Raw genomic sequence first — 55,534 nt, 5'->3', positions numbered from 1 at the left:
ATGCGCGCCTGATCGGCGGCGTCTGGGCTGTCGCTGTCCTGGGTCATCGCGTCCTCACTTGGCTGGTCCCCACAGGCTTAGCCCCCGGATCGCGCCCAATCAACCGGACGCGACGTGCCCGCAGGATTCGGTTGAGAAAACCCGGACAAGCCCCTAGCTTTACCTTTGGGGAAAGCGAGGAGGACGGCATGACCGACCAGCGGATCAGCTTCAAGGAGATGTGCGCGCGTTTCGACGTCACGCCCCGCACGCTGCGCTATTACGAATATATCGAGCTTCTGTCGCCTCACAAGGAAGGGCGCGCGCGCTTCTACGGCCCGCGCGAGGTGGCGCGGATGACGCTGATCCTGCGCGGCCGGCGCTTCGGCTTCTCGCTCGAAGAGATCCGGCAATGGCTGCTGATCTACGACAAGCAGGGGTCGCGCGAACAATATCAGGTCTGGATCGCCATGGCCGACCGCCAGCTGGCCGTGCTGGACCAGCAGATCGCCGATCTTCAGGCCGCGCGCACCGATCTGGCGCAGCTGCGCGAAACCGGCATGGCCGAGCTGGCCGCGCTGGACCGGCCCGGCTGACGCGACGGCAGCACGGGGCCGTGACGCCGCGTCTCGCTTACGTTCGCGTCAACCTGCGCTATATTCGATTTCAAGGACGGAAGGCCGGTGATGGAGGAGGAGCCGCACATCATGTCCGACGATCTGATGACCATTCGCCAGATGTGCGACGCGTTCGAGGTGACGCCCCGCACGCTGCGTTTCTACGAGGCGCGCGAACTGATCTTTCCGCATCGCCGCGGGCAGCACCGGCTTTATGACCGGCGCGACCGGGCGCGGCTGAAGCTGATCCTGCGCGGCAAGCGCTTCGGCTTCAGCCTGGAACAGATCCGGCAATTGCTGGAACTGTATCAGCCGGGCAGCGCCAATGGCAGCCAGATCGCCGCGACGATCGCCATAGCGCGCGAGCGCCTGGACGACATGGAACGCCAGCAGGCCGAACTTCAGATCGCTATCGCGGACCTGAAGAACCAGCTTTCCGATGCCGAAAAGCGGCTTGCCGCCGCATCCCTTGAACAGCCGACAGGATAACGTCATGCCGATCTATGAACCGCCGATCCGCGACCTTCAATTCGTCCTGCACGAGGTACTGAAGCTGTCGCAATCCGACCTGCCGGGCCATGACGACCTCGAGCCCGATTTCACCGAGGCCGTTCTGGAGGCCGCGGGCAAGCTGTCCGCCGAGGTTCTGGCGCCCCTCAACATCATCGGTGACCAGCAGGGCTGCGTGCTGGAAAACGGCGTCGTCCGCACCCCCGAGGGTTTCCGCGCGGCCTTTGACCAGGTCAAGGAAGGCGGCTGGACCGCACTGGATTGCGACCCCGAATATGGCGGCCAAGGCATGCCCTATGTGCTGGGCGTGGCCACGGGCGAGATGTTCGTCAGCGCGAACATGGCCTTCAACATGTATCAGGGCCTGACCCACGGCGCCTATTCCGCCATCCATGCCCATGGCACGGACGAGCAGAAGCGTCGCTGGCTACCCAAGATGGTCAGCTGCGACTGGACCGGCACGATGAACCTGACGGAACCGCATTGCGGCACCGATCTGGGCCTCTTGCGCACCAAGGCGGAACCCCAGGATGACGGCAGCTACCTGATCACCGGCCAGAAGATCTTCATCTCGGCGGGCGATCACGACATGGCCGAGAACGTCGTCCATCTGGTCCTGGCCAAGGCGCCGGGCGGAGGCGAGGGCACCAAGGGCATCAGCCTCTTCATCGTGCCGAAATTCCTCGTGAACGAGGACGGCTCGCTTGGCGAACGCAACGCGGTCTCGGTCGGTGCGCTGGAACACAAGATGGGCATCCACGGCAACGCCACCTGCGTGATGAACTATGACGGCGCCCGTGGCTGGCTGCTCGGGGACCTGCACAAGGGCATGCGCGCGATGTTCACCATGATGAACGAGGCGCGTCTGGGCGTGGGCCTGCAAGGCTATGCTGCGGCGGTGCCCGCCTATCAGAACGCGTTGGCCTATGCCAAGGACCGCCTGCAGGGCCGTGCCGTGACCGGCGCCGCCAATCCGCAGGGCCCGGCCGATCCGCTGATCGTGCATCCCGACATCCGCCGCAGCCTGATGGACCAGAAGAGCTTCATCGAGGGCGCCCGCGCGCTGGCGCTCTGGGGCGCACATCTGATCGACCGCAGCCACCTGGCCCAGGACTCGGATGCCGAGGGGATGATCTCGCTGCTGACGCCGGTCATCAAGGGCTTCCTGACGGATCGCGGCTTCGACATGACCGTGCAGGCACAGCAGGTGCTGGGCGGCCACGGCTATGTCGAGGAATGGGGCATGAGCCAGTTCGTCCGCGACGCCCGCATCACCATGATCTACGAGGGCGCGAACGGCGTTCAGGCGCTTGATCTGGTCGGCCGCAAGCTGGCGCAGGACGGCGGCAAGCACGTCATGGCCTTCTTCGAGATGATCAAGTCCTTCTGCAAGGAGCAATCCACGAACGAGGCCCTGGCCCAGGACTTCATCGACCCGCTCAAGGCGGCATCGAAGGACCTGCAATCGGCGGCCATGTTCTTCATGGAACGCGGCATGAAGAACCCCAATGACGCGCTGTCGGGCAGCTACGACTTCATGCACCTCTTCGGGCATGTGACGCTCGGCTACATGTGGGCGCGCATGGCGGTCGCCGCGCAGGCAGCCATCGACGCGGGCAGCGCCGAGCCGTTCCACAAGACGAAACTGGCAACAGGCCGCTATTACATGCGCCGCCAGCTTCCCATGACGGCAACCCACCTGGCGCGCATCCAGTCCGGCGCCGCTACGGTTATGGAACTGGAAGCCGAGGCTTTCTGACCCGAACCCTGTCGAGCCCGCGCGCGCCCTGCGCGGGCCGATATCCCGGATGCCTCCGGCGGGGATATTTAAGTGAAGAAGAAGGCTCATCCCCGGCCCGCACATGGCCATCGGCATCTCGCGCGGGCCGGGAACTTCTCCTTCAGCGGTCATCGGCTTCCCAGCCTGTACCGCACCTGCCAGCTTCTGGGACAATCGTTGAGAAAGGGTTAACCCGCCCCTTCTTCTTCACGAAAATATCCCGCGGGGGGTCCGGGGGGCGCGAAGCCCCCCGGCCGTTTCGGCCCGGTCCCACCCGGGCGCTCTAGGAGGAACCATGACCGACGCATTCATCTATGACGCAGCCCGCACGCCACGCGGCAAGGGGCGCCCCGATGGCAGCCTGCACGAGGTCACTTCGCTGGCCCTCTCCGCCCGCCTTCTGAACGCCGTCAAGGCGCGCAACAACCTCGAAGGCCATGCTGTCGAGGATGTCATCTGGGGCAACGTTACCCAGGTCAAGGAACAGGGCGGCTGTCTTGCCCGCTCGGCCGTTCTGGCCTCGGACCTGGACGAGCGCATTCCGGGCCTCTCGATCAACCGCTTCTGCGCCAGCGGGATGGAGGCCGTGAACCTGGCCGCCAACCAGATCAAGGGTGGCGCGGGCCAGGCCTATATCGCCGGCGGCGTCGAGATGATGGGCCGGGTCGCCATGGGCAGTGACGGCGCTGCCATCGCGGTCGATCCCAGCCTGGCGATGAAATCCTACTTTGTGCCGCAGGGCATCAGCGCCGACATCATCGCCACCGAATACGGCTTTACCCGCGACGAGGCCGACGCGCTGGCCTTGGAAAGCCAGCGCCGCGCCGCGCTGGCCTGGGCCGAGAACCGGTTCAGCAAGTCTATCGTGCCGGTTCTGGACCAGAACGGCCTGACGATCCTGGACCGCGACGAATACATGCGCCCCGGCACCACGCCCGAGGATCTGGCCAGGCTGAAGCCCGCTTTCAAGGAAATGGGCGAGATGATGCCCGGCTTCGACAAGGTGGCGATGCTGAAATACCCGCATCTGACCCATATCGACCATATCCACCATGCCGGGAACTCCTCGGGCATCGTGGACGGCGCCGCCGCCGTGCTGATCGGCAACGAGGAATTTGGCCGCGCATACGGTCTGAAGCCGCGCGCGCGCATCCGCGCCACCGCCAAGATCGGCACCGATCCCACGATCATGCTGACCGGCCCGGTCCCCGTGACCGAAAAGATTCTGGCTGATAGCGGCATGTCGATCAGCGACATCGACCTGTTCGAGGTGAACGAGGCCTTCGCCTCGGTCGTCCTGCGCTTCATGCAGGCCTTCCAGGTCGATCCGGCCAAGGTGAACGTCAACGGCGGATCGATCGCGATGGGCCACCCCTTGGGTGCGACAGGCGCGATCATCATCGGCACCCTGCTGGACGAGCTTGAGCGGCAGGACAAGCAGGTCGGCCTTGCCACCCTCTGCATCGCGTCCGGCATGGGCGCGGCCACCATCATCGAACGCGTGTGAGGAGCCGGGACATGACCGATTTCACCATGGAAAAAGGCGCCGACGGCGTCGCGATCATCACCTGGGACGTGCCGGGCAAGTCGATGAACGTGCTGTCGATGGACGGCGCCACCGCCCTGAACGGGCTGATCGACGACGCATTGGCCGACGAGGCCGTGAAGGGCATCGTCATCACCTCGGGCAAGAAGGACTTTGCCGCCGGTATGGACCTCAAGGTCATTGCCGGGATGAAAGAGGCGAATGGCGCGCAGGGCGTCTTTGACGGCGTGATGACGCTGCATCACCTGCTGCGCAAGATCGAACTGGCGGGCATGGACCCCAAGACCAAGAAGGGCGGCAAGCCCATCGCCGCCGCCCTGCCCGGCACCGCGCTTGGCATCGGGCTGGAACTGCCGCTGGCCACGCATCGCATCTTTGCCGCCGACAATCCCAAGGCCAAGATCGGCCTGCCCGAGATCATGGTCGGCATCTTCCCCGGCGCGGGCGGCACGACCCGCCTTGCGCGCAAGCTGGGCGCGATGGTCGCCGCGCCCTTCCTGCTGGAGGGCAAGCTGTCCGAGCCGAAAAAGGCCAAGGCCGCCGGCATCATCGACGAGGTGGTCGAGGACCCGCTGGCCGCCGCCAGGGCCTGGGTGCTGGAGGCCAAGGAATCCGACCTGGTGAAGCCCTGGGATGCCAAGGGCTACAAGATGCCCGGCGGCGAGCCCTTCCATCCGGCGGGCTTCATGACCTTTGTCGGCGCCTCGGCGATGGTGCATGGCAAGACCATGGGCGTCTACCCCGCCGCCAAGGCGCTGCTGTCCGCCGTCTATGAGGGCGGGATGGTGCCCTTCGATCAGGCGCTGAAGATCGAGGCGCGCTGGTTCACCAACGTCCTGATGAACCCGTCCTCGACGGCGATGATCCGCAGCCTGTTCATCAACAAGGAAGCGCTGGAGAAAGGCGCGAACCGTCCCGAAGCCCCCGACCAGACCGTCCGCAAGGTGGGCATTCTGGGTGCGGGCATGATGGGCGCGGGGATTGCCTATGTCAGCGCCATGGCCGGGATCGAGGTCGTGCTGATCGACGCTGCGCAAGAGAGCGCGGAGCGCGGCAAGGCCTATTCCACGGGCCTCTTGGACAAGGCCATCAGCCGCAAGAAGGCCACCGAGGAGAAGAAGGCCGAGGTTCTGGCCCGCATCACCGCGACGACCGATTACGCGGCGCTGCAGGGCTGCGACCTGATCGTGGAGGCCGTGTTCGAAGACCCCGCCGTCAAGGCCGAGGTCACGAAGAAGGCCGAAGCCGTGATCCCCGCGGATGCGATCTTCGCGACCAACACATCGACCCTGCCGATCAGCGAACTGGCGAAAGCCAGCGCGCGCCCCGAGCAGTTCATCGGCATCCACTTCTTCAGCCCCGTGGACAAGATGCTGCTGGTCGAGATCATCAAGGGCCGCGAAACCGGCCCTGTGGCCGTCGCCAAGGCGCTGGATTTCGTGCGCCAGATCCGCAAGACCCCCATCGTGGTGAATGACGAGCGGTTCTTCTACGCCAACCGCTGCATCATCCCCTATATCAACGAGGGCATCCGCATGGTGGCCGAGGGCGTGAACCCCACGCTGGTGGAAAACGCCGCCAAGATGATGGGCATGCCGCTTGGCCCGCTGCAGCTGGTCGATGAGACCAGCATCGATCTGGGCGTCAAGATCGCCAAGGCGACCAAGGCCGCGATGGGCGATGCCTATCCCGACGGCGCGGTCGATGACGTGCTGTTCTGGATGGCCGATCAGGGCCGTATGGGCCGCAAGTCGAATTCGGGCTTTTACGCCTATGACGATGCGGGCAAGCGGCAGGGCCTTTGGGAGGGTCTGGACCCCCAATTCCCCCGCGCCGAGGATCAGCCCTCGCTGGAGGACGTCCAGCACCGCCTGATGTTCGCCCAGTCGCTGGAGGCCGTGCGCGCGCTTGAGGATGGCGTTCTCGAAGATATCCGCGAGGGTGACGTGGGCGCGATCCTTGGCTGGGGCTTTGCGCCTTGGTCGGGCGGCCCCTTCGGCTGGCTGGACATTCTGGGCGCCGAACGCGCGGTGGCGATCTGCGACCGGCTGGCGGGCGCACATGGCGACCGCTTCAAGGCACCTGCGCTTCTGCGCGAGATGGCTGCCAAGGGCGACAGCTTCTATGGCCGTTTCGGGGCGGGCAAGAAGGCCGCCTGAGCCGCCTGACATGCAGGACAAAGGGGGGCGGGCCGCATTGGCCTGCCCTTTTCCGTGACTCGCCGCGATGCAGAGAAACTTTCGCGCGTGCTTCCCGTTGAACAGGCAGAGATTCGCCATATGGTGAGCCTGTGTATGGCATGGTTGATTTTGCCGCAGACCAGGGGAGTGCAGATGACCGACGAGACCCGCAGCCGCGCGCTGGCCGCACAGGCCGAGATTGACGCGCTGATCCAGACAAGCCTGCCCCAGCCTGATGACGCCCCGGTCAGCGCCTCGGCCGCCGACCCCGCCACCCGCGCCGAGATCCAGCGCCGCATGGACGAGATCGACCTGAAGGACAGCAACTCGATCCTTCGCTTCGGCACCCGCGCCCAGGGCGATCTGCAACAGATCAGCCAGGCGATGCTGAACGACGTTAAGACCAAGGACGTCGGCCCCGCAGGCGACAGCCTGCGTGCTGTCGTGACCACGATCCGCGGCTTTTCGACCAGCGAACTGGACATGCGCCGCGAACGCAGCCTGTGGGAAAAGCTCTTGGGCCGGGCCGCGCCCTTTGCGAAATTCGTCGCCAATTACGAACAGGTCCAGACCCAGATCGACCGGATCACCGCCGAACTGGAAGCGCACGAGCAGAAATTGCTCAAGGACATCAAGTCTCTGGACCTGCTTTATGAGAAAACGCTGAACTTCTATGATGAACTTGCCCTCTATATCGCGGCGGGCGAGGAAAAACTGCGCGAGTTGGACAGCCGGATCATCCCCGAACGCGAGGCCGCGCTGAAGGGCACGCCCGAGGAACAGCAGGTGATGGGAGCGCAGGAATTGCGCGATCTCAGGACCTTGCGCGACGATCTTGAGAGACGTGTCCACGACCTCAAGCTGACACGGCAGGTGACGATGCAGTCGCTGCCCTCGATCCGGCTGGTGCAGGAAAACGACAAGTCGCTGGTGACGCGCATCAACTCGACCCTGGTGAACACCGTGCCCCTGTGGGAGACGCAGCTGGCGCAGGCCGTCACCATCCAGCGCAGCGCCGAGGCCGCGCGCAGCGTGAAGGCCGCCACCGACCTGACCAACGAATTGCTGACCCGCAACGCCGACAACCTGCGTCAGGCCAATGCCCAGATCCGCACCGAGACCGAGCGCGGCGTCTTCGACATCGAGGCCGTCAGCACCGCCAATGCCCAGCTGATCGCCACGATCGAGGACAGCCTGCGCATCGCCGATGAGGGCCGCAGCCGCCGCGCCGCAGCCGAGACCGAGTTGCAGCGGATGGAGACCGAGTTGCGCGACACGCTGGCCTCGGCCCGGTCGCGGACGCAAGGGGCCGCATGATGAAGGAAGCGCGGGTTCTTGCGGGACTGGCGGCGGCGCTGATGCTGGCCGCCTGCGAGCCGGCGGAGACGCCGGCCGAGCCCCTGCCCGCGCCGCCCGCGCCCGAAATGCCCGCACTTTCCGAGGCCGAGCGTCAGGCCCAGCTGCGCGAGGCGCGCGCCGAACGCAACCGCGCGGCCAACCGGGCGGCGATCCTCGCCTCGGCCCGGGCCAGCGATGCCAGCCAGACGCAGCGCGATTACTATGCGCGGATGGAACGCACGCTTCTGGCGCAGGGCAAGCTGCGGCATGACCGAGACCCGTCCGATGCGGCCTTCGACGCCGAAACGCTGGCGCAGAACTTTGTCCGGATCGCGCTGCGCGACGAATATTCCCGCCGCGACGGCGCGCTTCTCGCCGAGGAGCGCCCCGCCCCCCTGCGCCGCTGGTCCGCGCCCGTGCTGTTCCAGCCAGAATTCGGCGCCTCGATCGACCTCGGCCACCAGCGCGCTTGGCGGGCCGAGGTCGCGGATTACGCCGCGCGCCTGTCGCAGGCCAGCGGCCATCCGGCCCGGCTGGAGCCGCAGGACGGCAATGTCATCGTGCTGATCCTGTCCGAGGACGAGCGCCGCCGGATCGGTCCCCGGCTGGCCGAACTGGTCCCCGGCATCCCGCCCGAGGATGTGGCGATCCTGACCGACCTGCCCCCCGCCATCGCCTGCACGGTCTTTGCCTATTCCGAGGGCGCAAGCCCCGTCTATGCCCGCGCCGTCGCCGTGGTCCGTGCCGAGTTGCCGCCGCTTCTGCGTCAATCCTGCATCCACGAGGAACTGGCCCAGGCGATGGGACTGGCCAATGACAGCCCCGCCGCGCGCCCCTCGATCTTCAACGATGACGAGGAATTCGCACTGCTGACGCGGCATGACGAATTGCTGCTGCGGATGCTTTACGATCCGCGCCTGCGCCCCGGCATGACCGAGGCCGAGGCCCTGCCGATCCTGCGCCGCATCGCCGCCGAATTGCTGGCCCAACCCGCCTGACCAATCCGGCGCCCCGCGGCTTGATCCGCGGCCTGCGGGGGGCCATACAGGACGCAGCGGATTGCGAAAGCGGGGGTTGCCATGTCCATCCTGAACATCCTTGGCGGAGAGTTCATCGAAGTCATCGAATGGGTCGAGGATAACCCCGACACGATGGTCTACCGCTTTCCCACCGTCGGTCGCGCGATCAAATACGGCGCCAAGCTGACCGTCCGCGAGGGGCAGGCTGCCGTCTTCGTCCATGAGGGGCAGCTGGCCGATGTGTTCGGCCCCGGCCTCTACATGCTGGAAACGAACAACATTCCGGTGATGACACGGCTGCGCCACTGGGATCACGGCTTCCGCAGCCCCTTCAAGTCCGAGGTCTATTTCCTCAACACGACCCGCTTCAACGATCTGAAATGGGGCACGCGCAACCCGATCATCGCGCGCGACCCCGAATTCGGTCCGGTGCGCCTGCGCGCCTTCGGCACCTATGCGATGCGCGTCACCGACCCGGCCCGCTTCATGTCCGAGATCGTGGGCACCCAGGGCGAGTTCAGCCGGGACGAAATCGCCGACCAGATCCGCAACGTGATCGTACAGGAATTCTCGCGCGCGATCGCGGCCTCGAACATCCCGGTTCTGGACATGGCGGCCAATACCGACCAGCTGTCGGATCTGGTCGCGCGCGCCATCGCCCCGGTGATCGAGGGTTACGGCCTGACCCTGCCCGAATTCTACATCGAGAATGTCAGCCTGCCCGCCGAGGTCGAGGCGATGCTGGACAAGCGCACCAGCATGGGGATCATCGGCGATCTGGACCGGTTCGGCCAATATGCGGCTTCCGAGGCTATGCTGAACGCCTCGAGGAACGAGGGCGGCGCGGGCGCGGGGTTCGGCGCCGCGATGGGCGCGGCGATGGGCATGGCGGCCCGCCCCGGCCCCTGGGGCGCGGCGCCCCAGCCCGCGCCGCAGCAGGCCCCCGCCGCGCCCCCGCCCCTGCCCGGCCGCGCGCCCGAATGGCATGTGGCGATCGACGGCGCGGCCTCGGGGCCGTTCGCGCAATCCGACCTGCCGCGTCTTGTGGCCGATGGCAGTCTGACGCGCGCAACGCTGGTCTGGACCGAGGGTCAGGAGGGCTGGGTCGAGGCCGGGCAGGTCGCGGCACTGATCTCGATCTTCGGGGCGACGCCCCCGCCGCTGCCGCGCTGAGGTCCGGATGATCCCTGCCGAACACCGCTTTCCCTGCGGGCAATGCGGGGCCAGCCTTGCCTTTCGTCCCGGCCAGCAAAGCCTGGTCTGCGACTGGTGCGGCCACCGCCAGCAGATCGGCCCCGGCCCCGCCCGCGCGCCGGGTCGGCAGGCCGATGACAGCGGCGGCGATGCCGCCCTGCAATGGGCCGAAGGTCCGCGTCCGCAGGGGGCCGTGCTGCGGGAAATCCCGCTGGACAAGGGGCTGGACCTCTATCGCGACGTCAGTGACATCGTACAGACCGTCCGCACCCTGTCCTGCCCCAATTGCGGCGCGCAGGTCGATCTGGACGACGACCACCACGCCAGCGCCTGTCCCTTCTGCGCGACGCCCGTCGTCACCGATACCGGCCCCACCCGGCGCATCAAGCCGCAGGGCGTCATGCCCTTTGCGCTGACCGAGGCCGAGGCCCGCGCCGCGATGAAGGCTTGGCTGGGCAGCCTTTGGTTCGCGCCTTCGGCGCTGACCGCCTATGCGCGCAAGGACCGGCGTCTGACCGGGGTCTATTCGCCCTTCTGGACCTTCGATGCCGACAGCACCAGCCGCTATCGCGGCCAGCGGGGCGATGCCTATTACGTCATGGTTCAGGACATGCAGAGCACGAACGGCCGGACGCCGCCGGTCAGCCGGCAGGAACGCCGCATCCGCTGGACGCCCGTCTCGGGCCAGGTCGCGCGCCAGTTCAACGACGTGCTGATCCCCGCATCGACCGCCCTGCCGCCGCGTTTCTCCGAGGCGATGAAGCCCTGGGACCTGTCGGCGGTGGTGGCCTATGATCCCGGCTTCCTGTCGGGCTTCGAGGCCGAGGGCTATACCGTACCCCTGGCCGACGGACACGAGGCCGCCCGCCGTCAGATGGCCCAGATCATCCATCAGGACGTCCGCCGCACCATCGGCGGCGCCGAACAGCGCGTCGATCACATCGACAGCCGTTTTGCCAACGAGACGTTCAAGCATGTGCTGCTGCCGATCTGGTCGGCGGCCTATCGCTACAACGGCAAAAGCTACCGTTTCGTCGTGAACGGCCAGACCGGCAAGGTCATGGGCGAACGTCCGTGGTCGGTCTGGAAAATCGGCGCCGCCGTCGCCGTGGCGCTGGTAGCGCTAGCGGCTTTCCTGTATCTGAGCCGGTGACGGACAGGGTAAAGGGGGCGTCGGGATGATCCTTTGTGCAGGCGAATCGCTGATCGACATGGTGCCGCAGGACGGGGTCTTTCGTCCGCTGGCCGGGGGTGCGGTCTATAACACCGCCATTGCGCTTGGCCGGCTGGGGATTGAGACCGGCTACCTGTGGCCGATCAGCACCGACCCCTTTGGCGCGCAGATCATGGCGCCACTGGCCGAGGCGGGGGTGAACACCGATCTCTGCCCGCGCACCGACCGGCTGACCACGCTGGCGCTGGTGACGCTGACGAATGGCGAGGCGCGCTATTCCTTCTATGACGAAGGCTCGGCGGGCCGGATGCTGCGCCCCGAGGATATCGCCCCGCTGCCCGACAGCGTCAGCGCGCTGTTCGCGGGCGGGATCAGCCTTGTTCCCGATCCTTGCGGCGGCACGGTCGAGGGGCTGATCGCGGCCCATCACACGCGCCTGCCGGTGATGATCGACCCCAATATCCGGCCCTTCTTCATCAAGGATGCCGAGGCCTATCGCGCGCGGCTGGCGCGGCTGTTGCCGATGGCGGATATCGTCAAGATGTCAGCGGATGATCTGGAATGGCTCTATCCCGACCTCTCGCCCGAGGATGGCGCGCGGCGTATCCTGGCCTCGGGGCCGAAGCTGGTCCTGCAGACCGGCGGCGAGGCCGGGGCGCGCGCGCTCTGGTCAGGCGAGACCGTCCACGCCCCCGCCGTGCGGACGCAGGTGGCCGACACGATCGGCGCGGGCGACACGTTCAACGCGGGCGTGCTGGCCTCGCTGGAACGGCAGGGATTGCTGTCGAAAGAGGCGCTGGCGGCGATCGGTCCCGACCAGATCCGCGCGGCGCTGACCCTTGGCGCGCAGGCGGCCGCGATCACCGTCTCGCGGCCCGGCGCGAACCCGCCCTGGGCGCATGAGATGCCTGCCTGAGGGTTGCGGGGCGCGGTTGCACGCGCCCCATTCAATCGGCGGGGTGCCAGCCGCCGGGGCGGCGATCGGACGCTTCGTCGTCGTCTTCGACCTCATCGCGCTCGGCGCCGGTAAAGGCCGCAAAGGCGCCCTTCTGCCGCGCGGTCCAGCGCAGGTCCAGATGCAGCCCGTCTTCGGCGGCTTCTTCGCGTTCGACCACGCCCGCCTCGTGCAGCCAGGCGCGGGCGCGTCCATCGGCGAAGTCCAGAACCAGCGTCTCGGGCAGGCGCTCGTCATCCAGGACCGTGCCAAGCGCGTGGTCGATGGCGGCGATCAGGTCGTCCAGCCCCTCGCCCGACAGGGCGCTGACGGCCTGCACGCCCTCGGTCCGGGCATCGGTGCGGCGCAGGGCGGCGCGGATCTCGGGGCCAAGCGCGTCGATCTTGTTCCAGACCTCGATGGCGGCCACGTCTTCGTCAACGCCCAGATTGTCCAGGATCTCGGCCACGTCGGCGGCCTGTTCCTCGGTCTCTGGGTGGCTGATGTCGCGGACATGCAGGATCAGGTCGGCCTCCAGCACCTCTTCCAGCGTGGCGCGGAAGGCGGCGACCAGTTCCGTCGGCAGGTCGCTGATGAAGCCCACCGTGTCCGACAGGATGATCTTGCGCCCCGAGCCGCCGCCCGCCACGTCCGGCAGCCGGATCGCGCGCATGGTCGGGTCCAGCGTCGCAAACAGCATGTCCTTGGCAAAGACCTCTGCCCCGGTCAGGCGGTTGAACAGGGTCGATTTGCCAGCGTTCGTGTAGCCGACCAGCGCCACGATGGGATAAGGCACCTTGGCGCGGGCCGCGCGATGCAGGCTGCGGGTCTTGACGACGCGTTCCAGCTGACGGCGCAGGCGGGTCATCTGTTCGTCGATAGCGCGGCGGTCGGCCTCGATCTGCGTCTCGCCGGGGCCGCCGACGAAGCCAAGCCCGCCGCGCTGGCGTTCCAGGTGGGTCCAGGCGCGGACCAGCCGCGTGCGCTGATAGGACAAGGCGGCCAGTTCGACCTGCAACACGCCCTCGCGGGTACGGGCGCGGTCGGCGAAGATTTCCAGGATCAGCCCGGTCCGGTCCAGAAGCTTGACGCCCCAGTCCTTTTCAAGGTTGCGCTGCTGGACGGGCGTCACCGGGCCGTCGATCAGGACAAGCTCGACCTCGAGCGCGTCCAAGCGTTCCTTGATCTCGGCCAGCTTGCCCTTGCCGAACAGCTTGCCGGGATTGGGCTCGCGCAGATTGGCGACCTCTGAGCCGACCATCTCGATCCCCGGCAGCGCCAGGGCCAGCGCCACGGCCTCGGCCAGCGCATGTTCGGGTTCACGCCTCTGGGTGCGTGCCCGGCCAAGGTCGGGGTGGATCACATAGGCCCGCGTCGGTCGGGCCGCCGTTTCCGTCAGTTCCGCCAATCAGTCGTCGCCTTCATAAAGCGTGATGGGCTGGCCCGGCATGATCGTGCTGATGGCGTGCTTGTAGACCAGCTGCGACTGACCGTCGCGGCGCAGAAGCACGCAGAAATTGTCGAACCAGGTGATGACGCCCTGCAGCTTGACGCCATTAATGAGGAAGATGGTGACCGGCACCTTCGCCTTGCGGACGTGGTTCAGGAATGCATCCTGCAGATTCTGCTTGTCGCCAGCCATTGCTTTGCCGTCCGTCTTGTTCTGTCCCTGTCAACGTGATGTCTAAGCTGTTGTTCCCAGCCATGCAAGGCGGCGCGACCGCCTGTCAGCGGCGCCAGAATTCGGGCGAGAACAGCGCGAGGATCGCCAGCGTCTCGATCCGGCCGATGATCATGGCGGCGGCAAGGATCGCCTTGGTCATGTCGGGCAGGCCCGACCACCCCTCCCACGGGGCCGAGGCGATGCCCGCGCTGCCCTCGAAAACAGGGGTCAGAGGGATCGCGCCCGCCAGCGGGCCGGTATTCGTCAGCGCCGCGATGGACAGGATCGTGGCGGTCTCGAACTCGACCGCCTGGATCGAGACCAGCGCCACGACCACCGCGATCGAGATGGCGAACAGCATGAAGAAGATGAAGGCCAGATAGGCCCCCTCGCGGCGCAGATGGCGTGCGATCCGCCCGCCGCCCGCCACGGCCGAGGGGTGGATGATGCGCTGCATCTCGCGTTCGCCGTGCCGGGCCAGCGCATAGACGCGCAACAGCTTGACGCCGCCCGCCGTGGTGGCCACGCCCCCGCCCATCATTGCCAGCCCCGCCAGAATCAGCCCCGGCGCGGTCAGCCCTGACCAGGCCCGCGCACCCTGCCAGTCGTTCGAGTTCCAACCCGTCGTGGTCAGGTAACTGAGCGCGTTGAATGCCACGCCCCAGAGCGCGCGCAGACCCGCCCCGATTCCGGCAAGCGGCTCCTGCCCGTCAGGGCCCGCCTCGATCGCGCCGATGAAGTGGCGCAGGAACAGAAGCGCCGTCACCACCGCGACCAGCCCCGCCGCCAGACGCAATTCGGGATCGTCGCGCAGCCGCGTGCTGGCGCGCAACGTGCCGCCGCCCGGCCAGAAGCGCCGCGACAGGGCGGGCAGCAGGAACAGAAAGACCAGCGCCTCGCCCGCGAAACCGGCCTCGCCGCCCGCGGGCCCCAGAACCGGCGAGATCCCCGACGTGGACAGCGTGCCGAGTGCCCGGCACAAGGCCAGAAAGGACGGATCGCCCGCCAGCAGCAGGCCGACCCACAGGGCCAGCGTCAGCCCGGCATAGGGCGGCAGCACGGCCTCGGCCGCGCGCAGGACGCGCAGCAGCGGATCATCCGGCGCCGAGGCGATCTGCGGCCCCGCACGCTCGGGTCGGCCCCGCACCGGGGCTGTATCGGCAAGCCGGCGCCCCTCTTGCGGATTGGTCATGATCTCGAACCCGCCGACACGCAGCGGTGCAAGGATCGCCACGGCTGCGACCAGCACGAAGAAGCCGCCCATCCAGCCCACCAGCGCCCGCCACAAATGCAGGGGCGGCGCCAGCAGGTCAGCGGAATAAAGCGAGGCCCCGGTCGTGGTCAGCGCCGAGACCATCTCCCACCAGGCGTTGAACCAGCCGGTATCGGGCAGGCTTTCGGCGAAGGGCAGCGCAAGGATCAGCGGAAGCCCGGCAAAGACCGCCAGCATGTTCAAGAGCATGGTGCGCGAACGGCCATCGCGGCGGTTGCCTTGCGTCGCCAGCCCGATCAGGAAGCAGAAGATCAGGATCAGCAGCCCGGCGTAAAAGAAATTGCGGGCAATCGCCGCATGGCCCATGACCGAAGCCTGGGCGGCAGGCAGCCACATCAGCAGCGCCGACAGGCCGCAGACCAGCACCAGAAGCGGCAGCCGCATCAGGATCGCGCGCATCCCCCGCGCCTCAGAAGAAGTCGATCGAGACCTGAAGCAGGCGCTCGACCTCGGGGACATCGGCGGTCAGGGCGAAGATCAGTACCAGATCGCCCTCGTCGATGCGGGTATCGGCGGCGGGCATCACGATCCGGTCGCCCTTTTGGACGGCGCCGATCAGCGCGCCCTCGGGAAATTCGATGTCGCGGATCGTGCGGCCCGCCATCGGGCTGGTGGACAGGACCTGCGCCTCCATCACCTCGGCCTCGGCATCGCCGATAGAGTAGAGATCGCGCACCCGGCCATGCCGGATATGGCGCAGGATGGTCGAGACGGTCGTGGCGCGCGGGTTGATATAGGCGTCGATGTCCAGCGCGCCCATCAGCGGCACCAGCGTCGGATCGTTGACCAGCGCGATGGCCATGCGCGCGCCCGCCTGCTTGGCCCGGATCGAGGCCAGGATGTTCGTCTTGTCGTCGTCCGTCACGGCCAGAACCGCATCGGCTGAGGAAACCGAGGCTTCCTCCAGCAGCTCGACCGACAGGCCGTCGCCGTTCAGCACAATGGTCCGTTCCAGCCGGTCGGCGGCGAATTCGGCGCGCGCGCGGTCGCGTTCGATCAGCTTGGCGCGGATGCGGTCGGCCCGCGCCTCGAGCGCGCGGCCCACGGCCAGCCCGACATTGCCCGCGCCGATGATGACCAGCCGTTCCTGCTTGCGCGGCGGCTTGCCGAAGATGTCCAGCGTGCGGGCCACGTCATCGACATGGGCAAAGACATAGATCTGGTCGCCCGCGAAAAGCTGGTCGCCGGGTTCGGGCGCGAACAGCCGTCCCTCGCGGCGCACCCCCACCACGATGGCGCGCAGGCTTGAAAACAGCTCGGTCAATTGCCGCAGGGGCGTGTTCAGCGCCGGGCAATCGGGTTCAAGGTCGATCCCCAGCAGATGCACGCGCCCCTTGAGGAAGGTCTCGACATCAAAGGTCGAGGGCGCGGACAGGCGTTGCAGCGCGGCCTTGGCGACCTCTCGTTCGGGGCTGATGACCACGTCGATGGGCAGGTGCTCGGTCCGGTAGAGGTCGGAATAGATCGCGTCCAGATAGGCGCCCGAGCGCAGGCGCGCGATCTTGCGCGGCACCTGAAAGACCGAATGCGCGACCTGGCAGGTTACCATGTTCACCTCGTCCGAATGGGTCGCGGCGATGATCAGGTCGGCGTCGCGTGCGCCGGCGCGGTCCAGCACGTCGGGGTGGCTGGCAAAGCCCGTGACGCCCTGCACGTCCAGCGCGTCGGTCGCCCGGCGGATCAGATCGGCATTGTGGTCGATCACGGTCACGTCGTTGCGTTCGCCCGCAAGGTGACGCGCAATCTGCCAGCCGACCTGTCCGGCACCGCAAATGATGATCTTCATCGACTGCCCTCGTGTCGGCCGAACCGCGCCCCCTTCCGGGTCGGCGCCTTGCAAGCCCCCTGCCTATGCCGGGCGCGGGCAAGGCGCAAGCGCGGTCACTTGCCCATCATCATGTCCTCGTCGCTGCGCATCCCCCCCACCACGCCAAGGGATTTCAGCTTGCGATGCAGCGCGCTGCGCTCCATCCCCACGAATTGCGCCGTGCGGCTGATATTGCCGCCGAAGCGGTTGATCTGGGCGACGAGGTATTCGCGTTCGAACAATTCGCGCGCCTCGCGCAGCGCCATCGCGGTCACTTGCGGGCCAAGGCTCAGCGCGTCGCTGTTGTCGGGCGTGGCGCCCTGCGGCTCCAGCTCCGAGGGCTGGATCGGGCCCGGCCCCTCGGCCAGGATCAGGACGCGCTCGATCACGTTGCGAAGCTGGCGGATATTGCCCGGCCAGCGCATGGATTGCAGGGCCGCCACGGTATCCTCGGGCAGATCGCGCGGGGTCAGGCCCTGCATCGCGTGGAACTGATCGATGAAATGGCGGGCAAGGGCCGCGATGTCGTCGCGCCGGTCGGCGAGCGACGGCACCGCGATGGGCACCACGTTCAGCCGGTCGAACAATTCCTGCCGGAAGCGCCCGGCGGCAATTTCCGCCATCAGGTCGCGGTTGGTCGAGGACAGGACCCGCAGATCGACGCGAACCTTGTCGGAGCCGCCCGCCCGGACGAATTGCTGTTCGGTCAGCACCCGCAGGATCTTGGGCTGGGTGCCAAGGGGCATGTCGCCCACCTCGTCGAAATAGATCACCCCGCCATGGGCCTGTTCCAGCAGCCCCGGCTCGATCCCGCGTTCGGCGGATTCGCGGCCGAACAGGACCTCTTCCATCCGCTCGGGCTCGATCGTGGCGCAGGGGACGGTGACAAAGGGCGCATCCGCGCGCGGGCTGTGCGCATGGATGTAGCGGGCGGCCATCTCCTTGCCGGTGCCGGGCTCGCCCGACAGAAGCACCCGCCCGTTCGAGCGCGCGACCTTGTCCAGCGCATCGCGCAACCGGCGGAAGGGGGCGGAATGGCCCAGCATCTCGGCCAGACGCTCGCCGCCGCGGCGCAGGGAACTGTTCTCGCGGCGCAGGCGGCTCACTTCCATCGCGCGGTTCACCACGACCATCAACTGGTCGATGTTGAAGGGCTTTTCGATGAAGTCATAGGCGCCCTGCTTGATCGCGGCCACGGCGATCTCGATGTTGCCATGCCCCGAGATGATGATGACCGGCACGGCGGGGTTGTTGCGCTTGACCTGTTTCAGGATGTCGATCCCGTCCATCCGGCTGTCCTTGAGCCAGATGTCCAGCACCATCAGCGCCGGTTCGCGGTCGTTCAGCGCGGCGACAGCCTCGTCGGAATTGGCGGCCAGCCGGGTCTCGAACCCCTCGTCCCTGAGGATGTCCGCGATCAGTTCGCGGATGTCGCGTTCGTCATCGACGATCAGGATGTCGCTCATGATGTCGCCTCGTCCTTCTCTCTGCTCTTGGTCTTGGCCGCGCGGACGGGGTGGCGTTCGCGCGGCAGCCGGATTTCAGCCATGGCGCCCGGTCCCTCGGGCGCGTCGGTCAGGGACAGGCTGCCGCCATGTTCCTCGACGATCTTCTTGACGATGGGCAGGCCCAGCCCGGTGCCGGTGCTTTTCAGCGTCACATAGGGCTCGAACAGGCGCGAGCGGTCGGCGGGCAGGCCGGGGCCGTTGTCGATGATGCGGATGCAGACGGCCTCGGGGGCGGTCTCCAACGTGACGCGGATCAGGGGCGCATAGCCGGGGCGGTCCAGACATTCCTCGACCGCCTCGCCCGCGTTCTTCAGAAGGTTCGTCAGCGCCTGCCGCAGCATCCCCGCATCGGCATCCACGATCACCGGGGCGTCGGGGATGTCGGCCTGCAAGGCGCCGTGCAGCGCGTCCTGCTGAAGCAGCGTCACCTCGCGCAGAAGGGCCGCGATGTCGGTCTCGGCGCGGTCGGGTTCGGGCATCCGGGCAAAGCGGCTGAATTCGTCCACGATGCGGCGCAGGTCGTTCGTCTGACGGATGATCACGTCGGTATACTGGTCCAGCGCCGCGCGGTCCCCCTCGGGCGCCATAGGGCCGAACTTGCGGCGCAGGCGCTCGGCCGAAAGCTGGATCGGGGTCAGCGGGTTCTTGATCTCGTGCGCGACGCGGCGGGCCACGTCGCCCCAGGCCGCCATACGCTGCGCGCTGACCAGTTCGGTCACGTCGTCGAAGGCGACCACGTAGCCCTCAAGCGCGCCGTCGCCGCCGCGCCGGACCGCCATGCGGACCAGCAGGCTTTCGATCCGGCCCTGACGGGTCAGCCGGACCTCGTCCTGCACCGTTTCCGCGACCGAGGCCGACAGCCGGTCCAGAAGCGCCGCGAATTCCGGCACGGCCTCGGGCAGCAGCGCGTCGATGTCGCGCTTGGGGTCCAAACCCAGAAGGCGGCTGGCCGAGCGGTTGACGAAGTCGATCTCGCCGGCGGCATCCAGACCGATCACGCCCGACGTGACCGAGCCCAGCACATTGTCGAACAGACGGCGCTGTTCGTCCGACAGCCGGTAGCTTTCGACCAGTTCATCGCGCTGCGCCTTGAGCTGGCGCGTCATGCGGTTGAAGGCCAGCCCGAGGGTCTGGATCTCGTCGCCGGTGCGCGGCTCGGGGACCTGCACCTCAAGGTCACCCTGCCCCACCCGCTCGGTCGCCTGCGCCAGCAGGCCGATGGGCCGCGACAGGCGGCTGGCGAACCACAGGCCCAGCCAGATCGCGGCGGAAACCAGCAAAAGCGCGAAGCCCAGATAGACCAGCGAGAATTCGAACAGGACCCGCGCGCGCATTTCCTCAAGCTCGCGGTAATCGCCCACCGTTGCGCGTGTATCGTCCAGAAGGCCCAGCAGGCTGCCATCGACATCGCGCGTGACATACAGATACCGGTCGGCCAGCGGCGGCAGCGCGACCAGCGCGCGGAATTCGTCGTTCGCCCAATCCTCGATCAGGACCAGCCCTTCGGTCTGCGCCTCGTCCAGTTCAGCGGTCGCGGGTTCCTCGTACCAGAACAGGTAGCTGCGGTCGCCCCGCGCCCGGATCTCGCCCGCGCCGCTGATGATATAGGCCTCGCGCAGGCCGCGCTGGATCAGCGCCTGCCCCTGGACCAGAAGCTGCCGCATCTCGGCATCCTCGATCAGGGGATTGGCGCGGGCCGCCTGTGTCAGGATGCCGGCCAAAGCGCGCGCATCCTCGGACAGGTCGCGGCGGTGTTCCTCCTGATAGGCCTCGGCGGCGGCCTGCGAGGTCGTGACGACCTGCTGCACCCGCTCGGAGAACCAGCCTTCAAGGCCGATATTGACCAGAACGCCCGCGAACAGCGCGACCAGCACGGTGGGCACCAGCGCCAGCCCCGCAAAGATCGCCACCAGCCGCGCATGCAGCCGCGAGGCGGGCGCGTTCGTGCGCCGCGCCAGGATCAGCCGCGCCATCCGTGCCATCACGAAACCGATCAGCAGGATCAGATAGGCCAAGTCCAGAAGCAGCACGAGCCGCATCAGCCGCCCGTCCATCCCGCGCCCCAGAGGCCCGAGCATCGCGATGGTCGCGCCGCCCAAGACCAGCCCAGATAGCAGCATCACCCAGCCCAGAACCTTCCGGGATTCGCGCGGCAGGCGCAATCTAGCCAGATTGTCCCAGCCGAGACCTGATACGGACCCTGCCATGACCCCCACATCCGCCGTCTGTCGCGGCTTTTCCAACGCGGCGCGGCGGGTCGTTGTGACCCATGCGCTGCGACCTGTGGCGGTTTTACATCAGTTTGCGGCGCCGTGTCACCTCGATATTCAGCTCAGTCAGCTTCTTGCGCAGCGTATTGCGGTTGATGCCCAACAGATCCGCGCAGCGCAGCTGGTTTCCGCCCGTCGCATCCAGCGCGACCTGCAACAGCGGGCGCTCGATCTCGCGCAGGATACGGTCATACAGCCCCGGAGGCGGCAGCGCGTCGCCATGCAGGTCGAAATAGCGTTGCAGATGCGCCTCGACCGAATCCGACAGGCGGGCATTGGCGGCAGGCATCGGGATGGTCTGCTCGGGCTCGAAACTGGTATGACCGACCGGCGCCGCCATGCTGGAGGGCGCGGGCGCCATACGGGCGCCAGTCTGCTGGCTCAGCGCCTCGCGCATCTCGGAAGGGCTGATCTGCGGGCCGTTCGCCGTCAGCGCAAGGCGGCGCATCATGTTCTCCAGCTCGCGCACATTGCCGGGAAAGGGATGGGCGCGCAGCATGGCCGATGCCTCGTCCGACAGGCTGCGTTCGGGCAACCCCTGCGAGGCCGCACGCGCCAGCAGATGCGAGGCCAGCGGCAGGATGTCGTCGACCCGCGCCCGCAGAGGCGGCACGCTGATCGTCACCCCGGCCAGCCGGTAATAGAGGTCAGACCGCAGCCGCCCCGCCGCCACATCGGCCTGAGGGTCAGGGCCGGTCGTCGCGACGATGCGGGGCGCGCTGGCGCGGTCGGGGCCGCTTTCCATCGCTTCGATCATGCCGATCAGACGGGCCTGGGCGGCCGAATCGAAGCCCGCGGGGTTCTCGATCACGATGGTGCCGCCCCGCGCACGGTCGGTGGCGCGCGCGATCGCCTCGTCGCCGGAATCGGCCGAGGTCAGGACCGCCAACCCCCTGTCGCGCCGGTCCGACAGGTCGTGAAAGCTGCGCGCGATGGTGGTCTTGCCCACGCCCGCCTCGCCCGCGATCAGGACGGGCAGATCAGCGTTCAGCACCCGCGCGACCATGCGGAACAGCGCCTGCATCGCGGGGGCATGGCCGATCAGCGGCATGGCCGGATCGGCCGCGTCGCGCGGGGCGGGCAGCGGCTCGGGGATCGGATCGGACTTGCGCGGACGGCGCGACAGGGCCTGCCCGGCCTTGGACATGAGGTCAGGCAGGTCAAAGGGCTTGGGCAGGTATTCAAAGGCCTCGGCCTCGGTCGCGCGGATCGCGGTGACGATGGTGTTCTGGGCCGAGATCACGATGACGGGCAGGTCGGGGCGCATCTCGCGGATCTCGGGGATGCGGTCGATGCCGTTGCCGTCGGGCATCATCACATCGGTGATGACCAGATCGCCGCGCCCTTCCTCGACCCATTTCGACAATTGCGCCAGGCTGCCGGTGGCATGGACGCGACAGCCCGCGCGCGTCAGCGCCTGCGTCAGCACCGTGCGGATGGTGCGGTCATCGTCAGCGATCAGAACGGTTCCGTCCATGGGGTCGGTCCTTATGCCTTGGGCAATGAAAGTCGAAAGACGGTGCGGCCGGGGCGGCTGTCCACGCGGATCAGCGCGCCGTGGTCGGTGATGATCTTGCTGACCAGCGCCAGCCCCAGCCCGGTGCCGTTCTCGCGCCCCGAGACGAAGGGCTCGAAGACCTGATCGGCGATGGCGGGCGGAAAGCCGGGGCCGTTATCCTCGACCTCGATCTGCAGGGGCAGCGGGCGGCCCGCAGGGTCGGTATCGTCGGGGGGACGGCGCAGCGTGTGGTCATAGAAGCTGTGCAGCCGGATCGTGCCGCCCGCCTTGCCCGCCAGCGCCTCGGCGGCGTTCTTCACGAGGTTCAGGCAGACCTGCATCAGCTGGTCGGCATCCGCCAGCGCCATCGGCAGCGAGGGGTCGTAATCGGTCACGATCTGCACGCCCTGCGCAAAGCCCACCTGGGCCGAGCGGCGGACCTGTTCCAGCACGTCATGGATGTTGACCGGCGCCAGATGCGGCGGCGAGGTGTCGCCGAAGCGTTCCACCTGATCCAGCAGCGCCACGATGCGGCGCGATTCGCTGACGATCATCTCGGCCATTTCGCGGTCTTCGGGCGGCGCGTTCATGGCCATCAGCTGCGCCGCGCCCCGGATACCGGCCAGAGGGTTCTTGATCTCGTGGGCCAGCATCTCGGCCATGCCGATGGCGCTGCGGGCAGCGCTGCGGACGCTGCGGCTTTGATGGATGCCGTCCACTTCCTGCGGCACGATCAGCAGGCTGACCGCGCCCCCGGCCTCGTCGCCGCGGCCAAGATGCACCGAGGCGCGGCGTGTCATGTGGCCGCCGGCCCGATCGCCGATCTCGAAGGCGACCGACGGGTGATAGCCCGTCTCGTTCGTGCCATTCACGCGCGCGATCATCGGCGCAAGCGCGGGATCGATCCGCAGCCTCGTGGCGATCTCGTCGCCCTCCAGCGCCTTGCCCAGAGTCGAGTTGCGCGACAGGTTCAGCCAGAATTCCGCCGCCTCGTTCATCGCGGCGATGCGCCCGCAGCCGTCGAGGATCAGCGCGGGCAAGGGCAGGCTGTCCCAGCCCGGCCCCGGCGCGGCCTCTAGGAAATCGCGGGGGCGGGAATGGCTCATGCGGCCTCCTGCGCGGGGTGGGGGGCTTCGGCAAAGGCACGCGCGATCAGGTCCAGCGTGGCGGCCGGGGTCTCGGCCTTTACCAGCTGGGCGCGCAGGGGGGCGCGGGCGGCCTCGGCATACCAGCCCAGATGCTTTCGCGCGACACGCAGGCCCAGATCGGTGCCGTAGAAGTCCAGGATATCCTCGTAATGCGCGGCCACCAGATCGGCCAGCGCCCCGCCCTGCGGGATCGCGGGCGCGGGCGTCTCCCATAGCTCATGCGCGATCTGCGCCAGAAGCCAGGGCCGCCCCTGCGCCCCGCGCCCCACCATCACCGCATCGGCCCCGGAAGCCTCCAGCGCGGCACGGGCGCTGGCCGCGTCCACCACATCGCCATTCGCGACCAGAGGCGGACGCCCCGGCAGATCGGCCACCGCACGGATCGCGGCCCAATCCGCCTGACCCTTGTAGAACTGCGCCCGCGTTCGGCCATGCACGGTCAGCATCGCTACGCCCGCATCGCGCGCCCGCGCCGCCAGATCGGCGGCGTTCAGGCAGTCATCGTCCCAGCCCAGCCGCATCTTCAGCGTGACCGGCACGCTGACGGCGCCCACCACCGCATCGACCAGCGTCAACGCGTGATCCAGATCGCGCATGAGCGCGGCCCCCGACAGCCCGCCCGTGACCTTCTTGGCGGGGCAGCCCATGTTGATATCGATGACCCGCGCGCCCATGCCTTCGACGATGCGCGCGGTTTCCGCCATCGCCCCGGCCTCGCGGCCCGCGATCTGGACGCTGACGGGCAGCCGTCCCTCGGTCAGGGCCTTGGCGCGCACCGCCGCGCGGGTCGAGGGGCGGGGCGTCACCATCTCGGACGAAGCGACCATCTCGGAGACCATCAGCCCCGCGCCAAAGCGCGCAACGGCGCGGCGAAACGGCAGGTCGGTGATACCCGCCATGGGTGCAAGAAACACCGGCGGGCCAAGCTGCGTATCGCCTAGGATGATCGGTTGCGGTTTGTGCATGATTCCTCCTTCGCGCCGGGCCACAACGCCCGCAAGAGCGGCAATGCCCGCCCGTGCTGCCCAATTCGCGGGCGCGATGCCTCTGCCTTTCATTTGAACACATCGCACATATTATAAGCACATGCGATGCGGAGCATGGTCCGAGCCGACCGTCGCGCGCGCTTCACCCGGCGGCGCGCGGGCGGGCGTGATGCGGTGCGGACAGGCATGGCGGCCCAGGGCGTCACCTGCTTAGATGGGCGCCGGAATGCAAGTTGGAAGGTGCGTCATGTTCCTGTCGGTCTTTGATCTGTTCAAGCCGGGCATCGGCCCGTCCTCGTCGCATACGATGGGGCCGATGGTGGCGGGCGCACGCTTTCTGGACGACCTGCGCGCCCAGCCCTTTCGCGCGCACGGGCTGCGCGCCAGCCTGCATGGCAGTCTGGCCTTCACCGGCAAGGGCCACGCGACCGATCGCGCCACGATCCTGGGGCTGGCCGGGTTCCATCCCGCCACGCTGGACCCCGATCAGGCCGAGGACGCGCTGGCCCGGAACCGCGCCAGCAAGCAACTGCAACCGCCCGGCCTTGCACCGCTGGCCTTCGACCCCGACCGCGACCTGCGCTTCGACTATGACACCGCCCTGCCCGGCCATGCCAATGGCATGACCATCTCGGCCACCGACGCGCAGGGCGACGTGATCCTGCACCGGGTCTATTACTCGATCGGGGGCGGCTTCGTCCTGACCGCCGAGGAGCTGGCCGCGCGGGCGGGCGAGACGCGCAGCGATGCCTCGGTCTCGGTGCCCTACCCCTTTGCCAGCGCCGCCGAGATGCTGGCCATGGCCGAGGCCTCAGGCAAGTCCATCGCCCGCATGAAAGAGAAAAACGAGCTGTGCTTTCGCGCCCCCGCCGAACTGCGCGAGGGGCTGGTGCGGATCTGGTCCGTCATGCGCGACTGCATGGACCGGGGCCTTGCGACCGAAGGCGTGCTGCCCGGCGGGCTGAACGTGGGCCGCCGCGCCGCCGCGATCCACCAGAAGCTGATCGCGGAACGCGGGCTGAACATGACCGCGCCCCATGTCATCAACGACTGGATGAGCGTCTATGCCATGGCCGTGAACGAGGAAAACGCCGCCGGAGGCCGCGTCGTCACCGCCCCCACGAATGGCGCGGCGGGGACGGTGCCGGCCGTGATCCGCTATTGGCTGGACCATGTGCCGGGCGCGTCCGAGCGGCAGCTACCCGACTTCCTGCTGACGGCGGCGGCGATCGGGGGGCTGATCAAGCACAATGCCAGCATCTCGGGCGCGGAATGCGGCTGTCAGGCCGAGGTGGGCAGCGCCAGCGCGATGGCCGCCGCGGGGCTGGCCGCCGTTCTGGGCGGCACGCCGCGGCAGGTCGAGAACGCCGCCGAAATCGCGCTGGAGCATCACCTGGGCATGACCTGCGATCCGGTGAAGGGCCTGGTTCAAGTTCCCTGCATCGAAAGGAACGGCCTTGGCGCGATCAAGGCGGTCAGCGCGGCCAGTCTGGCCCTGCGCGGCGACGGCAGCCATATCGTGCCGCTGGACGCCGCCATCGAGACGATGCGCCAGACCGGCCGCGACATGTCCGACAAATACAAGGAGACCTCGCTTGGCGGGCTGGCTGTGAACGTGCCGAATTGCTGATCCACCGGGCCGGGCGGGGTTCTGCCCATTCGCCCCTGCCTGCTTGCCGCGCCGGGCCGGGGTTGCTAACGCTTGTGCAATAGCAATCCCGTCGCCAGTCAGAGGCCAAAGCCCATGTTTCCGCGTATCGCGCTTGTCGCGCTGATGACCCTGCCCCTTGCCGCCTGCGACAGCGAGGCCATGACCGACCTGCGCCGCAATATCGGCCTTGGCGCCGAGGCCGAACCGCAGCCCGAGACGCCCGCAGGGCCGCGCCCGCCCGCCGTATCGCCTCTGGTCCAGCCCATCGAGACCGGCGCCGAGGCGCGCCCCGTCGCCACGGTCGAGCCCGTGACCTATCGCACCGAGGCTTTCGTGGCACGCGGCAACGAGCCCTTCTGGAACGTGCAGGTCGCAGGCAACACAGCCACCTATCGCACCCCCGACAACCAGTCGGGACGCGCCATCGAGGTGCGCCGCCTGAATTTCGCGGGCGGGGTCGAATATATCGGCGTGCTGGGCGGGCAGCCCTTCGTGCTGAATCTGCGTCCGGGCGAATGCCAGGACAGCATGGCCGACGAGCGTTTTCCGATGGCCGCGCGGCTGACCGTGCAGGGCCAGACCCGCATGGGATGCGCCGCGCCGGGGACCGCCGCCCCGGCAAGCTGAGCCGGACCCGGCGCGCTTCACGCAGGATAGCGTCGCGCGCCGGAACGATCCCTGCCACGACAGACCGACCCTGCCTTTGACCTGCCGACACGCCGTCAAGCCCGCCAAGAGGATGCTGCCCATGCGCCGATCACCCCTGATGCGCCACCTGCTGGCCACCACCCTGCCCCTTGCGGTGCTGACGATACCCGGCGCGGCGCCCGCCGATCCGCTGCTGGCGCGCAACATGTCGGCCTATGGCATGCCCGGCGGGATCGACACGCCCACCGCCGAGACCCTGCCCGAAGGCAGCTTTGGCGCGACCGTGTCCTATTCGGATTATGCGTTGCGCAACAACGTGTTCTTTCAGGTTCTTCCGCAGCTGACGGCGAATCTGCGCTATTCCCGCGTGGACGGGATCAACGATTTCCGCAATGACGGCTTCATATGGGACCGCTCTTTCGACCTGCGCTACCAGCTTTTCGACCAGCAGGGCTGGCGTCCGGCCGTCGCCATCGGGCTTCAGGACTTTCTGGGCACCGGCGTCTATTCGGGCGAATACATCGTGGCGACGCGGCAGGTCACGCCGACGGTCCGGGCCAGCATCGGTCTGGGCTGGGGTACGCTGGCCGGACGTCCCCGCGTGATCGACGCGGGCGATCTGGGCGGCACGGCCAATACCGGCGACTGGTTCCGGGGCGATGCGCGGCCCTTCGGCTCGGTCTCGTGGGATGTGAACGACCGCCTGACGCTGACGGCGGAGTATTCCAACGACGTCTATCGGGCCAGCTACAGCGACGGTAACGCCTTCCAGCAGGGCGATGCCGAGCCGGGGCGGCTCAATTTCGGCGCCAGCTACCGGATGGGCCAGAACTATCAGCTTGGCCTCTACACGATCGGCAATGAAAGCATCGGCGCACAGTTCACGGTGATGCTGAACCCGCGCGAGGCGGCCTATCCCTCGGGGCTGGAAAAGGCCCCCGCCCCGGTGCGCCCACGCCCCGCCCAAGCCGCCGATCCCGAGGCCTGGTCGCCCGAATGGGCCAGCGACCCGACCGCGCGCCCCGTGCTTCAGAAGGTCCTGGCCGAGGCGCTGGCGAAAGAGGGGCAGATCCTCGAATCGATGACGCTGTCGGCCACGCGGGCGGAACTGCGCATCCGCAACAACCGCTACAACCAGCAGCCGCAGGCGATCGGGCGCACCGCGCGCCTGATGAGCCGCGCCCTGCCCGCCACGGTCGAGACCTTTGTGATCACCTCATCTGCGGACGGGCTGCCGACCTCGTCCGTGACCCTGCGCCGCAGCGATATCGAGCGGCTTGAAAACACCGAGGTCGGCCAGATCGCCGCCGCGACCGACCTGTCGGATGCCACCCCCCGTCCCGCCGGGCTGATCCAGACCGAGGACCTGTTCCCGCGCTTCCGCTGGCGGATCGGGCCCTATTTCGATCTGGGCCTCTTCGACCCCGAGGAACCCCTGCGCTACGAATTCGGCGCCGAGGCGCGGGCCAGCTATGAATTGCTGCCCGGACTGATCGCCACCGGCGCCATCCGCCAGCGCGCCTTTGGCGACATCAAGCAAAGCGGCCCCGGCGTTCCGGGCGAACGCGGCCGCCGCTTCACCCCCGAGGAATACCTGGCCGATCCCTCGCTGGAAACCACGCCCGAAGGCGTGCCGCGCGTGCGGTCGGACACGCGGATGTATGCGGGCAATACCAGCCCGATCATTCCGGAACTGACGCTGGCCTGGTTCGCCAAGCCCTCGGACCAGATCTACAGCCGCGTGACCGTTGGCCTGCTGGAACGCGCTTATGGCGGCGCCTCGGCCGAGGTTCTTTGGAAACCCGTCAACTCGCCTCTGGCCTTCGGCGCCGAGGTGAACCGCGTGCGCAAGCGCGATTTCGACGCGCTGTTCGATTTCCGCGATTACGAGGTGACGACGGGTCATGTCTCGGCCTATTACGAGTTCAGCCAGGGCTTCATCGCGCAGCTGGATGTCGGCCAGTATCTGGCGGGCGACCGGGGCGCGACCCTCACGCTGACGCGCGAATTCGCCAATGGCTGGCGGGTCGGCGCCTATGCGACCAAGACCGACCTGTCGGCCGAGGAATTCGGCGAGGGCAGCTTCGACAAGGGTGTGACCTTCTCGATCCCGATTTCCTGGGCGACCGGGACGCCGACGCGCGAACGGGCCGAAAGCCGCATCCGTTCGCTGTCGCGTGACGGGGGCGCGCGGGTCGAGGTCAACGACCGTCTCTATGACAAGGTGCGCGACAGCCACGGCGTCAGGATGCAACAAGGCTGGGGGAGTTTCTGGCGATGATCTCGAAACCGGTGAAAGCTCTGACCGCGCTTGCCCTGCTGGGCGCGCTGGCCGCCTGCGGAAACGAAGGGCCGGGCGTCGTGACCCGGACCGCGCAGGCGGTTCTAGCCGAACGCATCGCCCGCGCCCAAGGCACGCCCGAGGCACCCGCACCCGCCCGCAGCGATGCCGACCGCGCCGCCGAGGCCCTGCGCGTCAATCCCGGCCCGCTGATCCAGGTGGGTTTTGAAAGCCTGGGCCAGACACAGATCATGGCGATGGTCGGCCAGAACGGCGCCATGCGGACCTACATGACCCCCTCGGAAGAGGCCGTGATCCTGCGCGGCGGCATGCTGGTCGGCACGCGCGGTCTGGGCCGCGACCTGTCCGTCGCAGAACCCGGCACCGATGCCCTGATCCGCGCGGGCCGCGCCGGTCAGGGCACGCGCATCATGCGCTATCTGTCGGGCGACGGGTTGGAACGACCGCTGCAATTCGCCTGCGCCGTGACGCAGGGCCCGCAGGCCGGGCTGATGATCGAGGCCTGCGAAGGCCACGGCACGCGCTTTCAGAACACCTATGCGGTGGAAGGCGGGCAGATCCTCGTTTCGCGGCAATGGGTCGGGCCGGGGCTTGGCCATGTGACGATCGCCACGCTGCGGCCCTGACCGGGCGCCATGCGGAACAGGAAAACGCCGGACCCTTGCGGGGCCGGCGTTTTTCATTGCCGCGTCGCGGCGGGCGGTGCGTCATCCGCGAGGGCGACAAAAGTAAAGGGGCCGACCCGAACGGGCCAGCCCCCCCTGTCAACAGGCCTTGGAAAGACCTGTTGGATATCAGCTGTCGTCGCTGTCCGAAGCGACGGCGGCGACCACGGCCAGCAGCAGCAGGGCCGGAACGACCAGGCCAGCGTTGGTGGTGGCGGCGCTTTCTTCGACGATGACGGGCTCGACTTCGACGACGGGGGCAACGAAGCCACCGGCAACGGCCGAGGTAGCCGACAGGGTCAGTGCGGCAGCGATAGTAGCGAATTTGGTCATGATCATGCTCCGTTTCATTGAAGGCTGCCGTCACCGGCAACATCGTGGCGACACTTACATAAACCCGGACGCTTGAAAAGAAGCATTAATTCAGAGGCGTCGCCGGGTCTGGGCAGGTGTTGCATATTGGCAAACACACTTGGACGCGGTTCGTTCCAGCCTGGGCCATCACCTTGGAAAGCCGTGGCAAAACCGCATTAGCGACGGCGAAGGGTTTGTGAAGCCACGAAAAAAATTGCCGCGACGGTCACAATCGTGGGACCTGCCGGGCTGTCCAGACGCAAGCTTGCCCACAACCCCAGCCCGACCGATGCCGCCGCGACCAGTGCCGCACCGGCGGCCATCCGCTCGGGCGAGCCAGCCCATCCGCGGGCCGCCGCCGCCGGAACGATCAGCATGGCGGAAATGAGCAACGAGCCCACTACTCGAATCGCAAGCGCCACCACCACGGCCAGCGCCAGCGACAGGACCAGCCGCTCGACCCGCGGATCGATTCCTGCGGCCATGGCCAGTTCCTCGTTCAGGCTGCTGGTCAGCAGGCGCTGCCAGCGGATCATCAGGACCGCCAGAACCAGCGCCGCCCCGCCCCAGATCAGCGCCAGGTCGCTGCGGCCCACCGCCAGGATGTCGCCGAACAGATAGCCCGACAGATCGGACCGCGCGCCGGGCACGAAACTGATCGCCACCAGGCCGATGGCCAGCGCGGAATGCGACAACACGCCCAGCATCGTGTCCATCGCCTGCCCGCGCGAGACCAGCGCGGCCACCGTCACCGCCATCACCACCGCGACAGCCAGCGTGCCCGCATAGATCGAGACGTCGAAGGCCAGCGCCAGCGCCACGCCCAGAATCGCGGCATGGGCGGTCGAATCGCCAAAATAGGCCATCCGGCGCCAGACCACGAAGCAGCCCAGAGGCCCCGCCACCAGCGCCAGCCCAAGCCCCGCCAGAACCGCGCGGGTGAAGAAATCGTCCAGCATCTTGCGTCCTGTCGTGCCGGCGCTCAGGCGCGGCGGTGGTCGTGATCGCAGCCCGGCCCGTGGACATGCCCCGGATCCGTGCCGCCATGAGGGTGCCGATGGGCGTGCCCGCCGTCATGATCATGATCGTGGTGATGGCGGTAAAGCGCCAGCATGCCCTGCGCCTCGGCCCCGAACAGGGCGCGATATTCGGGCGCGTTGCTGACATGTTCGGGCGTGCCCTCGCAGCAGACATGCCCGTTGAGGCAGATCACCCGGTCCGAGGACCGCATGACGACCAGCAGATCGTGGCTGACCATCAGAACGGCCGCGCCGGTCTGGCGGCGCACCTCGTCGATCAGTTGATAGAACGCCACGATCCCCGGCTGGTCCAGCCCCTGCGTCGGCTCGTCCAGCACCAGCAGATGCGGGTCCGACAGCAGCGCCCGCGCCAGAAGGACGCGCTGGAACTGCCCGCCGGAAAGCTGGGTCAATTGCCGCTTGCCCAGACCCGGAACGCCGGTCCGGGCCAAGGCCGCCTCGGCCTCGGCATCGCTGACGCGGCGCGGCAGCGACAGGAAGCGGCGCACGTTCAGCGGGATCGCCGTATCGACATGCACCTTTTGCGGCACATAGCCGATCCGCAGCCCCGCCCGGCGCGCGACACGCCCCCCCGCCAGCGGCATATGCCCCAGAAGCGCGCGCACCAGCGAGGACTTGCCCGACCCGTTCGGCCCGACCACGGTCACGATCTCGCCGGGGCGAATGCGGAAATCGACGCGTTCCAGAACCGTGACGGCGCTGTCGGGGCGGTTGATCGTCAGCGCCTCGGCCTCGATCAGGGCGTTCATGCGGCACCTTCCGCCGCGCAGGAGGCGCAGAGGCCAAGCGCCTCGATCGTCGCACGCTCGACCCGGAACCCGGCGGCGGCGGCGACATCAGACAGGACGGCGCGAACCGGCGCGGCCTCGGCCTCGGCCACCCGGTCGCAGGATCGGCAGATCAGAAAGGCGGGGTTGTGGTCATGGCCCGGATGCAGACAGGCGGCAAAGGCGTTCAGGCGCTGCAGCCGATGCGCCAGCCCGTGGTTGACCAGAAATTCCAGCGCGCGATAGGCGACGGGAGGCTGGCGCCCGAAACCCTCGGCGGCCAGCCGGTCCAGCACCTCGTAGGCGCCCATAGCGCGGTGGCTTTCCAGCAGGATCTCCAACGTGCGGCGGCGAACGGGGGTCAGGCGCGCACCGTCACGGGCCAGCCGCGCCTCGGCTGCGTCAAGGGCTGCGCTGCTGCAATGGCCGTGATCATGGGGCTGGAAGGCCGCCGCCGGATCGGATGGCTGGTCAGAGGGGCGATCGGACACGGGGCCTCGCGCTCAACGAGCTGTTATAGTGTTACGTTCATCTTGACTTGTTATCCTGTAACACGGACAAGCACCCTATCGCAACAAAGCAAGGAGGCCCCCATGCGTCACACCGCATCCATCGCAGCATTGCTGTCGCTGAGCGCCGCGCCTGCCCTGGCCGCCCCCGGCAGCGTGGTGGCCGACATGCCCGCAACGGCATCGCTGGTCCAGCAGGTGCTGGGCGATCTGGGCGAGGTGCAGGTGCTTCTGCCCGACGGCGCCAGCGTTCACCATTACCAGATGCGCCCCTCTGACGCGCAGGCCATGCAAGGGGCGGATCTGCTGGTCTGGATCGGGGCGGAGCTGACCCCCTGGCTTGATCGCGCCGCCACGAACCTCTCGGCAGACAGCGCGCGGCTTGAACTGCTGCGGGTCGAGGGCGCCCATCTGCAAGACTACGCGACCGAGGCAGCCCATGACCACGGCGAGGATCACGGCCATGATCATGGCAACGACCACGGGCATGACCATGACCACGGGCACGATGGCGACCATGACCACGGGCATGACCATGGCCATGACCATGGGCACGACGGCGACCATGCGCACGACGGCGACCACGGGCACGACCACGGCCATGACCACAGCCATGAAGGCACCGATCCGCATGCCTGGCTGGACCCGCAGAACGCGGTGATCTGGCTCGACGCGATCGCGGCCAGCCTGTCGCAGCAGGACCCCGAGAACGCAGCGATCTATGCCGCGAACGCGGCGGCGGCAGCCGACAGCATCACCGCGCTGGAGGCTGAACTGACCGCCCAGCTTGCGCCCCATGCCGAACAGAGAATGGTCGTCTTCCATGATGCCTATGGCTATTTCACCAACCGCTTCGGGCTGGCGCCGGCCATTCCGGTGGCGCTAGGCGATGCCTCCAGCCCCTCGGCGGGGCAGATCGACCAGATCCGCCGTCAGATCGCCGAAACCGGCGCCGCCTGCGCCTTTCCCGAATACGCCCATGACGCCCGCCTGATCGACACCGTGATCGAGGGTTCCGGAACCCGCCTCGGCGGCACGCTGGACCCGCAGGGCGGATCGGGCGCCGGCTCTTATCAGGACATGCTGCGCCAGATGGCCGACACGATCACCGAGTGCTTCGCCGAAAGCTGAGCACCGGAGGCTTCGATAAGCTCGCAAAAACAAGGGGCGCGGTCGTCATGGCCGCGCCTTTTCGCATGAGCCGATCTGGTCGAGGGGGAAAATCGCCAAACCCGACTCTTTTACTTTGACAAGCCTGACGGAATCAGTCAGCTTTGCGTTCAGAACGTCAAACCCCTTGCCACCAGAGGCTGACCATGACCGCAACGCGCCCCGCCGATTTCTCCCGCCCCGGCACCTCGCTGCTGGCCCGCATCCCGCAGCATGACGCAACCCAGCTGACCCGGGGGGGCAATCAGGCTCTGATCGTTCTGGACGAGCAGGTCTATCAGCTGCGGATCACGCGCGCGGGCAAGCTGATCCTGACGAAATAAGAGCCAAGCCCGGCCGGAATGGACAAAGGGCGCCCCGTCAGGGCGCCCTTTCCATTTGGTTCAACCGCGCGGGCCATCGCCCTTGCCGGGACGAGGGCCGCCAGGTCTGCCGCCGAGTTTTCCACCGCCCGGGCGCGGGCCGGATTTGAAGCCCGGTTTGCCGCCCGAGGGCTTGAAGCCGGGTTTGCCAAAGGGCTTGCCGCCGCTGCGGGGCGCGCCGCCCTCGGCGCGGGGCGAATCGGGCTTGCCGCGACCTTCGGGGCGCGGGCCGCCGGGCTTGCGGGCAAAGCCGCCCTCGCCGCGCGGGGCGCCACCATCGGGGCGCTTGCCCTCGAACCGGGGTTTTCCGTCGCTGCGGGGCTTGCCCTCGAAACGCGGCTTGCCTTCGCCGCGGGGATGACCTTCGCCGCGCGGCTTGCCGCCTTCGGGGCGGTCGCCGCCCGCAAAGGGCTTGCGGCCAAAGCCCGGCTTGCCGCCAAAACGGGCGGGCTTACCGTCGGCGGCATCATCGCGGCTGCGCGAGGCATCACGTTCGCCGGATTTCCAGCGCGGCTTGTCGCCCGCCGGGCGCGGACGGTCGCCGAAAGCCGGGCGGTCGCCCTGCTTCTCGGCCCCGCGATGGGATGTCTTGTAGGGTGGGCGCTGATCGCCCTCGACCGCGCGGGGACGTGCGCCGAAGCTGCGCGAGGGTCGGTCATCGCCCTCGCCGTCACGCTTGCCGCGTGCGGCAAAGCCCCCCGCCGCACCACGCGCGGCAAAGCCCCCCGCCGCACCACGCGCGGCAAAGCCGCCACCCGCAGCGCGCGGCCCCGCGCCCTTGCGCGGCCCGTCGCCGCCCCGCGCGCCAAACCCGCCACGCGGGCCTTCGGCGCCACGCGGGCGCATCTCGCGCGGCTTTTCCTCGACATCGCCGGTCAGAAGCCCGCCAAGCTGGTCACGCAGAACCTTGCGCTTGACCTCGGTGACTTCGTTCTTTTCCATCGTGCCCAGCTTGAAGGGGCCGTAGCCGACGCGTATCAGCCGGTTCACCTGCAGCCCGATATGGGACATGGCGCGGCGGATCTCGCGGTTCTTGCCCTCGCGGATGCCGACGGTCAGCCAGGCATTCGCGCCCTGCTGGCTGTCCAGCTTGATCTCCATCGGTGCGAAATCCTCGCCGTCGATGGTGACGCCCCGGCGCAGGGGCGCAAAAGTCAGGTCGTTGGGCGTGCCGTTCACCCGCACACGATAGCGGCGCAGCCAGCCCGTCGCGGGCAGTTCCAGCCGGCGCTTCAGCTCGCCGTCATTGGTCAGCAGCAGCAGCCCCTCGGAGTTCAGATCGAGCCGCCCCACCGTCATCACCCGCGGCAGATCGCGCGGCAGCGCGTCAAAGACCGTCTGGCGGCCCTTTTCGTCGGCCTCCGATGTCACAAGGCCAAGCGGCTTGTAATACAGCCACAGCCGCGTCTCCTGAGGGGCCTCCATCGGCTTGCCGTCGATCACGACGCGGTCGGTCGGCAGGATGTCCAGCGCGGGGCTGTCGATCTTCTTGCCGTTCACGGTGACGCGGCCCTCGATGATCATGCGCTCGGCCTCGCGGCGGCTGGCGACGCCCGAGCGGGCCATCATCTTGGCGATGCGTTCGGGTTCGGTCTTGGGGGCTGGGGTGTTGTCTTCGGTCATGCGATCCTCCTGCGCATCGCTGCGGGGTCAAGTCTGCGCTTCTAGGCGCTGGACCGGCGCGGGGAAAGGAAAATCGGCGCGGCGCTTGCGGGGGATGCGGGCTTTCGGCAAGACGGGGGGATGAGCCGCTTTCTCAGCCATATGGATCGGGCCCTGGCCGAGGCCCGCGCCGCCGCCCTGCGCGGCGAGGTGCCGGTGGGCGCGGTCGTCGTCTCGCCTCAGGGCCGCGTGGTCGCGGCGGCCGGCAACCGGACGCGCGAATTGTCGGACCCGACCGCCCATGCCGAGATCCTGGCGATCCGGGCGGCCTGCGCGGCGCTTGGGTCGGAACGGCTGCCCGGCCATGACCTGTGGGTGACGCTGGAGCCCTGCCCCATGTGCGCGGCGGCGATTTCGGGGGCGCGGATCGGGCGGCTTTACTTCGGGGCCGAGGATCAGCGGATGGGCGGTGTCCTGCATGGCGCGCGGGTGTTCGATCACGCGCAATGCCATCACCGGCCGCAGATCTATCCCGGCCTTGCCGAACCCGAGGCGCGAATGCTGCTGCGCGATTTCTTCGCGGCCCGGCGCTAGCCTGTCCGGGGGCGCTTGAACCCCGCCGCCCCCCGTCCTATAGAGGGGACATGCGGGTGTAGCTCAATGGTAGAGCAGCAGCCTTCCAAGCTGAATACGTGGGTTCGATTCCCATCACCCGCTCCAATTCCCCCGATCAGGAACGCGCGCCCAACGGGAATGCATCCCAACCGGAACAAATGACCTATGCGGGCCGGATCAAGGGCGCCGCAGCGCCCTTGGGCTCGGGTGTCAGAAGCCGAAGCTGAACCGGCGCACCACGCCCAGCCGCAGCGAGGGCTGGTAGGTTTCCGCCACGACGGGCGAATCGGCGGCGTCGCCGATCAGCTTGCCGTAACGGAACTCGCCCAGAAGGGCGGTGCTGTCGCTCAGCGCATAGCGCGCCTCGAAGGTGATCGCGGCCTCGTTGAAGCCGGTGCCGGGCGCATAGGCGGGCAGGCCGCTGGCCGTCGATTCCGCATCGGTGACGCCGAAATAGGTGTCGTTGAAGCTGGCATTGCCATAAACGGCCTGCACGCCCGACCACAACGTGATCTCGGGCGACAATTCGGTGCGATAGCGCAGGCCGACGGCGCCGGTCACGCCCTCATGCCCGCCGAAACCGCGCCGCGCGGTGACGTAGCCGCCAAGCGGTCCCATCCCATAGCCCAGACGTAGCCCGACCTCGACGCTGCGGTCGATCGGCTCCAGCCCGGTCAGCAGATCGCCGTCCGAGGCCTCGCGCTTGCCCTTCAGCCCGAACGAGGGCGAGACCGAAAAGCCCTGACCGTCGCTGGCCGCGCGGTTGCGCAGGATGAACCACGGCGACTGGTCGCCGTCATCGGCGCCCGGATAGCTGGGCCCCTGGACCACGCCCAGACCCAGATCCAGATCGACCGCGCGCCCCAGAACCTGCGCCTGCAGCGGCGTGACGGCGGTGATCGAGGCTGCGAAGGCAAGGGTAAGCGCGTGTTTCATCGTGATTCCCGGATGTGATGGGGTTGTTCTGCAAGCACTATGCCGCGGCCGACCGTGCTGACAATCCGCCTTGCGGTCGCACTATCCCTTTTCCGCGGCTTCCAGCTTTTCAAGCGCGGTCATCCACAATTCCTCGGCGAAGGCCAGGGCCTGCACGGCCTCGGCCCGCTTCTTGCCCCATTTCTCGGCCTCGTAGGGATCGTGATAGAGCCCCGGATCGGCAAGCTTCTTGTCCAGCTTTCCCATCATCTCGGTCAGCTTCTGGACACGCTCCTCGGATTTGCGGGCCTCCGCGCGCAGGGCAAGCACCGCATCGCGCGAGGGCTTCCTGGGCGCGGCGGGTTTCGGCGCCTCGGCGGGCTTTTCGGCGGGCGTGTCGCCCGACAGCAGGAACTTGCGGTAATCGTCCAGATCGCCCTCGTATGGGGCGACGGCACCATCCTTGACCAGCCACAGCCGGTCCGCGACCAGCCCCAGCAGGTGCATGTCGTGACTGACCAGCACCACGGCGCCGGTATAGTCGTTCAGCGCCTCGGACAAAGCCTCGCGGCTTTCGATGTCGAGGTGGTTCGTCGGCTCGTCCAAGACCAGCAGATGCGGCGCGTCGATCGTCGCCAACAGCAGCGACAGCCGCGCCTTCTGGCCGCCGGACAAAGCACGGACCTTGGTCTCGGCCTGCGCCTCCATCAGGCCGAAACCGGCCAGACGGGCGCGCTGTTTCGCCTGCCCCTCGTTCGGGCGCACGGACCGGATATGGTCCAGCGGCGTCTCGTCCAGATGCAGTTCATCGACCTGATGCTGCGCAAAATAGCCCACGCGCAGCTTCGAGGATCGCGTGACGCGCCCCTCCATCGTGCCAAGCCGTTCCGCCAGCAGCTTCGACAGCGTCGATTTGCCCTGCCCGTTGCGGCCCAGCAGCGCGATGCGGTCGTCCTGGTCGATCCGCAGGTTCAGCTTGCGCAGCACCGCGCGGTCGCCATAGCCCACGCTGACCCCCTCCATCGAGACGATGGGCGGCGACATTTCCTCGGGCTGGGGAAAGGTGAAGCGGTGGAACTTGGCCTCTTCGGGGGCGGTGATCGGCTCCATCTTGGCCAGCATCTTGACGCGGGCCTGCGCCTGACGCGCCTTGCTGGCCTTGGCGCCGAAGCGGTCCACGAAACTTTGCAGATGCGCGCGACGGTCGGCCTGCTTCTTGGCCTCGGCGGCTTGCAGGGCGCGTTTCTCGGCGCGGATGCGGGTGAAGCTGTCGTAACCCCCAGTATAGAGGGTCAGCTTCTTGTCCTCGAGATGCAGGATATGGCCGACCGCGCGGTTCAGCAGGCCCCGATCGTGGCTGATGATGATGACGGTATGGGGATAGCGGGCCAGATAACCCTCCAGCCACAGCGCGCCCTCGAGGTCCAGATAGTTGGTCGGTTCGTCCAGCAGCAGCAGGTCGGGCTGCGCGAACAGCACGCCGGCCAGCGCGACCCGCATCCGCCACCCGCCCGAGAAATCGCTGGTGGGCCGGGCCTGATCGGCGGTGGAAAAGCCAAGCCCGTCAAGGATCGTCGCCGCGCGGGCCTCGGCCGACCAGGCGTCGATGTCGCTCAGCCGGGTCTGGATATCCGCGATGCGGTGAGGATCGGTCGCGGTCGCGGCCTCGGCCATCAGCGCGGTGCGTTCCTGATCGGCGTCCAGCACCGTGTCCAGCACCGACCGCGAGGTCGCCGCAGATTCCTGCGCCACGCCGCCGATCCGCGCCCGCGACGGCAGGCTGATCGAGCCGCCATCCAGTTGCGCCTGTCCCCGGATCAGCCCGAACAGCGTTGTCTTGCCCGCCCCGTTCGGGCCGACAAGCCCGACCTTGTGGCCTTCGGGAATGGTGGCGCTGGCCCCTGCGAACAAGGGGCGGCCCTGAATGGAATACGAGATGTCGTCAATACGCAGCATGGGGCGCGGCATGGCGCAAAGGGCGCGGGCCGTCAATGGCCGGTTGCAAGCCGTAATGTTATACTATAACCATTCTGCGCCATCGCCAGGAGGTTTCCATGACTGATCCCCGCCTTCCCGTCACCGTGCTGTCCGGCTTTCTGGGCGCAGGTAAGACGACGCTGCTGAACAACGTGCTGAACAACCGCGAAGGCCTGCGCGTCGCGGTCATCGTCAACGACATGTCCGAGGTGAACATCGACGCCGATCTGGTCCGCGCCGAGGGTGGCATGACCCGCACCGACGAGACGCTGGTCGAGATGTCGAACGGTTGCATCTGCTGCACGCTGCGCGAGGATCTGCTGGCCGAGGTCCGCAAGCTGGCCGAGGCAGGGCGCTTCGACTACCTGCTGATCGAATCGACCGGGATCAGCGAGCCCCTGCCCGTCGCCACCACCTTCGAATTCACCGACGAGAACGGCGCCAGCCTGTCCGACGTGGCGCGGCTGGACACGATGGTGACGGTCGTGGATGCGGTGAACCTGCTTCAGGATTATTCCAGCCATGATTTCCTGGCCGACCGGGGCGAGGTCATGGGCGAGGCCGACAACCGCACGCTGGTCGATCTGCTGACCGACCAGATCGAATTCGCAGATGTGGTCGTGCTGAACAAATGCGCCGATGCCGGACCCGACCGCGTCGATGCCGCGCTCAAGATCATCCGGGCGCTGAACGCCGATGCCCGCATCATCCAGACCGATCACAGCCGCGTCGCGCCCCGCGACATCCTCGACACGGGGCTCTTCGATTTCGACCGCGCCCATCAGCACCCGATGTGGGCGCGCGAGCTTTACGGTTTCGCAGACCACACCCCCGAAACCGAGGAATACGGCGTCACAAGCTTTGTCTATCGCGCCCGCCTGCCCTTTGACCCGCAGAAGATCCACGCCGCGCTGAACGGCCCCCTGCCCGGCGTGATCCGCGCCAAGGGCCATTTCTGGATCGCCACGCGGCCCGACTGGGTGGCGGAATTCTCGCTGGCAGGGGCGCTGTCCTCGGTCAGGCCTCTGGGGCAATGGTGGGCCTCGGTCCCCAGGGATCGCTGGCCGACCCATCCCGAGGGCCGCGCCTATCTGGAGGCGCATTGGTCCGAACCCTTCGGCGACCGCCGGCAGGAGCTGGTCCTGATCGGAACGGGCATGGACGAGGCGCGGCTGCGCGCCCTGCTGGATGCCTGCCTGATCCCCGAGGCGCTGGCGACCACGCCCCAGATCTGGCCGAACATGTTCGACCCCTTCCCCGCGTGGCGCCGCGACGTTCAGGCCGCCTGAGCCGGTCTTGTCCCCCCTTGCAGGCCGGTCTAGCCTTCGGGCCAAGGGGGGACGGACATGCAGGATCTGGGGGAATACGACTACATCATCGTGGGTGCGGGCTCGGCTGGATGCGTGCTGGCCAACCGCCTGTCCGCCGATCCGCGAAACCGGGTCCTGCTGCTAGAGGCCGGGGGCCATGACAACCGGCTCTGGGTGCATGTGCCGGTCGGCTATCTTTACGCGATGGGCAATCCGGCGCTGGACTGGTGCTACCGGACCGAGCCAGAGCCGGGCCTGAACGGGCGGCGCCTGAACTATCCGCGCGGGCGGGTGCTGGGCGGGTGTTCGTCGATCAACGGCATGATCTACATGCGCGGTCAGGCCGCCGATTACGACCGCTGGCGGCAGGCTGGCAATCTCGGCTGGGGCTGGGACGACGTGCTGCCCCTGTTCCGCCGCAGCGAACGGCATTACGAACCGGCCTGCGACCTGCATGGCGATCAGGGCGAATTGCGGGTGGAACAGCAGCGCCTGCGCTGGCCGATCCTGGATGCCGTGGCCGAGGCCGCGCAGGAAATGGGCCTGCCCGCCTGCCCCGACTTCAATTGCGGCGATAATGAGGGGGTCGGCTACTTCCCGGTCACGCAGCGCAAGGGCATCCGCTGGAACGCCCGCAAGGCGTTTCTGGACCCCGCGCGGGGCCGCCCGAACCTGCGGATCGAGACCGACGCCCAGGTCTCGGCCCTGACCCTTGAAGGCCGCCGTGTCACCGGCGTCTCGCTGATCCAGAACGGGCTGGCGCGCCATGCTCGCGCGCGGGGCGCGGTGATCCTGTCGGCGGGGGCGATCAATTCGCCCGCGCTGCTGGAACGGTCCGGCATCGGGCAGGCCGAACGGCTGCGCGGGATGGGGATCACGCCGGTCCATGACCTGCCCGGCGTGGGCGAGAACCTTCAGGACCATCTGCAATTGCGGATGATCTTTCGCATCTCGGGGGCGCGGACGCTGAACGACCGGGCGCGCACGATCTGGGGCAAGGCGGGGATCGCGCTGGAATATGCGCTGCGCCGGACCGGGCCGATGGCGATGGCGCCCAGCCAGCTGGGGATCTTTGCGAAATCATCGGACGCGTTCGACACGGCGAATATCGAATACCACGTCCAGCCCCTGTCGCTGGATGCCTTCGGCCAGCCCTTGCACGATTTTCCGGGCCTCACCGTCTCGGTCTGCAACCTGCGCCCCGAAAGCACCGGGCATTGCCACCTGACCACGCCCGACGGCCCGCCCGCCATCGCGCCGAACTACCTGTCCACGCCGGGCGACCGGCAGGTAGCCATCGACAGCCTGCGCCATGCCCGCCGCCTGATGGAAACGCGTCGCATGGCCGAATTCACGCCCTCCGAGGTGAAGCCCGGCGCCGATCTGGTCAGCGACGCCGATCTGGCGCGGGCGGCGGGCGATATCGGCACGACGATCTTCCACCCGGTCGGCACCACGAAGATGGGGACCGATCCGATGGCCGTGGTCGATCCGCGCCTGCGCGTCCACGGGATCGAGGGGCTGCGCGTGGCCGATTGCGGGATCATGCCCTCGATCGTGTCGGGCAACACCCATGCTCCCGCGACGATGATCGCGGAAAAGGCCAGCGACATGATCCTGGCCGACGCGCTGGAGGGGGTGCGCTAGGCGCCCCGCCTCAGCCGGCCAGCATGGCGCGGAAGGCGTGCCAGCTTTGCTTGGGCGTGCGTGTCTGGCTGTCGTAATCGACATGGACCAGCCCGAAACGCGGCCCGTAGCCAAAGGCCCATTCGTAATTGTCCAGAAGCGACCAGTAGAAGAAACCCCGCAGATCGACCCCCTGCGCCAGCGCCGCGCGGGCCGCGCGCAGGTGATCGCCGATGAACTGCACGCGGCGGGCATCGGCGGCCACATCCTCGCCCGCCTCCAGCGCCATGCCGTTCTCGGTGACGTAAAGCGGCAGGGCGCCGGTATGGTCGCGCGCCAGACGGGTCAGGAATTCGGTCAGGCCCTCGGGGCGGATCTCCCATCCCATCTGGGTCTTGGGCAGGGGGCCGGGCGCCTCGGCGGCATGGGGCCACAGGCCCGGCGCGGCGGTGTAAAGACGGCGCGTGTAGTAATTCACCCCCAGCCAGTCGAGGGGCTGCGCGATCAGCGCCATGTCGTCCTGCCAGCCTTCGGGCAGATGGGGGCCGATCCCGTCCAGCGCCGCGTCCGGATAGCCCTGCCCCATCACGGCGCGGATGAACCACTGGTTGTAGATCGCGTCCTGAACCTCGGCCGCGCGCAGGGCCTCGGGCGTGTCGTCGGCGGGATGGGCGGTCTCGAAATTCAGGACGATCCCCAGATTGGCCGCGCCCTCGGCCCGCAGTGCCTGAATGGCGGTGCCATGCGCCAGCAGCACATGATGCATGGCGCGGCTGGCGGCGCGGATGTCGCGAAGGCCCGGCGCGTGATGGCCCAGAAAATGCGACAGCCAGGCGATGCACCAGGGCTCGTTCAGGGTGGCGGTGCTGGCCAGACGGTCGCCCAGACGGTCATGCAGCGCGACGCAGAGGTCCGCAAACCGCGCCGCGATGTCGCGGTTCTGCCAGCCGCCAAGCGCGGCCAGATCGGCGGGCAGGTCCCAATGGTGGCAGGTCAGATAGGGGTTCAGCCCGCGTTCGACCATGCCATCGACGAGGCGGTCGTAGAAATCCATCCCCTGCGGATTCAGCGTCACGCCATCGGGCATCACCCGCGCCCAGGATGCGGAAAAGCGATAGGCGTCGAAACCCGCATCGCGGACAAGGTCCAGATCCTCGGGCCAGCGGTTCAGGTGGTCGCAGGCCACCCGCCCATCGCTGCCGTCGGTGACATTGCCGGGCGTCGCGGCGAATGTGTCCCAATGCGACAGGCCCGCGCCGCCCGCGCCCGAACCCTCGATCTGATAGGCCGAGGTGGCGGCGCCAAAGACGAAATCGGCCGGAAAGTCGGTGCGTGGCGGCAGCATGGCGGACCCTTTGTGTTTGCGCTGACAGTGACAGGTCGCGTGCGGCGCGAAAAGGGGTGTCAGGCCCGGGCGGCGAGGATCTGCCGCCAGAGGAAGGCCAGAATAAAGGCCGCCGTCAGGATCACGATGATCGTGGGCGCGGGCGCGCTGTCCAGCCAGAAGCTGGCCCAGACCCCGCCAAGGCTGGCCAGCCCCGCCACCCCCGCCGCCAGCGCCAGCATCACCGAAAGCCTGCGCGTCAGCAGAAAGGCGATGGCGCCCGGCGCGATCAGCAGCCCCACCGCCAAGATGATGCCGACCGAGGACAGCATCGCAACCACCATCGCCGCGATCATCGCCAGCATCCCGTAATGCAGCCAGCCCACCCGCAGCCCCGCCGCCCGCGCCTGCACCGGGTCAAAGGCCAGCAGCGCGAAATCGCGCCACTTGACCAGCAACACGACCAGCACCACCGCCGCGATCGGCAGGGCCTGCGCGAAATCCTCGGGCGTGACGCCAAGGATGTTGCCGAAGAGGATATGGCTCAGATGCAGCCGCCCCGGAAAGGCCAGGATCAGCACCAGCCCAAGCGCGAACATCCCCGCCATGACCACGCCAAGCGCCGTGTCGGGCTTGATCCGGCTGTTCGCGTCCAGCCAGCCCGAGGCCAGCGCGCAGACCATCCCCGCCGCGAAGGCGCCCAGCAGCAGCGGCAGCCCCGCCAGATGCGCCAGAACGATGCCGGGCAGGACCGCATGGCTGATCCCGTCCCCGATCAGCGCCCATCCCTTCAGCACCAGAAAGCAGCTGAGCAGCGCGGCGGGCAGCGCCACGATCAGCGCGATCAGCGCCGCCTCGCGCATGACGGGGAAGGAAAAGGGCAGGATCAGCGTCTCGATCATGCCTGCGCGCGCCTTTTGCGCCGCGTGGCCAGCAGCCCGTGTTTCGGCGCGAATACCAGCGCCAGCAGGAACAGCGCCGTCTGCAAAAGGACGATGATCCCCCCCGTCGCCCCGTCGAGGAAGAAGCTCGCATAGGCCCCGATCGCAGAGGACAGCGCCCCGATCGCGACCGAGATCAGCACCAGATGCGAAAAGCGGTCGGTCAGCAGATAGGCCGTAGCGCCCGGCGTGATGACCAGCGCGATCACCAGAAACGCGCCCACGGTCTGCATCGCGGCGACGGTCGATCCGGCCAGCAGCGTGAAAAAAACCAGCTTCAGCAGACCCGGCCGCAAGCCCACCGTCCGCGCATGGCTTTCGTCGAAGAACACCACCAGCAGGTCGCGCCAGATCACCGCCAGCACCGCCAGCGTGACGCCCGCGATGATGACAAGCTGCACCAGATCCTCGGGCGCGATGGCCAGGATGTTGCCAAGCGTGATCGCCTGCAGATCCACCGCCACCGGGTTCAGCGAGACCATGAACAGCCCCACCCCGAAAAAGCCGGTAAAGATCAGCCCGATGATCGCGTCCTGCTTCAACCCGGTGCGGTTGTTCAGAAACAGCATGGCCAAGGCTGCCAGCCCGCCCGACAGAAAGGCCCCAAGCGCGAAGGGCAGGCCCAGCATATAGGCCCCCGCCACGCCCGGCACGATGGAATGCGAGAGGGCATCGCCGATCAGGCTCCAACCCTTCAGCATCAGATAGGCCGACAGAAAGGCGCAGGTCGCCCCCACAAGGGCCGAGGCCCCGATGGCCGTGACCATGTAATCATAGGCCAGAGGTTCCAGCATGCGTGCGATCACAGGCGGCCTGCGGTCTGGTGGCGGTCGTCGTAAAGGATCAGCGGCCGCTCGTCATCGGTGAAGACATCCAGCGCGCGCGCATCGGGATCGTCATGCAGATCGCTGCCGCCCAGCACGAAATGGCGCAGCGTGCCGCCAAAGGCGCGGCGCAGGTTCTCGGGGGTGAAGGTCGTCTCGGTCGGCCCCGAGGCCAGAACCGTGCCCCTCACCATGACCACCCGGTCGCAATATTCCGGCACCGCCCCCAGATCATGGGTCGAAACCAGCATCGCCCGCCCCTTGTCGCGCATCGCGGAGAGCAGCGCGATGATGCGCCGCTCGGTCTCGACATCGACGCCGGTGAAGGGCTCGTCCAGCAGGATCACGCGGGCATCCTGCGCCAGCGCGCGGGCCAGAAAGACGCGCTTTTTCTGGCCGCCCGACAATTCACCGATCTGACGGGTGGCCATGTCGGTCAGACCCACCCGCGCCAGCGCGCCCTCGACCGCCTGACGGTCGGCGGGCCGGGCGCGGCGCATGAGGCCCATATGGCCGTAGCGCCCCATCATCACCACGTCGCGGACAAGGACCGGAAAGGTCCAGTCCACATCCTCGGATTGGGGCACATAGGCGACCAGATTGCGGCCGAGCGCGCGCGCGACGGGCAGGCCCATGATCCGCACCGCGCCCCGCCCATGCGGCAACAGCCCCATCAGCGCCTTGAACAGGGTGGACTTCCCCGCGCCGTTCACCCCCACCAGCGCCGTGACCGAGCCGCAGGGCACCTCAAGACTGGCCTCGCGCAAGGCCGTCACGCCGCTGCGATAGGCGACGGTCAGGTCGCGGACGGCGATGGCGGGGGTTTCGCTCATTCGACGGCCAGTTCGGTGACGATGGTCTCGCCGGTCACGCGCAGCAGGTCCAGATAGGTGGGCACGGGACCGTCGGGATCGGACAGGCTGTCCACATAGAGGATGCCGCCGTAACGCGCGCCCGTCTCGGCCGCGACGCTGCGGGCGGGCCGGTCGGACACGGTGCTTTCGGAAAAGATCACCGGCGCGCCCTTCTCTCGCATCAGGTCGATCAGGCGGCGCACCTGCTGGGGCGTGCCCTCGCCCTCGGCATTGATCGGCCAGAGATACATCTCGGTCAGGCCGAAATCGCGCGCCAGATAGGAAAAGGCCCCCTCGGAGGTGACCAGAAAGCGGCGATCCTCGGGCAGCGCGCGGGCCTGATCGCGCAAGGGGCCGACCACTTCGGCCAGCTGAGCCAGATAGGCCTTTGCATTGGCGGCATAGGTCGCTGCGTTCTCGGGATCGACGGCGGAAAGCGCCTCGGCGATGTTGCCGACATAGATCGCGGCATTCTCAAGCGACATCCAGGCATGCGGGTTCGGCTGGCCCTCATAGCCGCCGCCCGCGATGGCTATGGGCTCGACCCCGTCGGTCAGGACCGCGACCGGCACGTCGCCCAGACGCGCGAGGAAGGGATCGACCCAGCCTTCGAGGTTCATCCCGTTCACAAGGATCAGGTCGGCATCCTGAACGCCCAGAACGTCGCGCGGGGTGGGCTGGTAATCGTGGATCTCGGCGCCCGGACGGGTGATTGAATGCACCTCGGCCAGATCGCCCGCGACGTTGCGGGCCATGTCGGCAAGGATCGTGAAGCTGGTGGCGACCTTCACCTGATCGGCCGAGGCCAGAGCGGGAAGGCAGGTCAAAGCGGCGGCAAGCAGACGGGTCATGCAATCCTCCTGTGCCGTATAGATGTGCGAATCGTTCGCAACTGTCAATAGTTGCGAACCAGTTGCAACTGGTGACCGGTTGCGGCAGGATGCCGCCATGAGCAAGGAACGCAGGAACAGGCTTGAACAGGCGCTTCGCGGCGCGGGGGTGCGGGTCACGCGGCAGCGCGCGGCGCTGCTGGGGGTGATCGCGGCGGCGTCCGATCACCCTGACGCGGCGGAACTGCATGCGCGGGCGGTTGCGGCGGGGGCCGGCGTGTCGCTGGCCACGGTCTATCGCACGCTGACGACGCTTCAGGCGCAGGGCGTGATCGACAAGCTGGAATTTCAGGGCGAACCCGCCCGGTGGGAGGCCGCCGACGACGCCCATCACGACCACATGATCGACCTGGACAGCGGCGCGGTGATCGAATTCACCGACGACCGGATCGAGCGTCTGCAGGCCGAGATCGCCGCCGAGATGGGCTATGAGATCGTCCACCACCGGCTGGAACTTTACGTCCGCAAAAGCCGGGACTGAACGCAAAAGGCCCGGAGCATGCTCCGGGCCTTTCGGGTTCGTGCTGCCTCAGGCGGCGCGTTCGACCATCATGTGCTTGATCGCGGCGATGGCTTTGGCGGGGTTCAGGCCCTTGGGGCAGGTATTGGTGCAGTTCATGATCGTGTGGCAGCGGTAAAGCTTGAAGGGGTCCTCAAGCTCGTCCAGCCGCTCGCCCGTCGCCTCGTCGCGCGAGTCGATGATCCAGCGATAGGCATGCAGCAGCGCGGCCGGGCCCAGATAGCGGTCGCCGTTCCACCAGTAGCTGGGGCACGACGTCGAGCACGAGGCGCAGAGGATGCACTCATAAAGCCCGTCCAGCTTCTTGCGGTCCTCGATCGACTGCTTCCATTCCTTGCCGGGCGTCGGCGACTTGGTCTGCAGATAGGGGTTCACGCTGGCATGCTGGGCATAGAAATGGGTCAGATCGGGGACCAGATCCTTGACGACCGGCATGTGCGGCAGCGGATAGATCGCGACATCCCCCGCGACCTCGTCGATGCCGAAGATGCAGGCCAGACGGTTGCCGCCGTCAATGACCATCGCGCAGGAGCCGCAGATCCCCTCGCGGCAGGACCGGCGGAAGGACAGGGTCGGGTCGATCTCGTTCTTGATCTTGATCAGCGCGTCCAGAACCATCGGGCCGCACTTGTCCAGATCGACGAAATAGGTGTCCAGACGCGGGTTCTCCCCGGTCTCGGGGTCCCACCGGTAGATCTTGAACTTGCGGACATTCGTGGCGCCCTCGGGCTTGGGCCAGGTCTTGCCGACCCGGATCTGGCTGTTCTTGGGCAGGGTAAACTGGACCATGGGTTGCTCCTTTCAGGAAGTGCCTTTGGACGGCCAATCGGCCGCAAACAGGGTCTGCGAGCGCGCAACAAGGTCCGCCACCTTGTCACGGGCTGTAGGATTCAGCGCCAATCCGTTGATACGGCGCAGAAATTCGGTCGATCCGTTCGACAACCGCTCCATCGCGCGACCATCCAGCGGCGGCAATGCGGCGATGCGCGCCGCGTCCAGGCCCGCCAGACGCAGAAGCTGCGTCGCGGGGCGGTCGGGATCGGTCTCGTCCTCAAGGCGCAGGCGGTGGACCCGGTCCGCGCCCAGCTTCGCGCCCATGCGGCGGAACAGGTCGCCCCAGCCGGGCAGATCGGCGGTCTCGCGCTGGAACTGGTCCAGATCGCCCGCATAGCCGTCCGTCCGAACAGCCTGCGCCCAGACCGAGGGCTTCCACGCCGCCATGTTCCGGGTGCAGATCGCGAAGACCGGGGCAAAGCCGCGTTCCTGCGCGACCTTGTCCAGAAGCTGCGCGATCCGCGGCAAGGCGGGGTAAAGCCGCGTCTCGCCGCCATTGCCGGGCATGGCGCCGGCCAGGTTCTCGTGGCTGATCAGCGCGGTCTGCGGGCCGTCGGGCAGCGTGTCCAGCACATCCTCGAAGGCCACGCGCGTGGCGCGTTCATTGTCGTCGCCGGGCGCGAGGCTCAGCCGGATCGCGGCGCGGCCAAGGGGGCGCATCGGCGTGCCTTCCTCGGGCGTGCGGATCATCAGACGGTCGGCCAGCGCAGGCGCGTTCAGCCGCAGGAAGCGCTGCAGCGAGGTCGTGCCGGTCTTCTGCACCCCCAGATGCAGGATCATCGGGCGACCGTCGGGCGTGATGCTGTCAGCCCCCGCCATGATCAGCCCTGCCAGCCGGGTTGTTCGTAAAGTCCGCGCGTGGGCGCCTGCCCCGAGCGGTTGAGGACGCAGCGATCAAAGACCTTGGCCGGGTCGCGGCCTGCCAGATAATCGCTGCCCACCTCAAGCGTGACGCGGCCCGCGCTGCGGGTGCCGCCGGGGCCGGAACCGACCCCGAAAGCGACCTCGCCCCGCGGGCGCTGCGCCAGTTCGGCGTCGCGCAGGCAGCTGCGTTCGGCCTGTGCCACCGGGACAGGGCCGCAAGCGGCCAGCCCCAGTGCCAGAGGCAGAAACGTCACAGCCAGAGCCCGCGCGAACGCCATCAGGTCAGGTCCTGCGCGCCGCGGCGGCGATGCACTGCGTCGTCGCCGGACGCGAGACGATGGCCGCCACGCTCTGGCTGACGCCGCTGGAGCCTGCATTCGACATCTGGGCGATGTCGATCAGTTCGGCCGTGGTCGCGTTGTTCATCACGCAATCGGTCCAGGGCGCGACATCCACGCCCTGAAAGCGGTTCTGGATCTCGTTCTGGATCGTGTTGCGCGCCACCTGACGCGACGCGGCATCCAGCGTGGTCGGCGCGGGCGCGGCGACCGGGGCCGGAGGAAGCGCCGGACCAGGCACCGGAACGGGCGCGACGCAGCCTGCCAGCACGGCTGCCGACAGACCAAAGGCCGCAATCAGTTTCAAGCGCATCAGTAAACCCTTTTCTTCGGAGCGATCTTCTGCAAGTCGATCCCGCCTTCCTCGGCCTTGGTCAAAGGCTCGAGATGGACGGGACGATAGGCCAGTTTAACCTTGTTCCCCTCCACCCAGGCAAGCGAATGCTTGCGCCAGTTGGCGTCATCCCGCTCAGGGTAGTCTTCATGCGCATGGGCGCCACGGCTTTCCTTGCGCGCCTCGGCCGCGACGATGGTCGTCAGGGCGTTGGGCATCAGGTTGGTCAGCTCAAGCGTTTCCATCAGGTCGGTGTTCCAGATCAGACCGCGATCCGTGACCTTGAGGTCGTCCAGCTTGGCGGCGATCGCCTCCATCTTCTGGCAGCCCTCGGCCAGCGTCTTGTCGGTGCGGAAGACCGCTGCGTCCAACTGCATCGTGCGCTGCATCTGGTCGCGAAGCTCGGCGGTGCCGACGGTGCCATTGGCGTGACGCAGCCCGTCGAAACGGTCCAGCGCGCGGTCCACCTCGGCCTTGTTGGTCGAGGGGATCGCACCTTCGCGGTCCACGACCTGACCGGCGCGGATCGCGGCGGCGCGGCCAAAGACCACCAGGTCGATCAGGCTGTTCGAACCCAGACGGTTCGCACCATGGACCGAGGCGCAGCCCGCCTCGCCCACGGCCATCAGGCCCGGGAAGATGCGGTCCGGATCATCCTCGGTGGGCGCCAGAACCTCGCCCCAGTAGTTCGTCGGAATGCCGCCCATGTTGTAATGGACGGTCGGCAGGACCGGGATGGGCGCGCGGGTCACATCGACGCCCGCGAAGATCTTGGCGCTTTCGCTGATGCCCGGCAGACGCTCGGCCAGCGTTTCCGGCGGCAGGTGCATCAGGTTCAGGAAGATGTGGTCCTTGTCGCCGCCGACGCCGCGACCCTCGCGGATCTCCATCGTCATGCAGCGCGAAACCACGTCGCGGCTGGCCAGATCCTTGTAGGTCGGCGCGTAACGCTCCATGAAGCGCTCGCCTTCCGAGTTGGTCAGATAGCCGCCCTCGCCGCGCGCGCCCTCGGTGATAAGGCAGCCCGAGCCGTAGATGCCGGTCGGGTGGAACTGCACGAATTCCATGTCCTGAAGCGGCAGGCCCGCGCGGGCGACCATGCCGCCGCCGTCGCCTGTGCAGGTATGGGCGCTGGTCGCGCTGAAATAGGCGCGGCCATAGCCGCCGGTGGCCAGCACGACCATCTTGGCGTTGAAAACGTGGATCGTGCCGTCATCCAGCTTCCAGCAGACGACGCCGGTGCAGCGACCGTCGGTGATGATCAGGTCCAGCGCGAAATATTCGATGAAGAATTCCGCGTTGTTCTTCAGCGACTGACCATAAAGTGTGTGCAGGATCGCGTGGCCCGTGCGGTCGGCTGCGGCGCAGGTGCGCTGCACGGGGGGGCCTTCGCCATATTCGGTCGTGTGGCCGCCGAAGGGACGCTGGTAGATCTTGCCCTCTTCGGTGCGCGAGAAGGGCACGCCGTAATGTTCCAGCTCGTAAACGGCCTTGGGGGCCTCGCGCGCCAGATATTCCATCGCGTCGGTGTCGCCCAGCCAGTCCGACCCTTTGACGGTGTCGTACATGTGCCATTGCCAGCTGTCGGGGCCCATATTGGCCAGGCTGGCGGCGATGCCGCCCTGGGCCGCCACGGTGTGGCTGCGCGTCGGGAAGACCTTGGTCACGCAGGCCGTGCGCAGACCCTGTTCGGCCATGCCGAGCGTCGCGCGGAGGCCGGCGCCCCCGGCGCCCACCACCACGACATCGTAATCATGCGTTTGGGTTTGGTAAGCAGCCATGTCGTCCTCAGATCACGGGAGTGGTGAAGGCCATCTTGGCCAGCGCGAACAGCGCCGTGGCGATGACGCCCCAGCCGAAGATGTGCGAGACGATGATCGCCACGCGGTTGGCGGTGCCATGCAGGTAGTCGTCCAGCATGATCCGCGTGCCCTTGATGAAGTGGATCATGCCCACCACGATGAACAAGGCGGTGACGATCCCGGCGAAGGGACGGCCGAAATGGGCGATGACCGCCTCGCGCGGCAGGCCGATGGCGCCGCCGACGACGATCATGAACAGCGGCGTCAGGATCAGCAGCGCGGCCGAGGTGACGGTCATCTGCCAGTGATGCAGCGTTCCGGTCCGGGCCGAGCCCATGCCGATCGCGGCCTTGCGGGGAGTGATATAGCGCATTGTCTGCCCCCTTGGCTCAGATGAAGAAGATGATCAGGCTCAGCACGGTCAGCGCGACCGAGCCGATGATGATGCCCCACGAGGACCGCTTGGCGTCCTCGATTTCCAGGCCCATGCCCGCGTCGTAGAACAGGTGGCGGATGCCCGACAGCAGGTGGAACCACAGCGCCCAAGCCGAGCCCAGCATCACGAGAAACCCGATCCAGGACCGCAGCACCCAATCGGCGGCGGCGAAGGCGCCGGGGCTGGAGACGGCGGCGACCAGCCACCAGACCAGCAGCAGAACGCCTGCCACCAGCGCGTGGCCGGTGATGCGCGTCATGATCGAGGTGATCGCGGGCAAAGGCAGGCGATAGACCTGAAGATGGGGGGAAAGCGGCCGGTTACCCCGGTTCACGTCGGCCATGAGGCGGCCCTCCTTGATCGGTTCTGACAGGACCCGCGCCAGCCACCGTCCTTGGGTTCGGGCTGGCCGCGCGGGCTGGCGATTTGCGGTCTCTTGACCTCTTTTGTGGCGCCTGTCACTTGCAGATTCCAGACGCTGCGCGGAAATGGCGCGGAATTGCGGACTTTGTGATCACACATGTCCCGCCTGTGATCACAGCCAGCCGCGCCCCGCACGATCCGCCGCGCAAGTCCTTGTCGGCGTTAGCGCAACCGGCGTCGGGGCCGCGAATCCGCCCGTCATTGCTGCCCCAGCTTCATGTCGGGACGATAGGGCGTCTCGATCTCTTTCGTGACGGCCTGCCCGCAGCGCATCACGCCGCGCGCCGCGTCGAAGGCCATCGTCGGGCTGCCCTGCAACTGCCAGCCCTTCGACAGGGCCTCGCTGACGCGGTGGCAGAATTGCGACGTGTCGTCCTCGGTGATCATGCGGTAGATCAGGGGCATCACGCACCTCCGAAGGGCCAGGGGCCAAGCCAGCCGTGGATCGCGCCGACGACCAGCGTGACGATGACGGCGCCCGCGGCGGCCATGGCCTCCTTGCGGGCGGGGAACGGGCCGCGCGGGCGGTTCCAGACCGGCACGGCGCGGTTGATCACGACCATCTCGACCAGCGCCCAGGCCAGCAACCCGCCGAACAGCACGATGCCCGGCATGTCGCCATTCACCAGAAGATGCGCGAAGGCCCACAGCGAAAAGGCCGTCAGCTGCGGATGGCGCAGCCATGCGGTCACGCGGGTCTTCATCCCGTCGGCGGCGTAAAGATAGAAGGCGATCAGAACCAGCAGGTTGTTGATCCCGACCGAGGCCGGATGCGGCCCCCAGAAGAACGCCCCATCCGCGCGGCGATAGCCCAGGACCATCAGCACGACCGACAGGACCAGCGCCAGCGCGACCAGCCCCTTGCCCCGGTCGCCCATGGCAGAGCGGCGTTCGGGCGCCATGCGCTTGAAAAGATGCGCCGCCCACCACAGGGCCACGCCAAGGATCAGGATCGTCATCTGGCTTCTCCGGCTGGATCGAGATAACGGGCAGACTGCCCCTAAAGCTGCAGTTTCGCAATCGCCTCGGCGCGGGCGATCAGGCGGCGGGCGGTTTCGACATGCAGGTTCTCGACGATGCGGCCATCCAGCACGGCGATCCCCTGCCCCGCCGCCAGCGCGGCCTCGTGGGCGGCGATCTCGCGGCGGGCCTCAGCGATCTCGGCCTCCGAGGGGCCGAAGCAGGCATTGGCGATGGCGATCTGGTCGGGATGGATCAGCGTCTTGCCGTCAAAGCCCAGATCGCGGCCCTGTTCGGCCTCGGCGCGCAGGCCGTCGGTGTCGCGGAAGGCGTTGTAGACCCCGTCAAGGATCAGCCGGTCATGCGCGCGCGCCGCCAGCAGGCAGGCGCCAAGCGCGGACAGCAGCGGCAGACGGTCGGCGCGGTTGCGGCAGCGCAGGTCCTTGGCCAGGTCGTTCGTACCCATGACCAGCGCATGCAGGCGTGGATGCGCGGCGATCTGCGGCGCCGACAGAACGCCCTGCGGCGTCTCGATCATCGCCCAGAGCGGCAAGCCAGGCACAAGCGCGGCCAGCGCATCCAGATCCTGCGGCCCGGCGGTCTTGGGCAGCAGCACGCCGTCCAGATGCGCGGCCAGCCGCGCCGCCAGCGCCGCGTCATCGGCGCCCCATGGCGTCGCCAGCGCGTTGATCCGCAGGATGCGCAGGCGCGGGCCGTAATCGGCCTCCAGCGCGCGGGCCAGATGGTCGCGCGCCCCGGCCTTGGCATCGGGGGCGACGGCATCCTCAAGATCGAACAGGATCGCATCGACGGGCAGGCCACGGGCCTTTTCCATCGCACGGGGATTGGCGGCGGGGATATAGAGGGCGGAACGCGTCATGGTGCCTCGGGCGTGGCGGGTCGGCCCAGACCTAACCTGCCAGCCCGCCTTCGGCCAGACCCTGCCAGACCAGCCGGACCGAGACCAGCAGCAGCCCCCAGGTGATCAGCCGGTAGAACAGCGCCTGCGGGATCACCCGCACCAGCGCCAGCCCCGCCCAGACAGAGACCAGCGCCACCGGCATCAGCACCGCCGCGATGGTCAGATTCTGCGGCGACAATTGCCCAAGCGCCGCATAGGGGACCAGCTTGATCCAGTTCACCACGGCGAAGAACCAGGTCGTCGTGCCGGCGAAAACCAGCGAGGGCAGACGCAGCGGCTGGGCATAGATCTGCCAGGGCGGGCCTCCGGAATGGCTGACAAAGCTGGTGTAACCCGCGAGGATTCCCCAGGAATTCCCGCGCCTGCGCGAGACGGGGCGCGCGGCGGGCGCAGGCCTTGGCCGCAGCGCGTTCAGTGCGAAGACCGACCCGATCAGCCCCACGATCAGCGTCACGCCCCAGACCGGCACCAGATGCGCCGTGGCCCAGCCGATCCCCACCCCCGCGACCGCGCCGGGCATTGCGCTGTTCAGCACCGACCAATCCACGTGGCGGCGATAGACCAGAAGCCCGCCCAGATCCGACACGATGTAGACCGGCAGCAGCAGCCCTGCCGCCTGAACGGGCGACATGACCAGCGACAGGATCGGCACGGCGATCACCGCGATCAATGCCAGACCGCCCTTGGCCAGCCCGATCGCGGCGGCGGCGATCACCGCCAGAACCCAACCCTCCGGCGTCAATGCCTCCATGCGGCCCCCCGTCCCTTTTGGGGGATTGATCGGACGCGGCGCGGGAAATGACAAGTGTTAGGGATACCAACGCCGCGCCGCAGCGCGCGGGCCTTGCGATTCGTTGCGCGAGGCTCTAACCACCGCGCAATATTCCACCTGGACAATCGGAGGTAATCCATGGCCCGACCCAAGATCGCACTTATCGGTGCGGGGCAGATCGGCGGCACGCTGGCACATCTGGCCGCGATGAAGGAACTGGGCGACGTCGTCCTGTTCGACATCGCCGAAGGCACGCCCCAGGGCAAGGCTCTGGACATCGCGCAATCGGGTCCCTCCGAAGGTTTCGACGCCGTGATGAAGGGCGCCAATGATTACGCCGATATCGCGGGCGCGGATGTCTGCATCGTCACCGCAGGCGTGCCGCGCAAGCCGGGCATGAGCCGCGACGATCTGCTGGGCATCAACCTCAAGGTCATGAAGTCGGTGGGCGAAGGCATCGCGAAATACGCGCCGAACGCCTTTGTCATCTGCATCACCAACCCGCTTGACGCGATGGTATGGGCGCTGCGCGAGTTCTCGGGCCTGCCGCATGAGAAGG

At 67.7% G+C, this 55,534-nt stretch carries 54 protein-coding genes and 1 tRNA gene (2 of these 55 only partly in view); 22 read left to right on the top strand and 33 right to left on the bottom strand.

The genetic code is table 11. The features are described from left to right. Positions 1-47, bottom strand: partial view of a PaaI family thioesterase gene (locus ACTZWU_RS10280; protein ID WP_444737268.1) — the 5' end (the start) only. 397 nt of this gene lie to the left of the window's left edge; the window shows 47 of its 444 coding nt (coding positions 1-47); its start codon is at positions 45-47; the stop codon falls past the left edge of the window. A 141-nt stretch (positions 48-188) separates the two neighbouring features. On the opposite strand from ACTZWU_RS10280, the gene ACTZWU_RS10275 reads away from it, so the two are divergent. The 10 genes from ACTZWU_RS10275 to ACTZWU_RS10230 all read left to right on the top strand — a co-directional run bounded on the left by ACTZWU_RS10275 (position 189) and on the right by ACTZWU_RS10230 (position 12,253). Continuing rightward, positions 189-575, top strand: a complete 387-nt coding sequence (locus ACTZWU_RS10275) for a MerR family transcriptional regulator (RefSeq protein WP_444737267.1) — start codon at positions 189-191, stop codon at positions 573-575. Positions 576-686: 111 nt separating this feature from the next. Next, on the top strand, positions 687-1,085 hold the full coding sequence (locus ACTZWU_RS10270; protein WP_444737266.1) for a MerR family transcriptional regulator: 399 nt from the start codon (positions 687-689) through the stop codon (positions 1,083-1,085). A 4-nt stretch (positions 1,086-1,089) separates the two neighbouring features. Beyond that, a complete protein-coding gene (locus ACTZWU_RS10265; protein ID WP_444737265.1) occupies positions 1,090-2,865 on the top strand; it encodes an acyl-CoA dehydrogenase C-terminal domain-containing protein in 1,776 nt (591 codons plus the stop codon). 316 nt (positions 2,866-3,181) lie between these two features. Further along, positions 3,182-4,393, top strand: coding sequence for an acetyl-CoA C-acetyltransferase (locus ACTZWU_RS10260; protein ID WP_444737264.1), 1,212 nt, complete (start codon positions 3,182-3,184; stop codon positions 4,391-4,393). 11 nt (positions 4,394-4,404) lie between these two features. Next, positions 4,405-6,591 carry a 3-hydroxyacyl-CoA dehydrogenase NAD-binding domain-containing protein gene (locus ACTZWU_RS10255; protein ID WP_444737263.1) on the top strand — a complete coding sequence of 729 codons (2,187 nt, stop codon included), beginning with the start codon at positions 4,405-4,407 and terminating at the stop codon, positions 6,589-6,591. A gap of 174 nt (positions 6,592-6,765) precedes the next feature. Then, the gene (locus ACTZWU_RS10250; protein ID WP_444737262.1) at positions 6,766-7,929 is read left to right on the top strand and encodes a toxic anion resistance protein; all 1,164 of its coding nucleotides are present in this window, start codon (positions 6,766-6,768) and stop codon (positions 7,927-7,929) included. After that, positions 7,926-8,948, top strand: coding sequence for a DUF2927 domain-containing protein (locus ACTZWU_RS10245; protein ID WP_444737261.1), 1,023 nt, complete (start codon positions 7,926-7,928; stop codon positions 8,946-8,948). Before ACTZWU_RS10250 ends, ACTZWU_RS10245 begins: the two co-directional genes overlap by 4 nt. Positions 8,949-9,029: 81 nt before the next feature. Continuing rightward, positions 9,030-10,142 carry an SPFH domain-containing protein gene (locus ACTZWU_RS10240; protein WP_444737260.1) on the top strand — a complete coding sequence of 371 codons (1,113 nt, stop codon included), beginning with the start codon at positions 9,030-9,032 and terminating at the stop codon, positions 10,140-10,142. A 7-nt stretch (positions 10,143-10,149) separates the two neighbouring features. Then, the gene (locus tag ACTZWU_RS10235; protein WP_444737259.1) at positions 10,150-11,316 is read left to right on the top strand and encodes a zinc ribbon domain-containing protein; all 1,167 of its coding nucleotides are present in this window, start codon (positions 10,150-10,152) and stop codon (positions 11,314-11,316) included. Positions 11,317-11,341: 25 nt separating this feature from the next. Further along, positions 11,342-12,253: a carbohydrate kinase family protein gene (locus ACTZWU_RS10230; protein WP_444737258.1), complete on the top strand. Its 912-nt coding sequence runs from the start codon at positions 11,342-11,344 to the stop codon at positions 12,251-12,253. 31 nt (positions 12,254-12,284) lie between these two features. On the opposite strand, the gene hflX is transcribed toward ACTZWU_RS10230, so the two are convergent. From hflX to dusB, 9 genes are all read right to left on the bottom strand, one after another. Next, positions 12,285-13,679 (bottom strand): GTPase HflX, encoded by a 1,395-nt coding sequence (gene hflX / locus ACTZWU_RS10225; RefSeq protein WP_444737257.1) that lies wholly within the window; start codon positions 13,677-13,679, stop codon positions 12,285-12,287. Beyond that, a complete protein-coding gene (gene hfq / locus ACTZWU_RS10220; protein WP_119885907.1) occupies positions 13,680-13,913 on the bottom strand; it encodes an RNA chaperone Hfq in 234 nt (77 codons plus the stop codon). 85 nt (positions 13,914-13,998) lie between these two features. Further along, positions 13,999-15,606, bottom strand: a complete 1,608-nt coding sequence (locus tag ACTZWU_RS10215) for a TrkH family potassium uptake protein (RefSeq protein ID WP_444737256.1) — start codon at positions 15,604-15,606, stop codon at positions 13,999-14,001. Positions 15,607-15,616: 10 nt separating this feature from the next. Beyond that, positions 15,617-16,993 carry a Trk system potassium transporter TrkA gene (trkA, locus tag ACTZWU_RS10210; protein ID WP_444737255.1) on the bottom strand — a complete coding sequence of 459 codons (1,377 nt, stop codon included), beginning with the start codon at positions 16,991-16,993 and terminating at the stop codon, positions 15,617-15,619. 95 nt (positions 16,994-17,088) lie between these two features. Further along, positions 17,089-18,480 (bottom strand): nitrogen assimilation response regulator NtrX, encoded by a 1,392-nt coding sequence (ntrX, locus tag ACTZWU_RS10205; protein ID WP_444737254.1) that lies wholly within the window; start codon positions 18,478-18,480, stop codon positions 17,089-17,091. After that, complete coding sequence (locus tag ACTZWU_RS10200; RefSeq protein ID WP_444737253.1) at positions 18,477-20,729, bottom strand: ATP-binding protein; 2,253 nt, start codon at positions 20,727-20,729, stop codon at positions 18,477-18,479. The genes ntrX and ACTZWU_RS10200 overlap by 4 nt, the downstream gene beginning before the upstream one ends. Before the next feature lie 85 nt (positions 20,730-20,814). Further along, on the bottom strand, positions 20,815-22,269 hold the full coding sequence (locus ACTZWU_RS10195) for a response regulator (RefSeq protein WP_444737252.1): 1,455 nt from the start codon (positions 22,267-22,269) through the stop codon (positions 20,815-20,817). Positions 22,270-22,280: 11 nt separating this feature from the next. After that, a complete protein-coding gene (locus ACTZWU_RS10190; RefSeq protein ID WP_444737251.1) occupies positions 22,281-23,396 on the bottom strand; it encodes a two-component system sensor histidine kinase NtrB in 1,116 nt (371 codons plus the stop codon). Continuing rightward, the gene (gene dusB / locus ACTZWU_RS10185; RefSeq protein ID WP_444737250.1) at positions 23,393-24,403 is read right to left on the bottom strand and encodes a tRNA dihydrouridine synthase DusB; all 1,011 of its coding nucleotides are present in this window, start codon (positions 24,401-24,403) and stop codon (positions 23,393-23,395) included. The genes ACTZWU_RS10190 and dusB overlap by 4 nt, the downstream gene beginning before the upstream one ends. 268 nt (positions 24,404-24,671) lie before the next feature. On the opposite strand from dusB, the gene ACTZWU_RS10180 reads away from it, so the two are divergent. From ACTZWU_RS10180 to ACTZWU_RS10165, 4 genes are all read left to right on the top strand, one after another. After that, positions 24,672-26,054, top strand: coding sequence for an L-serine ammonia-lyase (locus ACTZWU_RS10180; RefSeq protein WP_444737249.1), 1,383 nt, complete (start codon positions 24,672-24,674; stop codon positions 26,052-26,054). 114 nt (positions 26,055-26,168) lie between these two features. Beyond that, on the top strand, positions 26,169-26,702 hold the full coding sequence (locus tag ACTZWU_RS10175; protein ID WP_444737248.1) for a COG3650 family protein: 534 nt from the start codon (positions 26,169-26,171) through the stop codon (positions 26,700-26,702). A 121-nt stretch (positions 26,703-26,823) separates the two neighbouring features. After that, complete coding sequence (locus ACTZWU_RS10170; protein ID WP_444737247.1) at positions 26,824-29,004, top strand: YjbH domain-containing protein; 2,181 nt, start codon at positions 26,824-26,826, stop codon at positions 29,002-29,004. Then, positions 29,001-29,651 carry a YjbF family lipoprotein gene (locus tag ACTZWU_RS10165; protein ID WP_444737246.1) on the top strand — a complete coding sequence of 217 codons (651 nt, stop codon included), beginning with the start codon at positions 29,001-29,003 and terminating at the stop codon, positions 29,649-29,651. Before ACTZWU_RS10170 ends, ACTZWU_RS10165 begins: the two co-directional genes overlap by 4 nt. A 168-nt stretch (positions 29,652-29,819) precedes the next feature. Here ACTZWU_RS10165 and ACTZWU_RS10160 read toward each other — a convergent pair whose 3' ends face one another. The 4 genes from ACTZWU_RS10160 to ACTZWU_RS10145 all read right to left on the bottom strand — a co-directional run bounded on the left by ACTZWU_RS10160 (position 29,820) and on the right by ACTZWU_RS10145 (position 32,342). Then, positions 29,820-30,023 carry a hypothetical protein gene (locus ACTZWU_RS10160; RefSeq protein ID WP_444737245.1) on the bottom strand — a complete coding sequence of 68 codons (204 nt, stop codon included), beginning with the start codon at positions 30,021-30,023 and terminating at the stop codon, positions 29,820-29,822. A 197-nt stretch (positions 30,024-30,220) separates the two neighbouring features. Continuing rightward, positions 30,221-31,003, bottom strand: a complete 783-nt coding sequence (locus tag ACTZWU_RS10155; protein ID WP_444737244.1) for a metal ABC transporter permease — start codon at positions 31,001-31,003, stop codon at positions 30,221-30,223. Positions 31,004-31,026: 23 nt separating this feature from the next. Continuing rightward, positions 31,027-31,833 (bottom strand): metal ABC transporter ATP-binding protein, encoded by an 807-nt coding sequence (locus ACTZWU_RS10150; RefSeq protein ID WP_444737243.1) that lies wholly within the window; start codon positions 31,831-31,833, stop codon positions 31,027-31,029. Then, complete coding sequence (locus ACTZWU_RS10145) at positions 31,830-32,342, bottom strand: Fur family transcriptional regulator (protein ID WP_444737242.1); 513 nt, start codon at positions 32,340-32,342, stop codon at positions 31,830-31,832. The genes ACTZWU_RS10150 and ACTZWU_RS10145 overlap by 4 nt, the downstream gene beginning before the upstream one ends. A gap of 102 nt (positions 32,343-32,444) precedes the next feature. On the opposite strand from ACTZWU_RS10145, the gene ACTZWU_RS10140 reads away from it, so the two are divergent. Further along, a complete protein-coding gene (locus ACTZWU_RS10140) occupies positions 32,445-33,491 on the top strand; it encodes a zinc ABC transporter substrate-binding protein (RefSeq protein ID WP_444737241.1) in 1,047 nt (348 codons plus the stop codon). Positions 33,492-33,676: 185 nt separating this feature from the next. Beyond that, the gene (gene hemP / locus ACTZWU_RS10135; protein ID WP_444737240.1) at positions 33,677-33,853 is read left to right on the top strand and encodes a hemin uptake protein HemP; all 177 of its coding nucleotides are present in this window, start codon (positions 33,677-33,679) and stop codon (positions 33,851-33,853) included. A 60-nt stretch (positions 33,854-33,913) separates the two neighbouring features. On the opposite strand, the gene ACTZWU_RS10130 is transcribed toward hemP, so the two are convergent. Beyond that, on the bottom strand, positions 33,914-35,515 hold the full coding sequence (locus ACTZWU_RS10130; protein ID WP_444737239.1) for a pseudouridine synthase: 1,602 nt from the start codon (positions 35,513-35,515) through the stop codon (positions 33,914-33,916). Between the two features lie 120 nt (positions 35,516-35,635). On the opposite strand from ACTZWU_RS10130, the gene ACTZWU_RS10125 reads away from it, so the two are divergent. Then, positions 35,636-36,088: a nucleoside deaminase gene (locus tag ACTZWU_RS10125; protein ID WP_444737238.1), complete on the top strand. Its 453-nt coding sequence runs from the start codon at positions 35,636-35,638 to the stop codon at positions 36,086-36,088. 52 nt (positions 36,089-36,140) lie between these two features. Then, positions 36,141-36,214 (top strand) — tRNA-Gly (locus ACTZWU_RS10120). A gap of 105 nt (positions 36,215-36,319) precedes the next feature. On the opposite strand, the gene ACTZWU_RS10115 is transcribed toward ACTZWU_RS10120, so the two are convergent. Then, on the bottom strand, positions 36,320-37,045 hold the full coding sequence (locus ACTZWU_RS10115; protein WP_444737237.1) for a MipA/OmpV family protein: 726 nt from the start codon (positions 37,043-37,045) through the stop codon (positions 36,320-36,322). An 81-nt stretch (positions 37,046-37,126) separates the two neighbouring features. Continuing rightward, positions 37,127-38,980: an ABC-F family ATP-binding cassette domain-containing protein gene (locus tag ACTZWU_RS10110; protein WP_444737236.1), complete on the bottom strand. Its 1,854-nt coding sequence runs from the start codon at positions 38,978-38,980 to the stop codon at positions 37,127-37,129. A gap of 98 nt (positions 38,981-39,078) precedes the next feature. Here ACTZWU_RS10110 and ACTZWU_RS10105 point away from each other — a divergent pair, with 98 nt between their 5' ends. Continuing rightward, a complete protein-coding gene (locus ACTZWU_RS10105; protein WP_444737235.1) occupies positions 39,079-40,290 on the top strand; it encodes a GTP-binding protein in 1,212 nt (403 codons plus the stop codon). A gap of 57 nt (positions 40,291-40,347) precedes the next feature. Beyond that, positions 40,348-41,958 carry a GMC family oxidoreductase gene (locus tag ACTZWU_RS10100; RefSeq protein ID WP_444737234.1) on the top strand — a complete coding sequence of 537 codons (1,611 nt, stop codon included), beginning with the start codon at positions 40,348-40,350 and terminating at the stop codon, positions 41,956-41,958. A 10-nt stretch (positions 41,959-41,968) separates the two neighbouring features. Here the strand turns inward: ACTZWU_RS10100 and ACTZWU_RS10095 are convergent, their stop codons facing one another. The 5 genes from ACTZWU_RS10095 to ACTZWU_RS10075 are packed head-to-tail and all read right to left on the bottom strand — an operon-like array spanning position 41,969 to position 46,731. Further along, positions 41,969-43,282, bottom strand: a complete 1,314-nt coding sequence (locus tag ACTZWU_RS10095; RefSeq protein WP_444737233.1) for a GH1 family beta-glucosidase — start codon at positions 43,280-43,282, stop codon at positions 41,969-41,971. A gap of 59 nt (positions 43,283-43,341) precedes the next feature. Next, complete coding sequence (locus ACTZWU_RS10090) at positions 43,342-44,163, bottom strand: metal ABC transporter permease (protein ID WP_444737232.1); 822 nt, start codon at positions 44,161-44,163, stop codon at positions 43,342-43,344. After that, on the bottom strand, positions 44,160-44,996 hold the full coding sequence (locus ACTZWU_RS10085; protein WP_444737231.1) for a metal ABC transporter permease: 837 nt from the start codon (positions 44,994-44,996) through the stop codon (positions 44,160-44,162). The genes ACTZWU_RS10090 and ACTZWU_RS10085 overlap by 4 nt, the downstream gene beginning before the upstream one ends. 8 nt (positions 44,997-45,004) lie before the next feature. After that, positions 45,005-45,859 carry a manganese/iron ABC transporter ATP-binding protein gene (locus tag ACTZWU_RS10080; RefSeq protein WP_444737230.1) on the bottom strand — a complete coding sequence of 285 codons (855 nt, stop codon included), beginning with the start codon at positions 45,857-45,859 and terminating at the stop codon, positions 45,005-45,007. Continuing rightward, on the bottom strand, positions 45,856-46,731 hold the full coding sequence (locus tag ACTZWU_RS10075; protein WP_444737229.1) for a metal ABC transporter substrate-binding protein: 876 nt from the start codon (positions 46,729-46,731) through the stop codon (positions 45,856-45,858). Before ACTZWU_RS10075 ends, ACTZWU_RS10080 begins: the two co-directional genes overlap by 4 nt. 97 nt (positions 46,732-46,828) lie before the next feature. On the opposite strand from ACTZWU_RS10075, the gene ACTZWU_RS10070 reads away from it, so the two are divergent. Continuing rightward, positions 46,829-47,251 (top strand): Fur family transcriptional regulator, encoded by a 423-nt coding sequence (locus ACTZWU_RS10070; protein WP_304615662.1) that lies wholly within the window; start codon positions 46,829-46,831, stop codon positions 47,249-47,251. A gap of 48 nt (positions 47,252-47,299) precedes the next feature. Here ACTZWU_RS10070 and ACTZWU_RS10065 read toward each other — a convergent pair whose 3' ends face one another. The 11 genes from ACTZWU_RS10065 to ACTZWU_RS10015 all read right to left on the bottom strand — a co-directional run bounded on the left by ACTZWU_RS10065 (position 47,300) and on the right by ACTZWU_RS10015 (position 54,954). Continuing rightward, positions 47,300-48,079, bottom strand: a complete 780-nt coding sequence (locus ACTZWU_RS10065; protein WP_304615661.1) for a succinate dehydrogenase iron-sulfur subunit — start codon at positions 48,077-48,079, stop codon at positions 47,300-47,302. 12 nt (positions 48,080-48,091) lie between these two features. Next, positions 48,092-48,943 carry a hypothetical protein gene (locus tag ACTZWU_RS10060; protein ID WP_444737228.1) on the bottom strand — a complete coding sequence of 284 codons (852 nt, stop codon included), beginning with the start codon at positions 48,941-48,943 and terminating at the stop codon, positions 48,092-48,094. Positions 48,944-48,945: 2 nt separating this feature from the next. Continuing rightward, entirely contained in the window at positions 48,946-49,266 is a 321-nt protein-coding gene (locus ACTZWU_RS10055) for a hypothetical protein (protein WP_444737227.1), read from the bottom strand. Positions 49,267-49,270: 4 nt separating this feature from the next. Beyond that, the gene (locus ACTZWU_RS10050) at positions 49,271-49,639 is read right to left on the bottom strand and encodes a hypothetical protein (protein ID WP_444737226.1); all 369 of its coding nucleotides are present in this window, start codon (positions 49,637-49,639) and stop codon (positions 49,271-49,273) included. Beyond that, complete coding sequence (gene sdhA, locus ACTZWU_RS10045; RefSeq protein ID WP_444737225.1) at positions 49,639-51,441, bottom strand: succinate dehydrogenase flavoprotein subunit; 1,803 nt, start codon at positions 51,439-51,441, stop codon at positions 49,639-49,641. Before sdhA ends, ACTZWU_RS10050 begins: the two co-directional genes overlap by 1 nt. Positions 51,442-51,448: 7 nt before the next feature. Beyond that, positions 51,449-51,835 (bottom strand): succinate dehydrogenase, hydrophobic membrane anchor protein, encoded by a 387-nt coding sequence (locus ACTZWU_RS10040; RefSeq protein WP_444737224.1) that lies wholly within the window; start codon positions 51,833-51,835, stop codon positions 51,449-51,451. Positions 51,836-51,851: 16 nt separating this feature from the next. Beyond that, positions 51,852-52,241, bottom strand: a complete 390-nt coding sequence (gene sdhC, locus ACTZWU_RS10035) for a succinate dehydrogenase, cytochrome b556 subunit (RefSeq protein WP_444737223.1) — start codon at positions 52,239-52,241, stop codon at positions 51,852-51,854. A 278-nt stretch (positions 52,242-52,519) separates the two neighbouring features. Next, positions 52,520-52,726: a DUF1737 domain-containing protein gene (locus tag ACTZWU_RS10030; RefSeq protein WP_444737222.1), complete on the bottom strand. Its 207-nt coding sequence runs from the start codon at positions 52,724-52,726 to the stop codon at positions 52,520-52,522. Next, the gene (locus tag ACTZWU_RS10025; RefSeq protein WP_444737221.1) at positions 52,726-53,280 is read right to left on the bottom strand and encodes an NnrU family protein; all 555 of its coding nucleotides are present in this window, start codon (positions 53,278-53,280) and stop codon (positions 52,726-52,728) included. The genes ACTZWU_RS10030 and ACTZWU_RS10025 overlap by 1 nt, the downstream gene beginning before the upstream one ends. Before the next feature lie 41 nt (positions 53,281-53,321). Beyond that, positions 53,322-54,161, bottom strand: a complete 840-nt coding sequence (locus ACTZWU_RS10020) for an HpcH/HpaI aldolase/citrate lyase family protein (RefSeq protein WP_444737220.1) — start codon at positions 54,159-54,161, stop codon at positions 53,322-53,324. A gap of 31 nt (positions 54,162-54,192) precedes the next feature. Continuing rightward, complete coding sequence (locus ACTZWU_RS10015) at positions 54,193-54,954, bottom strand: sulfite exporter TauE/SafE family protein (RefSeq protein ID WP_444737219.1); 762 nt, start codon at positions 54,952-54,954, stop codon at positions 54,193-54,195. 159 nt (positions 54,955-55,113) lie between these two features. On the opposite strand from ACTZWU_RS10015, the gene mdh reads away from it, so the two are divergent. Then, positions 55,114-55,534 carry the start of a malate dehydrogenase gene (gene mdh, locus ACTZWU_RS10010; protein ID WP_444737218.1) on the top strand. The gene runs 542 nt beyond the window's last position, so the window shows 421 of its 963 coding nt (coding positions 1-421); it begins with the start codon at positions 55,114-55,116; its stop codon lies beyond the right edge, outside the window.

The organism is Paracoccus sp. NSM (assembly GCF_052379855.1).
Classification (GTDB): Bacteria; Pseudomonadota; Alphaproteobacteria; order Rhodobacterales; family Rhodobacteraceae; genus Paracoccus.
The sequence above is the reverse complement of the archived record's forward strand: the minus strand, read 5'-3'. Positions and strand labels throughout refer to the sequence as shown.

Excerpts from the sequence above, each read along its gene's own strand:
- ACTZWU_RS10160 (WP_444737245.1), bottom strand. The coding sequence starts at position 30,023 with ATGACCAAATTCGCTACTATCGCTGCCGCACTGACCCTGTCGGCTACC.
- ACTZWU_RS10075 (WP_444737229.1), bottom strand. The coding sequence starts at position 46,731 with ATGACCCGTCTGCTTGCCGCCGCTTTGACCTGCCTTCCCGCTCTGGCC.
- ACTZWU_RS10180 (WP_444737249.1), top strand. The coding sequence starts at position 24,672 with ATGTTCCTGTCGGTCTTTGATCTGTTCAAGCCGGGCATCGGCCCGTCC.
- ACTZWU_RS10170 (WP_444737247.1), top strand. The coding sequence starts at position 26,824 with ATGCGCCGATCACCCCTGATGCGCCACCTGCTGGCCACCACCCTGCCC.
- ACTZWU_RS10020 (WP_444737220.1), bottom strand. The coding sequence starts at position 54,161 with ATGACGCGTTCCGCCCTCTATATCCCCGCCGCCAATCCCCGTGCGATG.
- ACTZWU_RS10255 (WP_444737263.1), top strand. The coding sequence starts at position 4,405 with ATGACCGATTTCACCATGGAAAAAGGCGCCGACGGCGTCGCGATCATC.
- ACTZWU_RS10215 (WP_444737256.1), bottom strand. The coding sequence starts at position 15,606 with ATGCGCGCGATCCTGATGCGGCTGCCGCTTCTGGTGCTGGTCTGCGGC.
- ACTZWU_RS10270 (WP_444737266.1), top strand. The coding sequence starts at position 687 with ATGTCCGACGATCTGATGACCATTCGCCAGATGTGCGACGCGTTCGAG.
- ACTZWU_RS10265 (WP_444737265.1), top strand. The coding sequence starts at position 1,090 with ATGCCGATCTATGAACCGCCGATCCGCGACCTTCAATTCGTCCTGCAC.
- ACTZWU_RS10065 (WP_304615661.1), bottom strand. The coding sequence starts at position 48,079 with ATGGTCCAGTTTACCCTGCCCAAGAACAGCCAGATCCGGGTCGGCAAG.
- ACTZWU_RS10195 (WP_444737252.1), bottom strand. The coding sequence starts at position 22,269 with ATGGACGGAACCGTTCTGATCGCTGACGATGACCGCACCATCCGCACG.
- ACTZWU_RS10040 (WP_444737224.1), bottom strand. The coding sequence starts at position 51,835 with ATGCGCTATATCACTCCCCGCAAGGCCGCGATCGGCATGGGCTCGGCC.
- hemP (WP_444737240.1), top strand. The coding sequence starts at position 33,677 with ATGACCGCAACGCGCCCCGCCGATTTCTCCCGCCCCGGCACCTCGCTG.
- ACTZWU_RS10125 (WP_444737238.1), top strand. The coding sequence starts at position 35,636 with ATGAGCCGCTTTCTCAGCCATATGGATCGGGCCCTGGCCGAGGCCCGC.
- ntrX (WP_444737254.1), bottom strand. The coding sequence starts at position 18,480 with ATGAGCGACATCCTGATCGTCGATGACGAACGCGACATCCGCGAACTG.
- ACTZWU_RS10110 (WP_444737236.1), bottom strand. The coding sequence starts at position 38,980 with ATGCTGCGTATTGACGACATCTCGTATTCCATTCAGGGCCGCCCCTTG.
- ACTZWU_RS10080 (WP_444737230.1), bottom strand. The coding sequence starts at position 45,859 with ATGAGCGAAACCCCCGCCATCGCCGTCCGCGACCTGACCGTCGCCTAT.
- ACTZWU_RS10260 (WP_444737264.1), top strand. The coding sequence starts at position 3,182 with ATGACCGACGCATTCATCTATGACGCAGCCCGCACGCCACGCGGCAAG.
- sdhC (WP_444737223.1), bottom strand. The coding sequence starts at position 52,241 with ATGGCCGACGTGAACCGGGGTAACCGGCCGCTTTCCCCCCATCTTCAG.
- ACTZWU_RS10235 (WP_444737259.1), top strand. The coding sequence starts at position 10,150 with ATGATCCCTGCCGAACACCGCTTTCCCTGCGGGCAATGCGGGGCCAGC.
- ACTZWU_RS10250 (WP_444737262.1), top strand. The coding sequence starts at position 6,766 with ATGACCGACGAGACCCGCAGCCGCGCGCTGGCCGCACAGGCCGAGATT.
- ACTZWU_RS10105 (WP_444737235.1), top strand. The coding sequence starts at position 39,079 with ATGACTGATCCCCGCCTTCCCGTCACCGTGCTGTCCGGCTTTCTGGGC.
- ACTZWU_RS10240 (WP_444737260.1), top strand. The coding sequence starts at position 9,030 with ATGTCCATCCTGAACATCCTTGGCGGAGAGTTCATCGAAGTCATCGAA.
- ACTZWU_RS10200 (WP_444737253.1), bottom strand. The coding sequence starts at position 20,729 with ATGGCAGGGTCCGTATCAGGTCTCGGCTGGGACAATCTGGCTAGATTG.
- hfq (WP_119885907.1), bottom strand. The coding sequence starts at position 13,913 with ATGGCTGGCGACAAGCAGAATCTGCAGGATGCATTCCTGAACCACGTC.
- ACTZWU_RS10175 (WP_444737248.1), top strand. The coding sequence starts at position 26,169 with ATGTTTCCGCGTATCGCGCTTGTCGCGCTGATGACCCTGCCCCTTGCC.
- ACTZWU_RS10095 (WP_444737233.1), bottom strand. The coding sequence starts at position 43,282 with ATGCTGCCGCCACGCACCGACTTTCCGGCCGATTTCGTCTTTGGCGCC.
- dusB (WP_444737250.1), bottom strand. The coding sequence starts at position 24,403 with ATGCACAAACCGCAACCGATCATCCTAGGCGATACGCAGCTTGGCCCG.
- ACTZWU_RS10030 (WP_444737222.1), bottom strand. The coding sequence starts at position 52,726 with ATGCCCCTGATCTACCGCATGATCACCGAGGACGACACGTCGCAATTC.
- ACTZWU_RS10085 (WP_444737231.1), bottom strand. The coding sequence starts at position 44,996 with ATGCTGGAACCTCTGGCCTATGATTACATGGTCACGGCCATCGGGGCC.
- trkA (WP_444737255.1), bottom strand. The coding sequence starts at position 16,993 with ATGAAGATCATCATTTGCGGTGCCGGACAGGTCGGCTGGCAGATTGCG.
- ACTZWU_RS10245 (WP_444737261.1), top strand. The coding sequence starts at position 7,926 with ATGATGAAGGAAGCGCGGGTTCTTGCGGGACTGGCGGCGGCGCTGATG.
- ACTZWU_RS10130 (WP_444737239.1), bottom strand. The coding sequence starts at position 35,515 with ATGACCGAAGACAACACCCCAGCCCCCAAGACCGAACCCGAACGCATC.
- sdhA (WP_444737225.1), bottom strand. The coding sequence starts at position 51,441 with ATGGCTGCTTACCAAACCCAAACGCATGATTACGATGTCGTGGTGGTG.
- ACTZWU_RS10115 (WP_444737237.1), bottom strand. The coding sequence starts at position 37,045 with ATGAAACACGCGCTTACCCTTGCCTTCGCAGCCTCGATCACCGCCGTC.
- ACTZWU_RS10230 (WP_444737258.1), top strand. The coding sequence starts at position 11,342 with ATGATCCTTTGTGCAGGCGAATCGCTGATCGACATGGTGCCGCAGGAC.
- ACTZWU_RS10025 (WP_444737221.1), bottom strand. The coding sequence starts at position 53,280 with ATGACGATCCTGATCCTTGGCGTGGCCCTGTGGTGGGCGGCGCATCTT.
- ACTZWU_RS10150 (WP_444737243.1), bottom strand. The coding sequence starts at position 31,833 with ATGAACGCCCTGATCGAGGCCGAGGCGCTGACGATCAACCGCCCCGAC.
- ACTZWU_RS10190 (WP_444737251.1), bottom strand. The coding sequence starts at position 23,396 with ATGAGCCATTCCCGCCCCCGCGATTTCCTAGAGGCCGCGCCGGGGCCG.
- ACTZWU_RS10165 (WP_444737246.1), top strand. The coding sequence starts at position 29,001 with ATGATCTCGAAACCGGTGAAAGCTCTGACCGCGCTTGCCCTGCTGGGC.
- ACTZWU_RS10155 (WP_444737244.1), bottom strand. The coding sequence starts at position 31,003 with ATGCTGGACGATTTCTTCACCCGCGCGGTTCTGGCGGGGCTTGGGCTG.
- ACTZWU_RS10015 (WP_444737219.1), bottom strand. The coding sequence starts at position 54,954 with ATGGAGGCATTGACGCCGGAGGGTTGGGTTCTGGCGGTGATCGCCGCC.
- ACTZWU_RS10090 (WP_444737232.1), bottom strand. The coding sequence starts at position 44,163 with ATGATCGAGACGCTGATCCTGCCCTTTTCCTTCCCCGTCATGCGCGAG.
- ACTZWU_RS10070 (WP_304615662.1), top strand. The coding sequence starts at position 46,829 with ATGAGCAAGGAACGCAGGAACAGGCTTGAACAGGCGCTTCGCGGCGCG.
- ACTZWU_RS10100 (WP_444737234.1), top strand. The coding sequence starts at position 40,348 with ATGCAGGATCTGGGGGAATACGACTACATCATCGTGGGTGCGGGCTCG.
- ACTZWU_RS10140 (WP_444737241.1), top strand. The coding sequence starts at position 32,445 with ATGCGTCACACCGCATCCATCGCAGCATTGCTGTCGCTGAGCGCCGCG.
- ACTZWU_RS10275 (WP_444737267.1), top strand. The coding sequence starts at position 189 with ATGACCGACCAGCGGATCAGCTTCAAGGAGATGTGCGCGCGTTTCGAC.
- ACTZWU_RS10055 (WP_444737227.1), bottom strand. The coding sequence starts at position 49,266 with ATGGCGTTCGCGCGGGCTCTGGCTGTGACGTTTCTGCCTCTGGCACTG.
- ACTZWU_RS10050 (WP_444737226.1), bottom strand. The coding sequence starts at position 49,639 with ATGCGCTTGAAACTGATTGCGGCCTTTGGTCTGTCGGCAGCCGTGCTG.
- ACTZWU_RS10060 (WP_444737228.1), bottom strand. The coding sequence starts at position 48,943 with ATGGCGGGGGCTGACAGCATCACGCCCGACGGTCGCCCGATGATCCTG.